Source organism: Pedobacter sp., from assembly GCF_031119335.1.
Taxonomy (GTDB): domain Bacteria; phylum Bacteroidota; class Bacteroidia; order Sphingobacteriales; family Sphingobacteriaceae; genus Pedobacter.
Window position 1 is genome coordinate 230,687 of the sequence record NZ_JAVHXT010000005.1, and the last position, 41,955, is coordinate 272,641.

The following is a 41,955-nucleotide window of genomic DNA, read 5'->3' on the forward strand; positions in this document are numbered from 1 at the left end:
CATTTACAGGCTCAAAAGCATCATTATACAAAGTTGCATTAAGTACTGCATTTTCATTCTCTTCGAACGTGCTTTTATTTGTATAAACCTTAAACTTGCGTTTATCATCTTTCACAGAAAGATATTGCACCGTTTTCGAAATCAGCTCTGCTACCAAAGGATAAGCATTTTCGTTTTTTGCTTCCTCTAACTTCCATTTCCAAATGCCCTCTCCTATTAAGAAACCAGTCTTTTTGCCATTGTCTTCTGCAAAAAACAACAACGGACTTTGGGTATTAACTTTTCCAATGCGCTGGTTAAGCACTGCAGTGTAGCTTCCTTTAATCATCATGTTGGCGAAAGGAATTTGCAGCGGGTCATAACCGTCCAGTTGTTTTAGGGCATCTGTATTTAAGTTGTAAGTGGTAAAATTATTGTCGTAATACGGAAATACATCTTGTAAACTTCCATTTGGTCGGGTAAAATTTAATTGTGTTTGTGCCTGGTTAAAACCTTGTAAATTCGTTTGCGCACCTAGAACAAACCAAGTTGCTATTTTTTGTTGCTTTAACTTATTGATTAAAGATGTTGCAGAGTAATTTGCAGCTGGTAGCTGATATAAAATCACCAAACTGAATTTAGCTACATCTACACTTTCCAATTCTTCAGCTATTGCTTTGCTTACTTCATAGTGTTTATTTAGTTCGATGGCTTGTTTAAATGTTGCCAAATCTGGATGAGGACCAGCAGCAGCTAACAGAACTTTTTGGCGTCCATCAATTACTTCTACAAAAATAGTTTGGCTGTTATTTTTGGTAGTGATTTCATTTTTAACTTCTGATACATTTACCGTATAACGATGCACACCAACTTTCGTTGCTTTTAGCTTGATTTGAGCATCTTTCACGAAACTGGCACTGCCAATATTTAGAGATTGTTCCGTTACTTGCTTGCCGTTCTCTAATACCGATAACCTCACATTTTCACCTTTACTTTCGAAGGCTTGTAACTGTACATCTAAAGTAAATTCGTTATCGAGGTAAACGATATTATTGTAGTTTACGTTCGCTACCAATACATCTCTTTTCGGGATGGTATCTCCCATGGCGATGGTGTAAACTGGTGCTTTTATTTTATTCAGTTCGTAAATCGGATTTCCACCACGATTGAAAATGCCATCGCTTGCCATGATGATAGCACCAACGTTTCTGTTTAGCAATTCGTCATTTAGTTGACTTACCAATGCAGTTCCATTACTGATTTGGTCGTCGCCTGTAAACGATAGGCCTTGTTTTACACTGTCGCCAAAGCTGTAGGTTTTCACTTCGTATTTTTCACTCAATTTATCGGCTAGCTGCTTTAAATCTTGCTCATATTTTTTGGAGTCGAAACCCGATGGTTGGATGGCTTTAACCGAAATGGAATTATCGTTAGCAATAATGATTACCGGTTTTTCGGGCGTATGGCTAATGCGACGTACCAAAGGCGCAAATAGCAAGAAGGCCAAAGTTGCCACAGCTAAAGTGCGAACCGCAACTAAAATGTTTCTTAATTTTTTATCAAGATTTTTATTAGCGCCATATAAAACCCAAGCATAACCTGCTCCTAAAGCAAGGCAAGTAAGCAAAATAATTAATGTAGAAAACGAAAAGAAACTATTCATACGCTAATTGTAAAGATGCTATATTTATTTAAAAGAGCAAAGACTAAAGGTGAAAGCTTAAAGACTAAAGAATAAGAAGACTAAAGGTGAAAGGCTAAAGGCGAAAGACTAATGACCAAAAGGGCATGTTCCAATAATTAGTCTTCAATTATTAAATTGAAAATGAACTGATGAACAAATGACTAATGAACCAAAATTTGTAATTTGCATACACAAACTATTTATATGAAACGCTTATTCTACCTTATCTCATTAGCAACAATGACCTTAACAGCCCACGCACAAAAAGGCTTTAAACAGCAACAACTAAAATTTGAACGTGTAAGAACTGCTTACGATTTAAAATGGGCATCCTTAGAAAAAGACCTACAAAAAGCTGGTTTTGGTAATGGATTTGAAATGCTAATGAATGCCTACAAAGCTGAAGGAAAAGTTGAAATTTGGTTAAAGACTACAAAGCAAGATAAATTCACTCTTTTTAAAACTTACAATGCTTGTTCAAAATCTGGCACTTTAGGTCCGAAAGTAATTGAGGGTGATTTGCAAACTCCAGAAGGTTTCTATAAAATAAATGTGTTTAACCCGATGAGTTTGTACCATCTTTCTTTGGGTGTTGATTATCCGAATACTGTGGACAAAGCGAGAACTGGAAAAGATAGAAAAACAGGTGGTGATATTTACATTCATGGTGATTGTGTAACTATTGGCTGCATTCCTCTAACTGATGATAAAATCAGGGAAGTATATATTCTAGCCGTGGAAGCGAGGAATAATGGTCAAAAAGATATTCTTGTAAATATTTTTCCTTTTAGAATGACAAAGGTAAATTTTGATAATTATGCTAAACAATTCCCCCAGCATATTGCTTTTTGGAATACCCTGCAGCCAGGCTTTGATGACTTTGAGAAGAATAAAATGATGGCAAAGGTGACGCAGGTTGGTGGGAAATATGTTGTGAAGTAATTTTTTTTTAGCTCGCCGCCGCTGGGCTCTTACTTTTTGACCGCAAAAAGTAACAAAAACTCTCGGTTGCTTATTTTTCTTTTAAAGTAAATGTTTTGGCTTACTAATGCTACCCGAAAAATAAGAGACCGAAAATTAGCTGAACGGAGAGATATAAGCGCTATCGCTAGCAAAAGTCTAGATTGCATATTCCAAAGCTTTATTAGTCAAATAAATCAAAATTCTATCCACTCTTCGGACGTACAAATGTCGAACAGCAGTGGCATATGTTTCGAATAGAAGTTTTGTGCATAAGCCCTTGTTAAATAAGCCCGATTGAAATGAAACAAATTCTTCCCGTTTTCGGGATAAAAGAATTTGTTGCAATGAAAAGCGGGGCTACAGAAGCTAAGAACTACTAGCTTTCACTTTCAAAGAGAGCAGTAAATAAAAAAGGCGCAAAGCCTAAACCCTGCACCTTTTACCTAATTCCTTATTCCTATTTTACAGCATTCCACCGCAAACAGAAAGCGTTTGTCCGGTTACGTAAGCGCTCATATCTGAAGCTAGGAACACGCAAACATTAGCAATATCTTCTGTTTCGCCAGCACGTTTCAATGGAATATCTTTTTCCCAACCAGCTACTACTGCAGGGTCTAAAACTTCAGTCATTTCGGTTTTGATGAAACCTGGAGCAACCACGTTTGCACGGATGTTACGAGAACCCAACTCTTTGGCTACCGATTTAGTGAAACCGATGATACCCGCTTTTGAGGCCGCATAATTAGCCTGGCCAGCATTACCTTGTACACCAACTACGGAACTCATGTTAATGAAAACACCTTTACGAGCTTTCATCATCACTTTAGAAGCAGCTTTAGTAACATTGAAGATAGATTTCAAGTTCACATTAATCACATCGTCCCAGTTTTCTTCGCTCATACGCATCAACAAACCGTCTTTGGTAATACCTGCGTTGTTCACTACGATATCCAAAGCACCAAAATCAGCAACGATATCGTTGATTAATTGCTCTGCTTCGTCAAATTTCGAAGCATCGGAACGGTAACCTTTTACTTGTGTACCGAAGGCCTGTAATTCTTGTTCTAACGCTTGTCCTTTTTCTACTGATGATAGATAAGTGAAAGCTACTTTAGCACCTTGTTTTGCAAATTCTTCTGCAATTTTTCTACCTATTCCTTTTGATGCACCTGTGATTAGTGCTGTTTTTCCTTCTAGTAATTTCATTTATGAAATGTTGTAAAGTTGTATTTATTCTTCCGTTTGTGTCAGTCTGAGCTTGTCGAAGACTAACTCTAGACTTAAAATTTACCTTTTTGATATCCTTCGACAGGCTCAGGATGACACCTATTTACGGAAATGCTTTAATCCTTGGTATCGTGAAATAAGTCGTCGAAGACAATTTGCACAAAGTTATTATTTCTTTTTAAGGTTGGATAATCTTTTTACTTCGTTCCAATCTTCATTAAAAAGTGCTTCTTTCTTTTTTCTACTCCAACCTTTCAATTGTTTTTCAAATGCTATTGCTTGTTCTATTAAAGTAAATAGTTGATAATATTTGAGAACTATAGGACGCCGAGTAAAAGTATACGCCTTTGGATTATAACCGCTATTATGTTGCTCAATTCTGATTTCTAAATCATTAGTCACACCTACATAATAACTTCCATCAGCACATTCTAATATGTAAACGAAGTAATTTCGGATGTTTGGCATACTTTCTAACCAATTTAATTATTTGTTTATTTATCCTTCGACAGGCTTAGGATGACATGTATTTTCGGAATTGGTTTACCCCTTGGTGTCAGGCTAAGCTTGTCAAAGCCTTTAGCTAAACTATCCTTCGACAAGCTCAGGATGACAAAGGCAGTGGATATTTAACTGTTAACTGCCAACTAAACCGCTGGCTCCTGCTGACTTAAGCAATGGAAACTGCCCAATCCCCAAATGATATCTACCGAGTTGATACCAACTACGGGTCTACCAGGGAAACAACCTTGAATGATATCCAAAGCTTTTTGGTCGTTTACATCATTGAAAATTGGCACAATTACCGCAGCGTTAGCAATGTAAAAATTAGCGTAAGAAGCAGGCAAGCGAGTGTCTTCGTAAATTACTGGCGATGGCATTGGCAACTGTACAATGTTCAGTTTTCTACCATCTAGCAAAGTCATTTCCTTCAAACGCTCCAAGTTTTCTTTTAACAGCAAGTAGTTTTCGTCCAGCGGATTACTTTCTACTACCGTTAGCACCGTATCTTCATTTACAAAACGGGTGATATCGTCAATGTGTCCATCCGTATCATCACCTACAATGCCATCGCCAACCCATAAAATCTGCTCGGCACCATAAAACTCTTTCAAATAAGTTTCTATCTGCTCTCTGTTTAAATGCGGATTTCTGTTCTCGTTCAGCAAGCAAGCTTCACTAGTTAAAATGGTTCCTGCACCATTAAACTCAACCGAACCACCTTCCATTACAATATCAGGAGTGAACAAAGGCAAGTTAAAATGCTTTGCAATTTTGGTCGGCACTACATCGTCTAAATCGTATGGAGGATATTTATCTCCCCAAGCGTTGTAACCCCAATCTACTACCGCTTTTTCATTCCCTTTCACCACAAAAGCTGGTCCATGATCACGGCACCAAGCATCGTTAGTTTCGTTAAAATAGAACTCTATTTGGCTTAAATCGGCGCCCACTTTTTCCAACTCGGCGGTAGCAAAAGCCTTCATTGCCTCATCTTTAACATTGATGCGTACTTTTTCGCCAGTGGCAACTAGCTTAATGAATTCGCAATAAGGTTGGTAGATAGTTTCAATTTTTCCTGGCCAAGAAGCTTCTTTGTGAGGCCAGCTTAACCAAGTTGCTTCGTGTTTAGCCCACTCTGCTGGAAATGCAAAACCTTGTTTTTTTGGAGAATTATCAAACTCTGGTTGTTCAGAAGTTTTTATCACTTTAATTGACATTGTATTTTTAATAAATCCTTCGACTACTTGCCCCGGAAATCGGGAAGCTCAGGATGACACTTTTGAATAGAATTACTTTTAGCTTTAGTCTTTCAGCTTTTCGCTTTAAGCTTAATCCTCGTCTATATATCTCTTCGTAATTGGCTGGTAGCTATCAATTCTTCTATCTCTCAAGAACGGCCAGTGTTTGCGGATATAATCGCTTTGTTTCAAGTCGATATCTACTACCGTTGTTTCTTCTTTATCGTGAGATGCCAAGTACAATAATTTACCTTGAGCATTGGTTGCAAAACTCCCACCCCAGAATTTCATTCTTCCTTCTTGCTCAAAACCCACACGGTTCACGCTAATTACTGGTAAGCCATTCGCAACAGAATGTGAACGTTGGATCGTTTGCCAAGCATTGTACTGATCTTGATTGGTTTCTTCGTCTTGTGTAGTATCCCAACCAATAGCTGTTGGATAAAACATGATATCAGCACCCATCAAAGCAGTAATACGAGATGCTTCTGGATACCATTGATCCCAACAAATTAAGATACCAACAGTAGCGAACTTAGTTTTGAAAACTTTGTAACCTAAATCGCCTGGCGTGAAGTAAAATTTTTCGTAGTAAGCAGGGTCATCAGGGATGTGCATTTTACGATATTTACCTAAATAAGAACCATCAGCATCTAAAACTGCAGTGGTATTATGGTATAAACCTTCCGCACGTTTTTCGAATAAAGATGCAATAATTACCACACCTAATTCTTTAGCTACCGCTTGTAAAGCATCTGTAGATGGGCCAGGAATTTTCTCCGCCAAATCGAAGTTATCATAATCCTCCACATCGCAGAAATAAAGCGATGTAAAAAGCTCTTGCAAACACACAATTTGAGCGCCTTTTGCAGCTGCTACTCGCACTTCGGCAATCGCTTTATCTAAATTTTCTTGCTTATTGGCAGTACAGGTCATCTGTACCATTCCTACTTTTACTTTGCTCATATTTTTAGATTTGAGTCCCGATAATTATCGGGATGAGATTTGAGGCATGATGCTCAAACCCCAACCTTATACTTTAAACCATTTTCGAGCCGCAAAGTTAGGCAAAAACGCCGATATTTTTTAGAAAAGCAGAGCTTGCGTAAGGCACTCCCGATAGCCGGGCTTTACGCTACAATTCCCGATGAAACCTGTGCAACAAGCAAGCATGCCAATAAAAGATAAGAACAGATGCTTAAATCGGGATATTTCCGCTGCAATCCCGTTTATTGCCGAAAGGCACTTCAAATCGGCAAATATTTAAGTGTGCTGCTAAACCTCCGTTGACGTTCTAGCAAATTTGTTCCGGTACTCTATTGGGGTAAGACCTGTAATCTTCTTGAAGATATCTCGAAACGCCTTCGTATCCGTATATCCTACATTAAACATAATTTCCGATACATTTTTTCTAGAAGCTTCGAACGAAAGCTTGGCCGCCTCTATCCTTACTCTTTGTATATATTCTATAGGTGTATTGTTGGTAGCTGTTTTAAATCGTCTTTCAAAAGTTCTACGACCGGCATTAATTAAACTAGCTAATGTTTCTATCGTAATTTTATCATCATAGTGTTTTTCTATATAATCCTGTACCTTTTGAATATCCGCATCATTATGGTTCCTTTGACCTCTAAATATGGCAAATTGAGATTGGCTATCCCTACCAATATCTAAGGCAAAATATTTCGCAATCATAACCGCTATTTCTCTATCAGCAAATTTCTCAATCAGATATAAAACTAAATTCCACAAGCTACTTGCGCCCCCACTGCTGTAAATATTATCATATTCGGTAATAATTGCTCCATCTTCTACTTCCACATTTGGGTAGCGTTCTCTAAACTCGCTAATATGGGCCCAATGCGTAGAGCATTTCTTTCCATCCAATAATCCCGTTTCGGCTAACAAAAACGCTCCTATACACAAACTGGCTAAGCTCGATCCATTTTCATGTAGTTTTTTGAAATATGGAATTGCTTCAGCATTGGCGACAATGCCGTTAGTGGTACTGCCAAACGTGGGAGGTATAAAAAGTAGATCTGTTTTGCTTACATCTTTTAATAACCTATTAGTTTTTATGGTGTATTCGCCATTGTTAGCCGGCACATATTCATTTAAGCCAACATACTCCACATCGAAAATTGGTTGCCTGCCAAATGCTGACAAAAATTCATTTGCTGTATGGAAACTCCTAAATGGCGGCGTAATAGCCTCAATTACGCCGTGCTCAGGTACAAAGACTGAAATTTTCATATCAAATTCATTTGCCATAAAGCTAGGAAATTGTTTTGTCATAATTCGCCCTTAACGTTGTCGCTTTTACAACCGCTATGATTTTTCCTTTCGCTATAACTTTGGATAGTTAAATGATTGTAATCTAAAACCAATAACAATGTCACAAAAAACAAGAATTACGGTAGAAGCGACAGCGAATGCATCTGTTGCGAAAGTTTGGAAAGCGTGGAATACCCCCGCTGATATTATGCAATGGAATACACCAGATCCGAGCTGGCATACACCAAGCAGTGAAAACGATTTGAAGGTAGGCGGTAAATTTAAAAACAGAATGGAAGCTAAGGATGGCAGCTTTGGATTCGATTTTGAGGGCATTTACAATACTGTAGAGCCATATAAAGAAATCACTTATACTATGGCGGATGGAAGGAGCGCTACTACCATATTTACAGCACAGGATGATAAAACGATTATAGAAACTACTTTCGATCCTGAAAATGAGAATGATCCTGAATTTCAAAAACAAGGATGGCAAGCTATACTAAATAACTTTGTAAAATATGTTGAAACAAATAATTAATCATCAAATAATTTTAATAAAATGAAGAAGAATAAAATAATTTTTTGGGTGGTAACTTCCATCCTCGTCCTTTGGGAGGGTGTTATGCCGTTAGGCACTTTACTTTTTACTCCAGAATACGTAAATATGGGCACCAAGCCTTTAGGTTATCCCGATTATTTCGCCTATACGCTTATCATCTGTAAAGTGCTTGGTGTTATTGCTATATCTTTCCCTAAAACACCCGCTAGAGTAAAAGAATGGGCATATGCAGGTTTAGCATTTAGTTTAATTTTCGCTTTTATTAGCCACGCTTGTGTGGATAAGAACATAGGTTTTATGCTTATGCCACTGGTTGTGTTAGCACTCTTAATTATATCTTACGTTTATCATCATAAAATACAGCGCAAGTAAAATCTATTTATCAATTAAATTTTAAATAAAATGGCAAACTCAGTTTCTTTACATAGAGTAGTTAAGGCAAGTCCAGAAAAAGTTTTTAGGGCATTTTCAGATCCTATTGCACATGCTACCTGGTTACCACCCTACGGTTTTGTATGTACCGTGCAACAAATGGATTTTAAAGTTGGCGGTCAATTTAAGATGACTTTCATCAACTTTAGCACCAGCAACGGACATTCTTTTGGCGGAGAATATCTGGAAATTAAAACCAATGAATTGATTAAGTACAGTGATAGATTTGACGATCCTAATTTACCAGGAGAAATAACTACTACAGTTTGGCTTAAAAAAGTGATAGCAGGCACCGAACTTAAAGTAATACAGGAAGGAATTCCAGAAGTTATTCCGGCTGAAATGTGCTATTTGGGTTGGCAAGAATCGCTTGAAAAATTGATGAAATTGGTAGAACCTGAAATTCCAGATGCCTAATTAAACCATTTATGACCGAACATTCTCATGAAAAGCTAATTAGTGCTATTTTCATCACATTTTCGGGAAATTGTAAACAGGCGCTCAAATTTTACCAAACCTGTTTTGGAGGCCTGTTACAATTTGACCTTTTTGAAAAAGAATTAAAAGGATATTCTGGAACTCCCGTGGTAAGTGGCTATTTAGTTTCAGACAAAGTAGTCATTCGTGGATCCGATTTGGTTCATAATGAGGGAAGAAAACTTGGCAATTATATAGCAGTCTATTTACATTGTAAGAATTTTCATGACAGGGATGAACTAGTTCAAAAATTGGAGGTAGGTAAAGCACAGCGTTTTATTAAGCAGAATGAAGAACCGAAGCTCATTGAAATTACCGATGCTTTTGGGGTAAGATGGGTATTAGGAGTTTAATGGTCAAATTATATCCATTTCAAAAATCAGCTTTTACCTACAATATTTTTCATAATCTGCTCTGCATGCACACGAGAGTTTTCGATGAACCATTTGTGCGTATCCATGCCGCCGCACACTACGCCTGCTAAGTATAAACCTTGTACGTTGCTTTCCATCGTTGCTGGATTGTAATTAGGCACCTTATTTTCATCCAAAGTAACACCTAACTTCTCTAAAAACTCGAAGTTGGGTTGATATCCCGTCATCGCAGCAACGAAATCATTCTCAATTTCAACTTCACCTTCTGGCGTAGTAATGATTACTGAATGTTCTTTAATCTCTTTTAAGTTACTTTCGAAATAAGCTTTAATGGAACCTTCCTTAATCCGATTTTCGATATCGGGACGAACCCAGTATTTTACATTTGGTCCCATTTCACTCCCACGGATGACCATAGTTACTTCGGCGCCTTTTCTATACGTTTCCAGCGCAACATCTACAGATGAATTGTTAGCACCAACCACTAAAACTTTGCTAAACGCATAATAGTGTGGGTCTTTGTAATAATGAACAACTTTTGGTAAATCTTCACCTGGAATATTCATCAAATTTGGCACATCGTAAAAACCTGTGGCAACAATTACATTCTCAGCTTCGTAATTGGCTTTAGAAGTCGCTACTTGGAATAAACCACTTTCTTGTTTTTTACAATTCAACACTTCCTCAAACAACCGTACATTGAGCTGAAATTTCTCTGTAACCCGACGATAATACTCTAATGCTTCGTTACGATTAGGTTTAGTACTGATACTCATGAAAGGCACTCCTCCTATTTCCAAACGTTCGGAAGTGGAGAAGAAAGTCATGAAAGCGGGGTAATTATAAAGGCTGTTTACTAATGTTCCTTTATCAATAATGACATAGCTTTTGCCTGCTTTTTGCGCTTCGATACCACAGGCTAAACCTATGGGTCCAGCTCCGATAATTAAGACATCGAAATGTTGGTTTTCTGTTGTTGCCAAGAAAATACTTTTTCTAAAACCTTTCATTAGAGATTGCTTCGCCTAACACCCCTTAATGCGGGCAACCGCTATTTCTGCCTAAAATAAATTTGAATGGGCACACCCGCAAAATCAAAGTTTTCGCGGAGTTTATTCTCGATAAAACGCTTATAAGGCTCTTTAATATATTGCGGCAAATTACAGAAGAAAGCAAACATTGGCGCCACTCCGTTAATTTGGGTGATGTACTTAATTTTAATGAACTTACCTTTGGTTGCTGGGGGTGGAAAAGCCTCGATAATCGGCAATAACACATCGTTAAGTTTAGATGTAGGAATTTTTTTACCTCTATTTTTCTGAACCTCAAGGGCAGTCTCTATCGCCTTGAAAATACGTTGTTTGTTCAATACAGAAATGAAAAGAATAGGCACGTCTGTAAATGGTTGCAGTTTTTGTTTAATCTGCTCTTCAAACGCTTTCATGGTTTTGTCGTTCTTCTCAATCAAATCCCATTTATTTACCAAGATTACGATACCTTTTTTATTCTTCTCTGCTAAGTGAAAAATATTGATATCCTGCGCTTCAATTCCTTCTTGGGCATCCAACATCAGCATTACTACATCCGAATCTTCTAATGCCTTAATGGTACGCATTACCGAGTAGAACTCGATGTTTTCCTTTACCTTGGTTTTTTTACGTAAACCGGCGGTATCGATAAACATAAATTCGTGACCGTATTGGTTGTAATGGATATGGATAGAATCTCTTGTGGTACCTGCAATTGGTGTTACAATATTTCGGTCTTTGCCAATTAAAGCATTAATTAAAGACGATTTACCCACATTTGGTCTACCTACAATGGTAATTTTAGGCAAGGTATTTTCTTCTTCAACAACATCTTCAAAGTGCTTCACTACTTCGTCTAACAAATCTCCAGTTCCAGAGCCAGTCATAGAAGAGATCGTATAGATTTCGCCCAAACCGAAGCTGTAAAAAATAGAAGCCTCATTTTCTAATGCAGTATTATCAACCTTGTTTACGACTACAAAAACAGGCTTTTTACCTTTACGCAGTAAATCTGCAATGTCATCATCCAGATCGGTAATACCGGTGGTCACATCTACCATGAATACAATTACCGTAGCTTCTTCTATGGCAATTACCACTTGCTCGCGAATGGCAACTTCAAATAAATCTTCTGAATTTGCAACGTAACCGCCTGTATCAATTACTGTGAACTCTTTGTCGGTCCACTCGGCTTTGCCGTAATGTCTGTCTCTGGTTACGCCACTAAAATCATCAACAATAGCCTTACGACTTTCGGTTAAGCGGTTAAAAAGTGTTGATTTGCCTACGTTTGGTCTACCTACTATGGCTATAATATTACTCATTTGAATTACGATTTTTGAATTACGGTTTTAGATTTGATGGCCATTGCCTAAAAAAGATAAAACCGTAAATAGGTGCAACACCCGTATTTGGGTTTGAACTCGCAAAGGTACGCTTTATTTTTTGATTAAAGGGCAATGTACTAGATAAGTGTACATCAATTCTTTAGCAACTACTTACCCCTCGTAACCGAAGTTCTTCAGATAATTTTTCTTGCTTCTCCAATCTGGAATTACTTTCACGAAAGTTTCTAGAAACACTTTGCCATCAATAAATTTTTCGATGTCTTTACGGGCTTCCATTCCCACTTTCTTTAAACTTGCGCCGCCTTTCCCTATCAGGATATTTTTTTGAGAGTCGCGTTCAACAATAATTTCCGCACTTATCCTAGTAATGTTATCTTCTTCCTTAAAAGCGGTAATGATCACTTCGGTACTGTAAGGAATTTCTTTCTGATAATTATTAAAGATTTTCTCACGAATAATTTCTGACGCAAAGAAACGAACATGCCTATCGGTTAAATCTTCTTTATCATAATAAGCTGGATGCTCTGGAATAACATCTAAAATTAAAGGCAGTAAACCTGCCAAGTTATAACCGTGCAATGCAGAAATAGCAAAAACCTGCATTGGATTTAATTTCTCTTGCCAATATTTTGTCTTTTCCAATACCTCTTCCTGCTTGGCATTATCTACTTTATTAATTAGAACTATAACGGGAATTTTAGTGTTCACTATTTTCTCTAGCACATCATTTTCATCGTGGCGCTCATGTATATCTGTTACAAAAAAGATCAAATCTGCATCTTGCAAAGCTCCACCTACTGCAGTCATCATGGAATCTTGCAAACCATATTTAGGCTTAATTACCCCTGGCGTATCAGAAAATACAATCTGAAAATCTTCTTCGTTTACAATGCCTAATATGCGATGGCGGGTAGTCTGTGCCTTTGGAGTAATGATAGAGAGCTTCTCGCCCACCAATGCATTCATCAATGTAGACTTGCCTACATTAGGCTTTCCAATAATACTAACGAAACCTGCTTTATGTGCCATAAAATATTTTTTAAAAAAAATTTGCGTTACAAAGAAACGAATTATATCTTTGCATTCCAATTCGGAAACAACCTGTGTTTGGATTAAGCAGGAAAAATTGAATTGTTTAGAGTGCGGGGTGGAGCAGTTGGCAGCTCGTCGGGCTCATAACCCGAAGGTCGCACGTTCGAGTCGTGTCCCCGCTACCCAAGTAGACCTACAATAGTAGGTTGAAAATGGTCCATTCGTCTAGGGGTGAGGACGCCAGATTTTCATTCTGGAAACAGGGGTTCGATTCCCCTATGGACTACAAATCCCACTTTACGAAAGTAGAGTGGGATTTTTTATTTTATACAGTTTCACTAATCCTGCAAACCCTTCCAATAAAATATACGGCTAACCGTTTCAAAAGACAAATTTTCTTGGGGATATAAGAAACTTTTTACTTGTCAGCCTGAGCCTGTTAAAGGCTACTTGATGAAGAATATTTCTAATACTTGTCACGAAATCTCGGGAAGCTCAACATAACACCGTATTTTCTGCAAAAAAAATTAAACAGCTTCTTAAATGGCAAATATCTTTGTTGAATTAGGTGCTGATAAAGCAACGATTAGTTTTTATTCAGCGAAATTGTTGCAACAAAGCTTATTGCCGCAAAAGACAAAAAGATGATTGTTGTGATCAATGTGCTTACGGCTAAATTTGGTCGGAATAGCATAAACAAACTAAATGCAATCATGATTAATAAGCTAATAATTGGGAATGTTTTTGAATTTAGTCTTTCGTTTATCCCTTTAGACATCAAATAATATACCGACCATATCAACGCACCTACAATAATGATGTCTGTTGCAATTTGTAAGAATATTGGCATATTAAGGCCAAGAATTCCAAGTTGCCCCTCTATAATGGCTAACAGATAAAAAGGAATAGCTATAAAATTAAACACGCTAATTTTATCACCATGATGGTATATCAATAAAAACGATATTGCCGTTAAAAGATAAAGCAGAGGCAACTTTTTTGAACTTCTAATCATATCATTTTTTTCCTTAGGTCATAAAACCATAATTACCACCTAATGCGGATCCAATCCTAAACAGCCAATCAGTCACCACCGATTCTTACCATATAAATAACTGCGCATATTTTGTACAATTATAATTATTAACAACCATAAGACATTGTACAATATTTATTAAAACCACCAAAAAAATAAAAAGGTGGATTTTATATATATTTGTAATTAGGAGATTATGAGGCAATACAAATCACACGCTGATCAAGAGTTGGTGCTGCTAATGCAAAGTGGAGACGAACGTGTGTTGCAAGAAATTTACGATAGATATTGGGACAAAATGCTTGCTGTTGCTTACAACCGTGTTGGTAATCAGGAAGAAGCCGAAGAATGTGTACAAGATGTGTTTTACAAACTATGGAAATTACGATCAGATTTTTCCCTCTCCAAAAATGATCTTTCGAATTATCTAGCTCGGGCTATAAGAAACCAAGCCTTTAACATCTTAGAGCGTAGGTATCGCCAACGTTTAAAGAGCGAAAATTATATGCCAGAGACCAATGTAAACCATGTTTCTCCTGAGCATCAACTTATTGTTCGCGAGTTGCAGCAACGAATAGATACCTCCATTAAATCACTGCCCCCACAATGTCAAATTGTTTTTAAACTGAGCAGACAAGATGGTTTATCTAATAAGGAAATCGCCCAAAAGCTAAATCTCTCCGAAAACACTATTAAATCACACTTAAAGAAGGCCAACAAGGATATCCAGGGAGATATAGGATTGGTTATCACATTAGCTTTTGCGCTATCGGCTACTATAAACGCAAGCTAATATTGAAGGTTAAGTAATTAAAAGCAGTGTAAAATTTTATTCCCATTTGAAAGTTTTTACGGCAACTGCGTAAATACCTATACCCCAAAACAACATAATTAAAATCTGCTGTTTTACATCCCAAAGATTAGCGCCTTCGAAAGCTACTTTACGCATGGCATCGTTTAGGTAAGTAAGCGGCAATGCTCTGCTAATTGGCTGCAACCAAACCGGAAATGCGTTGATAGAAAAGAAGGTACCCGACAGTAAGAACTGTGGCAGGGTGATGATGTTTGAGATAGGCGGAATGGTGCTTTCGCTTTTTGCCAAACCCGAAACCACAAAGCCAAAACCCATAAAAACGATGATACCGATGGTAGACAGGACAAGCATATTAAGTACGGTAACCACGCCGTTGATGAGCGTAAAATTGAAGGCAAAGTGACCTATAATGATGATAAATAAAGCTCCTAACAAGGCAAAACCGATACGAGCGATAGCTTCTCCTAAGACAATGCTTGAACGCCTAACCGGAGTAGCGAAAAAGCGTTTAATTACGAGGTTTTGCCTTAACGAAAAGAAAATAAAAGCGGTACCGAAAACGCCTGTGCTTAATAGCGAGAAGCCCAATTGGCCAGGCAAGATAAAATCGATAGTTCGGTGTAGCCTACCTGTTATAGTTGTAGCTCTAATTTCGGTAACTGTAGGTTTTTGGTTTACAGTATTCAACTGATGCGTCAAGTCGTTCAGCACCGATTTCAATACATTTCCATTAGTTAGCGAAGCTGATGTGTATTTCACATTTGTAAAGTACGCCGGCAAACCGTTCGGATTTTTCTCTACGCTAATCAAAGCATCGTAAGCTCCTTTTTCAAGGTTTTTATCAATATTTTCTTGAGTATCGTTTTTGGTTAAGCGAATTACGCCTGTTTTTTCTAGTGCTGCAATTACAGGATTTTGCAAATCTGATCCTGGAGCTACGGCTACATCTAATTTCATACCGCCGCCTCCAATAAAACCGAAAACGATAATGAATATTAGAGGAAACGCCAAAGTAAATATTACTGCAGAAGGGCTTCGGGTAATTGACCTGAAACTTGCTTTTGCTAAGGCCAATGTGGCTTTTGTATGATTGTAAGGTTGCGACATGTGCAATGTTTTTAACTTTCTACTTTTAACTTAAATTACTCTCTCCACTCTTTGCCTGTCAGATTGATAAACACATCTTCCAAATTGGCAGCCTTTACTTCTTTTTTACGTTCGAAACCGCTTGCAATCAGATTATCTATCAATTGATCTGGCGTATCTAAGGCAATGATTTTTCCTGCTTCTACGAAAGCTACTCGATCACACAATTGTTCGGCTTCATCCATATAATGTGTAGTGATGACCACCGTAGTACCGTTATTTCTGATTTCACTAATTAAATCCCAAAGATTTCTACGAGCTTGCGGATCTAAGCCTGTAGTTGGTTCATCCAAGAAAACAATTTTGGGCGAGTTGATTAAGGTTGTGGCTATAGAAAAACGTTGCTTTTGTCCACCAGAAAGCTCTTTATACTTGGCTTTGGCTTTGTCTTGCAAGTTTACTTTGGCCAGCATTTCCATTGGAGTTACATTAACCCCGTAAAGTCCAGCGAAAAGATCTAAAAGTTCTACCAAATTTAAATTCGGATAATAACCCGCAGCTTGCAATTGTACACCAATAATTTGTTTGATGGCATTGGCATCAGTATCTACATTTAAACCATCTACCAAAACTTCGCCGCTGGTTTTATCGCGTAAAGTTTCTATAATTTCTAAAGTAGTAGTTTTTCCTGCTCCATTTGGACCTAACAATCCAAATATTTCATTTTCGTAAACCTCGAACGAAAGCCCCTGAACGGCTTTGAACTCGCCATAGTGTTTCACTAAATTACTTACGCTGATAATTGATCGTTTGTTTGTCATTGATGTAAAAATAAGAAGCTTTACAGGAATAAGAACGTTTTTCAGCTAATTGGAATAATTATGAGGATGAAATGATGAATTTTGTCGGTAATTGGTTTTTGGGGTTAACTGTTTGAATCGGTTAACTGGTTAATTGTCTATCCTTAACTAAAAAGGATGTCTGCATTCACAAACATCCTTCTTAATATCGGATTGGCGAAAAACCTTATACCTTCAGCCTTTTTACCCTACACCTTTTTATTACCAAACCAAATCGCCTTTGATTAAGTTAACGAAATCATCGAAAAGATAACGCGAATCGTGTGGACCTGGAGAGCTTTCTGGGTGATATTGTACCGAAAATGCTTTTTTGCCTTTTACACGGATACCTTCAATCGAATCATCGTTTAAGTTAACGTGGGTAATCTCTACTTTATCAGAAGCTTTTACTTCTTCTGGAATTACACCGAAACCATGGTTTTGAGAAGTAACTTCGCAATGGTTTTTGATGATATTTTTAACTGGGTGGTTTAAACCACGGTGACCGTTAAACATTTTCATGGTACCGATACCGTTAGCCTCAGCCAATAATTGGTGGCCTAAACAAATACCGAACAATGGTTTATCAGCCGCTAAAACCGCTTTCACAGTTTCGATAGCGTAAGGCATTGCCGATGGATCGCCGGGACCGTTAGAAATGAAGTAACCGTCAGCTCCCCAAGCATTCATTTCTTCGAAAGTAGTTTTAGCAGGAAATACTTTGATGTAAAGTTCCCTATCGTCGAAGTTGCGAAGAATGTTCTTTTTAATACCTAAATCTAAAGCAGCAACTTTAATTGCGGCATCTGGATTACCGTAGTAGTAAGGTTCTTTGGTAGAAACTACCGAAGAAAGCTCTAAACCATCCATAGAAGGCACTTCTTCCAGTTTCTTTTTCAGTTGCTGCAAATCAGTAATTTCCGATGAGATGATAGCATTCATTGCTCCCTTGTTACGGATGTGACGAACCAAGGCACGAGTATCAATATCGCAGATACCTACAATGTTCTCGTTTTGGAAGTTATCTTGAATAGATTCTGTAGCTTCTTTTCTAGAATAATTGATGTTGTAATTTTTGCAAACCAAACCAGCAATTTTAACACTTTCAGATTCTACTTCATCGCGGTGCATACCATAGTTACCAATATGAGCATTGGTAGTTACCATAATCTGTCCGAAATAAGAAGGATCAGTAAAAACCTCCTGATAGCCAGTCATACCTGTATTAAAGCAGATTTCGCCAGTGGTAGTTCCTATTTTTCCAGCAGCCTTGCCATAAAAAACGGTGCCATCGGCCAATAACAAAATAGCTGGTAACTTAGTGTAGTTAGTCATTTAAATTACAATAAAAATTGGGGATAAAAAATGATACAAAAGAAAGAGAGTTTTTAACGGATAACCCGTTTTTATTAGAAGAAAAAACCACCTGATTGAACTCTCTCATTTCAGAATACAAAGATATGTGTTTCGGATGGTTTTTTTCAAGATTTTTTAAAAAAGTTTGGAAGAAGGTTAACTGTTTATTTGGTTAATCGTTGAAATTGCTTATTCCTAATTGTTTTACGGTTTTATTGATCTATTGTTGAATTGCTAGATTGTTAAACACTACAAACTATAAACCATCAACTATCAAGCCACTACTAATTCCTGCCCGCTGTAATCCGAACACTTTTTTAAAAAATAAACCCTAATTTTGTGCACACCAAAACAAAAAGCATGTCGGTAAACAAAGAAATTAAGCGTATAACCACGCATACTTTGCAAGAAATGAAGCAGCGCAACGAAAAAATTGCCATGCTTACCGCTTACGATTATTCTATGGCTACCATCTTAGACGATGCTGGCTTAGATGTACTTTTAGTAGGAGATTCGGCCTCTAACGTAATGGCAGGTCACGAAACTACGCTACCTATTACTTTAGATCAAATGATTTATCACGCCCAGTCGGTGGTGCGTGGCGCAAATAGAGCTTTTGTAGTTGTAGATTTACCTTTCGGTTCGTATCAAGGCAACTCTAAAGAAGCCTTAAACTCGGCCATCCGCATCATGAAAGAAAGCGGCGCACATGGTGTAAAGCTCGAAGGTGGAGTTGAAATTGTAGAATCTATCCAACGGATTATTACCGCAGGCATTCCCGTGATGGGTCATTTAGGTTTAACACCTCAATCTATCTATAAATTTGGCACCTACACTGTAAGAGCTAAAGACGAAGAAGAAGCTAACAAGTTAAAAACTGATATTCTTGCACTACAAGAGGCAGGTTGTTTTGCCGTAGTGCTAGAAAAAATCCCTGCGAAATTGGCTAAAGAAGTAACCGAAAGTCTTTATATACCAACTATTGGCATCGGCGCTGGCCCACATTGCGATGGACAAGTGTTGGTAGTTAATGATATGATTGGATTAACCAAAGGTTTTAAACCTCGCTTCCTGCGTCAGTATTTAGATTTATACGAAGGCATTAAAGGTGCAGCACAATCTTACATTGCCGATGTAAAAGCGAACGATTTTCCAAACGAGAAAGAACAATATTAAACCCCAAACCCCTAAAGGGACTTTTGAATAACAATGGAGCAAAAAAAACAGGGGGTTTGAAAAGCAATTTCAGTGCTAATCAGTTAAATCAGTCCCGCTTTTTGTTTCAATCTTTTTGTTGGGCAATTTGTCATCCCGAGTTTCGAGGGATCTAATTAAGAAACTGGTTTACCTAACAGATTCTTCTCCCGAAACTTCGGGAGAAGAATGACAAGTAAAAACAAAAAGTATTTTCACTTCAATCGGGTTTAAGAACAAAAAATAGTACAAGAAACTTAAATCAAGCAACAAAACACGATTAACCATTTTATCAATTTAAACAGTTAACCACAACATGGCCATTACCGAAGCAGATGTACTTTACGAAGATAACCACCTCATTGCCATCAACAAACGAGCTGGCGATGTAGTACAAGTTGACGAAACCGGAGACCAGCCATTAGATGACATGGTGAGGAATTTTCTGGCAGCTAAGTATAACAAGCCCGGCACTGCTTTTTTAGGGGTAGCACATCGGTTAGACAGACCTGTAAGTGGTTTAATTCTCTTCGCCAAAACCAGCAAGGCTTTAGATAGAATGAATGCCATCTTCAAAAACCGCGAAATCAAGAAAACTTACTTTGCTGTAGTACGAAAAAAACCAGCAAAGCCGCAGGGAAAACTCATTAACTGGCTTATTAAAGATCCGAAAAAGAATGTTGTAAAATCTTACGACTACGAAGCCAAAGGCAGTCAATATTGTGAGCTAGACTATCAAGTTTTAACAGAATTAGACGGCTACTATTTGTTAAGAGTAAATCCATTAACTGGCCGTTCGCACCAAATTAGGGTGCAGCTTTCTACCATGGGCTGCCCAATAGTTGGCGATAATAAATACGGTTATCCTCGTGGCAGCAAAAAAGGAAGTATTTGTTTACACGCCCGTCAATTAGAGTTCGTACATCCTGTAAAGAAAGAACCGATTAAAATTTTCGCCAAGCTTCCCAAAGATGGCTTTTGGGAAAGGTTTGAAAAGTTTTAAGATTTTTCTTATATTAAGAATCTCTCGAAACAAATATTTAGTATATGAGAAGAAAATCAATTTTAATATTATTCTTATCAATAGTAGGAACTTACAGTATTTATGCTCAGGATACTATTAAAGTTAATTTATATAAAACGACAGATGATTATATTATCAAAAAGTATACAGACACTGGAATTAGCTTAATTGTTAAAGAAATAGGAGAAAATCATATACAGATTAAGAAGTTTATAGATATTCATACGGGAAAAACCTTAAATAATAAAAATACCTCTTGGGCAATAGTGTATAAAGGAAATACCTATTTAAACCTTGGATATACAAATGACCTAAATAATTGGAAAATTTTTCTAAGATTTAATTTAGAAGGTAATAATTTCTGTGCAAGTTTCATTGATGAAGAAACTCCCAATTCAATTAAAAACTCTGGTGCTTATTATGGAGGTGGACTAACTGGAGTTTTAATAAAAGAATCAACAAAATGGGGCAAAAATTGGATTAAAGAAAATGGCTCCAAGGTTAAAATTCTTTTCACCAATTTAAACAAACAAAACCAGCCCTTCGGGAATAGAAATAAAAGCTCACTTGGTTATTTTATCACAAGAAAAGAGCTAAAAGAGAAACTTCAATTAGAAGAAAAAGATGAGAAAATAGAAAGTATGAGTTTCGAAGAAGCTATCTCAGCAATCAATCAGAAAAACCAATAAACTATCCCGGGCAAGCCCAATGTCATTAAGTTAAGCGTTGGCGAGGACGCCAACACTTGATTTTTGCGAACGTTGGCGTCCCCGCCAACGGGTTATACTTTCTTAACTTAATGACATTGGAGGCAAGCCCCGAGGTATTCCCGGAATAAGTATTATAAACAACCTATTTACAAGCTACTCTTTCAAAAACTATAGGATTGCTAAAGTCAACCCTCTTCAAATCTTTGAACTGCGTTTTACCGTCCTTTTCTTCCACTTCGCCAAAACCCTCTAAAAACTGATCTCCCTTCTTAAGAAATACTACCTGCCGAACAGACTTCTTACCCTCAGAATTAAAAGTGTAGTTAGCTACCAAGGTATCACCACGCATTTCGCCCTCAATACTCCCCATGTTTCTATCTTTTTCAAACCACTTGTAATTAAGCTCGCCGGTAGAAACAACACCAGTAGTAATTAAGGTTAATTGGGCTGTGTCTCTTCCTTTAATGTAAGTATAGCAGGTTTGCTCTTCTATAGGAATATTACCAGCTGTTGTATCTCTTTTATCTTTCTCGCCAGTAATTTTAGTTCTTTGCTGACAGGCAAAAAAGCAAACCGACAGCAACAATAAATAAATGAATTTCATGTTCTCTACCACTTATAGTTTTGAATAACAGAACATCAAAACTTAAAAAATGTTTCAACCACAGACTTAATCACCTTCAACCCGTAAGATTGCGCCGTTTTCCAGGCTATAGTCATGATCCATTTCGAATATTTTACGTCCTACAGTCAGTACATTATTTAGTGCCCCATCAGCTTTTAATTCCACAAACCTGTCGATATCCTTAAAATCTTCCTTACTGCTTTTGCGAATTTCGGTTTGCATATCGGTATCTACTACACCTGGGGCAATAGCCAATACTTTTACACCATTTTTAACATCAGCCTGCTCTACTGCAATGGTTTGGGTAAGCATATTTATTGCCGATTTGCTAGCACAATACACCGACCAACCAAAATAAGGCTTTAATGCCGCACCAGAGGTGATGTTAATGATAGACTTTTTAGCTTCCCAAGCTCGAAAATATTTGATGAACAATGAACTTAGAATAAAAGGCACAGTTGTATTTAAACGGATGGTTTTATCTATCGTTTCAGCATCTAATTTCTCCAGCGGCCCAATTTTACCCAATGTGCCAGCATTGTTGATCAATGTAATTTTCGACAAACTTTCTTTATCCAACAAACTGAAAATTTTAAGAAATTCCGCTTCCAACTTATCCGTATGGGTTAAATCTAGCTCAATTTGAGTTATTCCGTTTTTACTTAATTCTGCGTTAACAGATCTAGATACAGAAAATATCTGTACACCGTTAGCTAAATACGCATCAATAATTCCTTTTCCAATGCCCTTACTCCCGCCTGTAATAATTAAAACTTTTTCCATTAATGTGGTAATTTCTCTCTTATTAGACCATAAAACCAAGTACCGGCTATGGCACTTAATAAAGTAACAACAATTACCGTAGCTCCGTTTCCAATTTGTGCAAATAACGGCCCTGGGCATGCCCCTGTTAAAGCCCAACCAAAACCGAATAGTACACCGCCATAAATTTGTCCTTTGTTAAACTGTTTAGGCTGTATAAATATAGGTTCGCCGCTAAGTGTTTTTACCTTAAACTTTTTGATTAGCCAAACTGAAACCATGCCTATCAAAACTGCACTTCCTATAACCCCGTACATGTGGAAAGATTGCAATCTGAACATTTCTTGGATACGGAACCAACTTATAATTTCGGCTTTTACAAACACAATCCCGAACAATGTGCCAACCAGTAAATATTTCATGTTAGCAAAACTAAAACTTCTCTGCACCATCACTAAAAAGATAAAATAAGCGGTAACAATAGATTAGCGGCAAAAAATCCACCAACCATAAAACAAATCGTGGCAACTAAAGACGGCCATTGTAAGTTAGACAATCCCATAATAGCATGTCCACTAGTACAACCGCCTGCATAACGCGTACCGAAGCCCACTAAAAAACCTCCTATTACCATGAGCAGAAAACCTTTCAGTGTTAAGAGCGAAGACCAGTTCATAATTTCTGTTGGCACAAGGTTATCATAATTGCTTATTCCATAACCAGCAAGCTCAGCAACCAATTTTTCATTTACCTGTACAGGTTGAGAATTTGCCAGAAAATTTGAGGCCAACAGACCACCAAAGAAAATACCTAAAACAAAAAACAAGTTCCAGGCCTCCTTTTTCCAGTCGTACTTAAAAAAAGAAACATTAGCTGGAATACAAGCAGCACAAATGTGCCTCAACGAAGAACTTATTCCGAAAGACTTATTGCCCAAGAGCAAAAGAGCGGGCACAGTAAGGCCAATCAATGGTCCGGCAATGTACCAAGGCCAAGGCTGTTTAATAAAATCTAGCATACATGATGATATTTCTATCAAAGTTAGAAAATCACCGGCTAACCTTTACTCTCTTTTTAATAATAAAACTTCGTCATTTTCGGCTAAAGTATAGCCAAATTCGTAACAAAAGACATACACACTCCCTGTTGGAGCGAGATAATAATGTGTATGATAATCAAAATCGAAACCTTTTTTAGCAAGACTTTCTTTCTTGATTCTGGAATTTCCACTATCCGTTTCTTCTCTTAAGAATTTTCTGTTCTTGTTTAAAATTTGGTTAATCTTTCTAACAGATTCACCATCTTCACTTTTACGTTTATTATTGTAGTTGTTTCTACATTGATCATCACAAAACTTCTTATCTGCACGTCCTTTTATCTGTGTGTGGCAGTCTAAGCAAAATCGATTCATAGGCTTTTATCGGTTTACACTAAATAAAACTACAAATAAATTTACTATCAAATAGGAGATTAAACCGCTTTATCCGATAATAAACGTTTATAAATGGTTATTATCCGACTATGTTTTTTTTATCCACGAATTTTGTCGGAGATAGTACCTAAACTATCACTAAAAGGATTTAGATTAAGAAGGGCAATCGCATAAAAGCTAAAATTTTAGTAATTAACATTTTAAATCCCCCTAAAAAAAATTTCATTCACCTATGAATAGGCAGTTTACTAAGTTTAGTAGCTGCCTTTTTTCTTTCCATTTAGCTAACAAAAATTTTCCGATTGATTCCGTAAGTTTAAAAAATATTATAACTTTGAAAAACCCGCGACTAATTGTATTTTTTACACTAAGGGTATTTTTAATCAAAACAAATATAAAATGAGTTTAATATTCGATGTCCACGCAAGACAAATCCTCGATTCTAGAGGCAATCCTACTATTGAAGTAGAAGTAATGACAGAAAATGGTTTTATGGGCCGTGCGGCTGTTCCATCTGGAGCAAGTACTGGTCAGTACGAAGCTGTTGAACTACGCGATGGAGATAAAAAGACCTATTTGGGTAAAGGCGTTTTAAAAGCAGTAGAAAACGTAAACACCAAAATTGCGCAAGCCTTGCAAGGTGTTGATGTTTTTAACCAAAAATTGATCGATAAATTAATGATAGACCTAGATGGAACCGAAAACAAAGGTAGTTTAGGTGCTAACGCTATACTAGGAGTTTCTTTAGCTGTTGCAAAAGCTGCTGCACAAGAAAGCCGCCAGCCACTATATCGCTATGTAGGAGGTGTTAATGCAAACACACTGCCAATTCCGATGATGAATATCATCAATGGTGGTTCGCACTCGGATGCCCCTATCGCATTCCAAGAGTTTATGATTATGCCAGTTGGCGCACCCTCTTTCTCTGAAGCTTTACGTTGGGGAACTGAAGTTTTCCATAGCTTAAAATCTATTTTACACGACAGAGGTTTATCTACTGCGGTAGGTGACGAGGGTGGTTTTGCTCCAACTTTTGATGGTACTGAAGATGCAATTGAAACTGTATTGAAGGCTATCGAAAAGGCTGGCTACAAGCCAGGTTCGGAAATTTGCTTAGCATTAGACTGTGCTTCTTCTGAATTTTACAAAGACGGAAAATACGACTACACTAAATTTGAAGGTGCTACAGGCGTAATTCGTTCTAGCGAAGAGCAAGCACAGTACTTAGCAGATTTAACTGTTAAATATCCTATCATTTCTATTGAAGATGGTATGGATGAAAATGACTGGGATGGTTGGAAAAGCCTAACTGATAAAGTGGGCGCAACTGTACAACTTGTTGGTGATGATTTATTTGTAACTAACGTAAAACGTTTACAACAAGGTATTGACACCAATACTGCAAACTCAATCTTAGTAAAGGTAAACCAAATTGGTTCTTTAACTGAAACTATTGATGCGGTAAGCTTAGCACAAACAAATGGATATACTTCGGTTATGAGCCACCGTTCTGGCGAAACTGAAGATGTAACTATCGCTGATTTAGCTGTAGCATTAAACTGCGGCCAAATCAAAACTGGCTCAGCATCTCGCTCAGACAGGATTGCAAAATACAATCAATTATTACGTATTGAAGAAGAATTAGGTGAAGCTGCAAAGTTCATCGGTAAAAACTTCAAGTTTGCGAAAAAGTAACCCCTTGCTTCTTACACGTCATATCGAAGGAGGAATGACTGAGATATCTGTTACAGATTTCTCGACTACGTTATACTTCGCTCGAAATGACGAGAATAATGAAGTGTTAACAAGTTAATAAATACATTTGTAGAACATCCGAAGATTTAAAAACTTCGGATGTTTTTTATATTTACACGTCATTGCGAGGCACGACGAATTTCCTAAATCATGAAGCGATTAATAGATCTTTTCCGCAATAAATATTTCCTAGCTATAGCTGCATTTGGCGTATGGATGCTTTTTTTTGATAAAAACGACATCATTGCGCAATATGAATACAGCGTACAAGTAAAAAAGCTTCAACAAGAAAAGGATTTTTACACAAAGGAAATTGCTTTGGTAAAGAAAGACCTTAAAGAATTAGACAGCAACTTAAATAGTGCTGAAAAGTTTGCCCGTGAAAAATATTTCATGAAAAAAGCAAACGAAGATGTTTTTGTTATTGTAAGGGAAGAAGAAAAAAAATAGTTTCTTTTCACTATTTTCGGTGTAATAAAACTTGTTCCATGAGGAAAATTATTTTCGCTTTTCTCTTACTTCTTTCCTTTAATGTAAGTGGGCAAGAACTACCTAATCTCAAAAACATTAAGCTAAACAAAAAAGCTAGCTATAAACATGCTGAACCAACTGTTTTAAAAGTAGTTGATTATCTTTTTCACACACCTATAGAAAGAAAAAATAGATCTAGAAGTAATGCCGGCCAGTTTTTGGTAGATTGGATGAATGGCACATCCGACCATGTTTTTTATCTGGAAGAAAAAGAAACCAGTTTTTTCAATACCGACTCTGATTTACTATTGATGTACATGGCTGCATTGACGAAATATTCTTTAGATCAGCCTACAGATAAAGAAAAGCGTACCCAAGCATTAGGCGCTATGAATTTAGTACTGCCTTATTTGTATCAGCAAAGCGATAAAAAAATCTGGACAAAAGAGCTTTGGCAACTTTATGATGCTTCAAAGAATGGAAAGCTAAAAGAGTTTCTTTATCCTTAATATGTAAGCATTTCTCTTCACATATTTGCAATTACGTTTAGATCAACAGATTTTAACTCCGTTGATTTTTTGTAAAAGAGATTAAATAACGTGAATTTTGGGTATTAACCGTCATTGCGAGGCACGAAGCAATCCTACAACTATGGCTGAGCAACAAAACTTTCATAGTGCGTCATTGCAAAGCACGAAGCAATCTTACAACAATCAATATATTATAAACTACCGCTTTAAGATTGCTTTGTCGTTCCTCCTCGCAATGACGATGAGAAAAAGAAAAGCCCAGATTGAAAATTCAATCTGGGCTTCCTATATCGGCATTTCGTACTTTTGCCTTTTAACTTTCTACTTATCAACCTCAGTTCGATTATTATTTGACTGATTTACAGCTTTATATTGTATGTCTATTCTAGCTGACCCTGAAATAAATTTGCTTCGCGGCTATTGCATGGTCAGGGTGACGGCATATTGGCACTCCGTCTCCCGAAATTAAATCGGGACTAGTTTTAACGGCTGGTTTTGACATATTTAGTAATCGAACTCAAGTTGTTAGTAAGTTGCAGCTAATTTCAAAGCGTTGTAAGCATTAACCACACCGCCAGTAACTGAGATATCCTTCAAAGCATCTGCTTTTTCTACAGACTTCATGATAATTTCTTTTACTTGAACAGCTTTCAACTTAGGATAGTAGGAACGGATCAAAGCAGCCAAACCAGCAACAACCGGAGAAGCCATACTTGTACCGTTGTTGTCTTGATATTTTTGATCTGGGTAAGTTGAATAGATCGCAAAACCTGGTGCAAATACATCAACAGTAGTTTTTCCGTAGTTAGAGAAACCAGCTTTTAGTCTGTTATCATTGTATGGCGTAGAAGCCCCAACAGTTAACCAAGCATCAGCCAAAGTACCATCTTCATATTTGTTTGTAGGGAAGTTAGTTTCTTTGTCTAGATCTTTATTGTCGTTACCTGCTGCGTGCACCAACAAAACATCTTTGCTTATTGCATATTTCACAGCATCGTCTACTACTTTTTTATCCCATGAGTAAGCTTTACCAAAGCTCATGTTTAAAACCTTAGCACCGTTATCTACCGCATAGCGGATACCATTTGCTACGTCTTTATCACGCTCATCGCCATTTGGCACATTACGTACAGCCATTAATAAAACGTTGTCGGCCACACCTTGAATACCTAAGTCATTTTTACGATCAGCACCAACAATACCTGCTACGTGTGTACCGTGTGAAGGATCTGGACCTTTAGAATCTGCACTACCATAGATACGCTCGTTACTATCATTTTCATTATCACCAACGATATTACGTGGATTGAAAGTTAAGTTGTAATTATAGTTAACTTGATCATAGAAATGGTCGTAACCACCTTTTATCCTTGCATCATAGTATGATTTGAAATCGCTGTTCTTCAAAGCAGCCATCAATCTGTTCTTCACACTACTTTCTGTTTGGCCCTCTGGTGTAAAGTTCTTTACATCTTCCAATGTTGGATTTTCCTTACCAATTTTTTTAACTACAGCATCAATGTTGTTTTTAAGGTTGGTATAACCATCTAAGTTAGCTTTAGCACCCTCTAATCCTTTATCAAATTCCTTTTTCATTGCTAAGTAAGCTTCAAAAGCAGGTCTATCTTTGGCAGAAACATTTTCTTCTGTAGTGTTAGCAAAACGAGCTGCATCTCTACGAATTAAACGAGTTAGCTCCAAAGTTTCTTGGTTGATGTTTCCACCTTTACCACCTAAAAAGCTCCAACCATTTACATCGTCTATGTAGCCATTTTTGTCATCATCTTTGCCGTTACCTGCTTTTTCCTTTTTGTTCACCCACATTACCGACTTCAAATCTTCGTGAACACCATCAACACCACTATCTAAAATACCAACAATTACAGTAGTAGATTTTTTTCCTTTTAATAGTTCATTGTATGCTTTTTCTGTACTGATACCAAAAACGCTATCGGTTTTTAGATCTAAATTGTACCAATTTTTCTTTTGCGATTGGGCAGACGCGAACAAAGGACCTGTTGCTAATAATGCTAGCGCAACTAGTCTTTTAATCTGATTTTTATTCATTTGTATAATTATAATTAAGTTGTTAATAAACGGCAAGTTACTTCCTTTTATTATGAATTACAATTTACGTAACAAGCTTATCATACTTATAAGTAAACTTGACAGCTTGAAGATAAAAAAGGTGATTTTCGCATATTTTTTAATATATAGAAAATTAGTTTAACTCGAAAATATACCAGGATAGATTGCTTCGTCGTTCCTTCTCGCAATGACGAACATGGGAGCGTCATTGCGAACTGAAGCGTATGTGAAAAGCGAGGGAGTGAAGCAATCTATCCTGTCTTTAATCTTCGAAACTTGTAGCAGCAACAATAAGTTCAAGCACTAAAAATATCGTTGGCGAGGACACCAACGATTGAAGAAACATTATCTTAATTCCACCCGCCACCCAAAGCTCGGTACAATTCTACACTTGCATTCAATTGTGCAGTTTTTAAGCTAGCCAAATCTAATTCGCCCTGCAAAAGATTAGATTGTGCTGTAATTACCTCTAAGTAATTTGCCATTCCACTTTTGAATAACAAATCTGCATTTTTTACCGCCGACTTTAACGTTTTCACCCTGTTCTCAGCAATTCCGAATTCTTTTTTTAAGTTCTCTAATTTTGATTGCTCGTTAGCAACTTCTACCACCGCTTGTATTACCGATTGCCTGAATGACAACACCGATTTTTCTCGTTCTACTTTAGCCAATTCGAATTGAGTTTTAAGTTCCTTGCGATTAAAAATAGGCTGCACAAATCCGGCACCAACTATCCCAAATAACGATGCAGGAATGTTAAACCAATTGCTGGCTTTAAAGGAATTTAATCCACCACTGGCAGTAATAACTAACGACGGATACATGCTTGCATTAGCAACGCCAACTTTAGCATCCGCTATGCGCAGACCCAACTCTACGCTTTTAACATCAGGCCGTATGGCTAACATGGTGGCAGGAACTCCAACCACCAATTGCGTGGGAATTTCTAATTGTGCTAATGTGGCTTTGCGTTCAATTGCTGTTGGAAATTTGCCCGTTAGTTCGCTCAGCGCATTTTCTTGGATGCTGATAGCCTGCGTAATTTGCGGAATTAGCTGGCTTGCCCTCAACAATTGTGCTTCTGTTTGTTGTACTGCCAAAGAAGTTACTTGCCCGGCATCAAACTGCTTGCTCACCATTTTCAAGGTGCTGTCAGTCAGTTTCAGGTTCTTATTAGCGATATCCAATTGTGCATCTAACAGCAACAACTGATAAAAACCACTGGCAACCATAGCTACTACACGAGTTTGCACCGCTTTTTTGGCTTCGTCAGTTTGTAAGTAAGTAGCATATGCCGCTTCCTTTTGCCTGCTAATTTTGCCCCAAATATCAGCCTCCCAACTTAAAGCTAAGTTTGCGTTGAAATCTTCGATGTGAGTAGTCTTCAAAAACTGTGATGCGCTAATGCCATTTAAACTATTTTCTGACGGTCGATTAGAGTTAGCTGTAACCTGTAAATTTAACTGCGGCAGGTTTCCCATCCTCGCTCTTTTCAATAACAAATTTGCTGCATCGATATTTTTCACTGCAATTTGTAAATCGATATTTTTTTCAATAGCACTATCTATTAATTGTTGGATAGATTGATTGGCGAAGAACTCTTTGATTGGAAGCTTCCCGATGCTCGAAGTGTCTGCATTGGCCAGTCCTCTGTATTGCGACGGCGTGTCCCTTATTGGGTTAATGACACTTTTAGGGATGCTACAACCGTAGCTCCCCAAAAGTAAAATGATAAAAAAACTATATATATAAGATTTCATTTTAATATGCTTAATGGTTTTCTTGATGTTCGTGAGCAGCCTTCGCATTAGCTACCGCCAACGGTACACCTGTTACTTTTTCTTGTAAATATTGGAAGATGATGAAGAGCACTGGAATAATAAACAAGCCCAGAATTACACCAGAAACCATCCCTCCAGCTGCACCAATACTGATACTGTGGTTACCTTGTGCCGATGGACCTGAAGCAAACATCATTGGAACCAACCCTACCACAAAGGCTAGCGAAGTCATGATAATTGGACGCAACCTCAGTTTTGCGGCTTCCAACGCGGCGGCTACCAATGGTTTGCCTGCTCTTCTGCGCTGCACAGCAAACTCAATAATTAAGATGGCATTTTTGGCGAGCAAACCAATCAACATTACCAGTGCTACCTGTACATAAATGTTGTTCGCTATTCCGGCAAAGCCGATGGCTACAAACACCCCAAATACACCTACTGGAATGGAAAAAATTACACCCAATGGCAACAAGTAACTCTCATATTGTGCTGCTAACAAGAAGTAGATGAACACCAAACACAACATAAAAATCACAGCCGATTGTCCGCCAGAAGAAATTTCTTCCCTTGTTTGGCCAGAGAATTCATAACTATAGCCTGCTGGCAATTGCTTAGCCGCTACTTCCTCAATCGCCTTAATGGCATCTCCAGAGCTAAAGCCTGGTTTTGGTATTGCATTTACAGAAATAGAGTTAAATAAATTGTATCTCGATGCCGTTTCGGAACCATAAATGCGACGCAGATTTACCAAAGTATTAATCGGTACCATTTCGCCAGTTTTGTTTTTCACAAACACTCGGTCAATAGATGCTGGGTCTGCTCTATCGGCAATATCAGCTTGTACAATTACCCTGTAGTACTTACCAAATCTGTTAAAATCTGATGCCTGCGCACTACCGAAATAAGCCTGCATGGTCTGTAAAATATCTTTCACATTTACACCTAACTGGTCAGCTTTTTCTTGGTTGATGTCTAGCTCTAATTGAGGATAATCGGCCTTGAAACTCGTAAAAGCTACCGCAATTGCAGGTTGTTTCATCAGTTCGCCAATAAAATTCTGCGAAATACCACTGAACTTATCCAACTTACCGCCAGTTTTGTCTTGCAGCACCAAATCTAAAGCTTCCACATTACTAAAACCTGGAACTGTTGGAAAACTGAACACGAAGAAACTTCCGCCAGAAATTGCACCTAAAGCACCTCTCACTTGGTTCATAATTTCATCGATGTTCTTCACCTTGCCACGTTCTTCGGTAGGTTTAAGCAGCACGAAAACTACGGCTGCCGAAGGACTGGTTGAGTTGGTTAAAAGATTGAAACCAGAAATAGCCGTTACAAACCTCGATGCATCTAACTTGCTCAGTGTATTTTCAGCCTCGGTCATTACTTTTTGCGTTACATCTAATGAAGTACCCGATGGCGTTGAAACTGAAATAGCTATGAAACCCTGGTCTTCCGTTGGTATAAATCCAGTTGGGGTTGTTCTAACCATCCAAACGGTAACCAACGTAATTAGTGCTAAGCCACCCAAACTTAACCACCTATTTTTGACCAAGAATTTCAAGCTATTTACGTATCGATTAGTTAAAGCATTGAAACTGCTATTGAAACCACTAAAGAACTTTTCCTTAAATCCTTTTTTAACTGGTAATTCATCGTGAGTAGCAGCAGCCGAATGGTTGTCTTTCAAAAACAATGCTGCCAAAGCCGGACTTAAAGTCAATGCATTTACCGCAGAAATTACAATCGCGATAGCCAATGTAAAAGCGAACTGACGATAGAATAAACCGGTAGAGCCTTCCATGAAACCAACCGGCAAGAATACCGCAGCCATTACCAAAGTGATGGAAATAATAGCCCCTGTAATTTCACTCATCGCTTCGTGTGTAGCCACTTTGGGAGACAGATGTTTATGCTCCATTTTCGCATGCACCGCCTCCACTACTACAATGGCATCATCTACCACAATACCAATGGCTAAAATTAAAGCGAATAGGGTTAACAGGTTAATAGAGAAGCCAAACAACTGCATAAAGAAGAACGTACCCAAAATAGCTACTGGCACCGCAATAGCAGGAATAAGCGTAGACCTAAAATCTTGCAAGAAGATAAACACCACAATAAATACCAAGATAAATGCCTCAATTAAGGTGTGGATTACTTGGTCTATAGATTGGTCTAGCGCAACTTTAGTACTGTAAAAAATATTGTGTTTAATGCCTTTTGGAAAGTCTTTCGAAGCTTTTTCCATCAACTTGTTAATGGCAATCTGTATATCGTTAGAGTTTGACCCAGCCAACTGAATTACACCAATTACAATTCCTTTTTTCCCATTTAAACGAGTTAAACTGTTGTATGAGTAAGCACCAAGTTCTATCCTAGCAACATCTTTTAAACGAAGTATAGAACCATCTGCATTTGTTCTGATAGCAATATTTTCATATTCTTCTGGCTTAGTCAGTTTGCCTTTGTATTTAATTACGTACTCGAAAACTTCTTTACTACGTTCGCCAAATTTACCTGGCGCTGCTTCCAAACTTTTATCTTGGATAGCACCCATTACCTCATTTGGGGTAACTTTATAAGTAGCCATTTGTGTCGGGTTTAACCAAACACGCATCGAGTAATCTTTTACGCCACCAAAAATGCTTGCTGCACCAACTCCAGGTATCCTTTTAATTTCTGGAACAATGTTGATTTGCGCATAATTGGCTACAAAGGTTTGGTCATATTTCGCTTCATCTTCCGTAAACATACCAATAGCCATGATAAAACTATTTTGTTGCTTTGCAGTGGTAATACCTTGCTGTACCACTTCTGCTGGCAACTGACTAGTAGCCTGAGCCACCCGATTTTGTACGTTTACCGCCGCCTGATCTGCATTGGTTCCTAGTTTGAAAAATACCGTAATAGCTAAAGTACCATCGTTACTTGCGGTAGAGCTCATGTAGGTCATGTTCTCCACCCCATTAATCGACTCCTCAATCGATGGTGCTACCGAACGCAGCACAGTTTCCGCATTAGCACCAGGATATACGGCAGTCACCAAAACCGATGGTGGCGCAATATCTGGGAACTGTTGGAGCGGCAATTTAGTTAAGCCAAGTATCCCAAGTATCACCAATAAAATAGAGATAACTGTGGCGAGTACTGGCCGTTGTATAAATATTTTAAACATTATTTTATTGTTATTTTTTAGAAATTAATTGAGCTACTTTTTCAACTTTCTTTTCTGGTTGAATTAACTGCCCGTCTTGTAGTTTATCCAAACCGCTTAAAACGATTTGGTCTCCCGATTTTAAGCCGTCTTTAATTAAGTAGTCAGTTCCATTTTTACCATCAATTGTAATAGCAACCTTACTTACTTTGTTGTCTTTTCCTACGGAGAATACAAAAATCTTATCCTGCATTTCTACCGTAGCAGATTGAGGAACCAATATGGTGTTATCGTGAGAAAGACCTAATCTAATTTTGCCTGTATTGCCCGATCTCAGCACACCTTTTGAATTGGCAAAAACCGCTCTCAACGTAATAGCACCAGTGGTTTTATCAAACTGTCCATTAATCATGTCTATTTTTCCCTTAACAGGATATAAACTTTGATCCGCCAGTACTAACGAAACAGCTGGCAAGTGACTAATTCTATCTGCCACAGAATTACCTTCGTATTTAGCATTGAAATTGATAAAATCATTCTCTGACAGTGAGAAATAGGCGTAAACCTGATTAACATCCGAAAGTTGGGTGAGCGCCTCTGGATCTGAAGGAGAAACTAAACTCCCTTGCTTTTTGGGCAAACGTCCGATGTAGCCACTGCTTGGAGCCTTAATTTGCGTGTAACCCAAATTGATTTGGGCACTATTTACATTCGCTTTAGCTTGCTCAACATTTGCTAAGGCAATCTGATAAGTAGTCTTAGCTGTCTTCAACTGAAAATCTGAAACTACTTTGCTTTGCACTAAAGGAGTTAATTTATCTACTTCCAATTGGGCATTTAAAACCGCTGCTTGTGCAGCTTGAAGTGCAGCTTTTGAATTGTTTAACTGGGCTTTGAAAGGAAGTTCTGAAATTTGTATCAGCAACTGACCTTTACTTACCATCTGTCCTTCGTTTACATAGATTTTCTCAATAGCTCCAGCAATCTGCGGTCTTATTTCGACGTCCGTTGTTCCTTGTATTGCTGCCGGATAATCTACAAAAGTTTGCTGCTCACCCGTAGCAAGTGTGGCAACGGGCAACATAGGTGCAGGTGCCAAAGCCATTTGCTTAGGCTCTGTTGAGCAGCTAGATAGAAATAATACTATAGCAACAACTAACAGAATAATCCATTCATTAAATAATTTAACACTGTTAAATTTAGGTGTGGGTTCGTATATATAATTCATATGATTGGGGTTTTTAATATTTTACTTTACGTTAATAATTAATTTAACACCGTTAAATTAGAGGGCAAAAAAAATGTTTAGTCGTTTATGGTTTTAATAATTGCCTTAATAGCGCTTCTCAAAATCTCTTGATTGATCTGGTCATTAGCACCCTTTTGAACTAAATTCAGGGAAATCAAACCGTGAATAAGTGACCAAAATGTATAATATTTCAAACAAGAAGTGTCCTCAGATACTGGCTGTTTAACTAACAATATTTCAATTGCATCATAAAACAAATCGGTGGTATACTCTGCTTCTGGCATTTTCTTGTAGAGTTCGCAACAGTTTACCTGCACGCCATACATTAATTGGTAAAACTCACTTTCTTCAAAAGCGAAATCCCAATAGGCCAACCACATTGCTTCTAGTCGCTCTTCATTATCTGTTTTACTATCTCTAGCTGCTTTAACTTTTAAGCCTAAATTAATGTAGCCTTGTCTAGTTAGCTCTAAAAGAATGCCTTCTTTGTTTGGGAAATATTCATAGATGATTGGCGCTGTATATTCAATTACATCCGCAATTTTGCGCATACTTAAAGCTGCCCAGCCTTCCTGTTTAACAATCTGTAAAGCAGCGGCCAAAATACCTTTACGAGTATCTTCTTTTTGTCGCTGAATTCTTTCTTTACTTCCCATTGTTGACGTGCTATAAATAATCTAACACTGTTAAGCAAAAGTATAAACTGTTTTAATTTTACCTATCATTTATTTGTCAGAAATTTTTAAATATTCATTAACACCACAGAAATCCAACAAAAAATCCCATCCTAAATTGATAGAATGGGATTTATACTGGTTTGATTAAAGCTATTTTAAGCTACAACTCTTTCTCCAATTAGCTTTTTTATTCTACTTTCGATGTAATCCAAGTCAAAAGGTTTACTAATGTAATCATCTGGACTAGATGCTGCACTTAATTTTTCATTGTTAACATTTGCAGACATCAAAATTACCGGAATATGTTTAGTGAAAGGATCGTCTTTCAAATCTCTACAGATTTCTAAACCATTACCGTCTGGTAACATTACGTCCAAAATGAATAAATCTGGAATAGAATCGGTTAGTTTTTCCTTTAATTCTTTAAAAGTTGAAGATACCTGAATTTCATAACCTTCGTCTTTTAATAAAAATTCAATAATAAATGCGATGTCTTTATCGTCTTCTAAAACGTGAATGCGCTTTTTCATTTACGGCCTAATTTAAATAGTTATACTTTGGTTCAACAAAATTTCACAGGTATACTATCACAAACACAAAAGATTGTAAAAGGTTTTAGAAAAATTATTTTTTTCAGGAAACGGATAAAACGCTAGGTGATAATAAAAAATATACCTAAAGCAAAATTTAAAAATTAAGGAATTAAGTTGATTTAAGAATTGAAAACAACTTAAATTTCTCTATTTCATAATGTATAACCCGTAGTGCATTATACTTTTTTTAATTTGAAAAACATAACATTCTTACCTATAAGTATTTAAACAATTTAACCACTTTTATTGAACACCCCGGTCTTCGACCACCCCTCTGAAAGAGGGGAATGGAAAACGAAATTCCCCTCCTTTGGAGGGGTGCCTAAAAGGCGGGGTGGTTATTTTGATGTTGATTTCATTTTATGATAATGCACTACGGGTTGTATATTAATCCTCAACAAGCTTTAACCTGCTGAAGAAATACGCACATAGTAATAGTAAAACCGTTACTCCAATCCACAAAGCATTATAACCAAACTTCTCAGCGATGTAAAAACCACTTGTTGGACCTATCACCTGCGCAACCGACCAGCTTAAGGTATAGCCTGCAGCATAAATTCCACGGTTATATTCATTACTACGTTTCACCACGAAAGTGTTAAAGAATGGCAGTGAGAACATCTCCCCAAAAGTAAAAAGCAAAATGCTAATTACTGCCAATACCACTGGCATAAACTTTGGCACCATTAATACGGCAAATGAAAAACAAACAATGATGACACCCATTACAATATAAAATATGGGTGATTTCTTATTCTCAATTTTACTAATCATTACCATTTCCATCAGTGCGATAACCACACCGTTTAACCCCAAGATGATACCAATAAGTGATTCATCCAAATGCCAAACCTCTTTGTAAAAGACAGGCACTACCCTAAACATCAAGAAGAAACACGTGGTAAACATGGCACATAAAAGCAGAAACTTGATATATGGCAAATCGTTCCAAGGCTTACGAACATTTAGTTGTTTTTGTTCAACTGCGGTTTTACGAACCAGCTTTTTTGCAGGCAATAACAAGAATATCACTACGGCAACCAAAATGCTTACACTTCCATCTACAATAAACAAAAGTTTGTAATTGTACGATGCAATGATCCCGCCCATACTGATACCAAAGGCCCAGCCAATGTTATTTGCCAATCGGTTTAGTGAATAAGATCTTGTTTCTGTTCCTTCGGTGGCGTAAGATGCAATAGCAGCATAATTTGCTGGTCTGAATGCTTCGGAGAAAAAACTGATGACCACCGCTAAAACACAAAGCCAAGTAAAATCTTCTACCATGGCAAAAAGCAAGAAAAACAGACCACCAATTAAAGATGCCAAGATTTGTACCGGTCTGTAGCCGAACATATCGGTAAACTTACCACCAGCAGCGGCACCGGCTATAGAACCTGCTCCAAATAGCGATATGATAATTCCCGCATCTGACTCTGGTCTATGCAAAGCCTGCGTAACATACAACCCCATAAATGGCACTGCCATAAAACCGCAACGGTTAATTAAAATTACTGTACTAAGTATCCACGTTTCTCTACTTAAACCAGAGAACGAAGTTTTATAGGCATTTAAAATACGGCTGAACATTTGCTTTGGTTGGTGTGCAAAATTACATATTCGGGCAATAAGTAGCCACAGATGCACAGATAAATAAAATCATAACCTATTAATTTAATAGCGTCGCATACATTATTCTAAAACATTAGCTGTGCATCTGTGGCTAACATTCCGTATTTTTGATACTCTTTTTTAAAATCAAGATTGTATGCCAACAGAAATCAAATGCCCAAGTTGTAACCATGCCTTTCCTATAGAAGAAGTGATGGCCGAAGAATATAAAAAGGAACTGCGTGAGCAGATGGCTTCATTTAAAAAGAAACAACAGGAAGAATTTGAAAAGAAAACCCAAACGCTAGAGCTTCAAAGAAAGCAACAGGAAGAAAACTTTGAAGCGCAAAAAAAGCAGCAAGAGTTGGCTTTTGAGCAGCGTTTAGCCAAAGAAAAAGAAGCTTTACAAGCATCGGTAAGCGAAAACCTACGTAAATCTATCAGCGCAGATTTTGAGAATAAGCTGAAGGTTTTAGACGATGCTAACAAAGAAAACGAAGAAAAACTGAAATCTGCCCGCCAAAAAGAATTGGAATACCTTCAACTAGCCAACGAAATGAAGCGCAAGGAAGAGGAGATGGAGCTGACCATACAAAAGAAAATGGCAGAAGAGCGTGAGAAAATGGCTGTCGATATTCGTGCCATAGAAAACCAGCGATTGCAAAATGCGGAACACGAATTTAAGTTGAAACTGGCGGAAAAAGAAAAGCAGCTCGAAGACCAAAAGAAACTGGCGGAAGAAATGAAACGCAAAGCCGAACAAGGATCGATGCAATTACAAGGTGAAATTCAAGAACTAGCACTGGAAGAATTGTTACGCAGCTCCTTCCCTTTCGATTTGGTACAAGAAGTTGGTAAAGGCGTTCGTGGTGCCGATTGTATCCAAACGGTTCGCAACAATTTTGGGCAAGAATGTGGGCATATTATTTACGAGAGTAAGCGTACTACTGCTTTTGCTAATGATTGGATTGAAAAACTAAAAACTGATATGCGTAGCCAGGGAGCTGAAATTGCGGTTTTAGTTACTCAAAACATGCCGAAAGACATGAGTTGCTTTGGCTTAAAAGATGGTATTTGGATATGCACTTTCAACGAGGTGCAGGCCTTAGCAGCCGTATTGCGTGATGGAATTTTACGTCTATTTAACGCAGCAAAATCTCAAGAAAACAAAGGTGATAAAATGCACATGCTCTACGATTACTTGACCAGTAATGAGTTTGCTGAACAATGGAAAGCTATAAGAGAAGGTTTTATGAGTATGAAATTATCTATACAACGCGAAAGAGATGCTATGGAAAAGATGTGGAAAGCGAGAGAAAAGCAATTAGACAAGGTCTTGTTGAATGCCGCCCACATTCGTGGTTCTATTGAAGGTATTTCTGGCAACGATAATATACAACTAAGTTTAACCGACGACGAGGATTTGTTTTTAGAGTAAACACTTGCAATTCCGATGAAGAATTAATCATACCTACTGTTACACCCACAAGCTAATTACGGCCTCGAATATTTCGGGGCTTTTTTATGGAAAAACATTTAATTCTTCATCAAATTATAGAGGTCAGGCACATTGTATGATCCAACATTAAACAAACATTTATAAATAAACACAGTTTTACTAAAAAAACATTAAACTTGAAACTATCATGGTTATCCAACCATACACTTGTCCCGATTTTACATCGGGAGTAAACAATGAATATAACCAGGATAGCTTCATTACCATTAAAAATCAAATTATATACAGAATGAAAAAGAATCTCAAACATTTAGCATGGGCTTTTTTAGCTCTACCTCTCGCCTATAGTTGTGGAGGAGGAAATAACTCATCTTCAAATGTAGATGACAAAGCAGCAGCTTTAGACACTGTTAAAAAATGCTACACATCAACTTTTGAAGGAGACAGCGCAACGCTAAACCTCAAAATTACCGATAGTACAAAAGTAGAAGGCGATTTATTAATTAACTATGCCGGCAAACCTCAAAACAAGGGTATTGTACGTGGCGAGTTTAAAGGCGATACGCTTTTTGTAGATTATACTTTTAAAATTGGCGATGGCACCAACGAGTTCTCTAATCCTTTGGCACTACTTAACCAAAATGGAAATCTTAAGATGGGTGTGGGAGTTATAGAAACAACACTTGGCAGATCCTATTTCGTAAAAGGCAAACCAATTAATTTTGAACGAGGCAAATTTGAGTTTGTTCCAACCGAGTGTAAATAAATTAGTAGCGGAATAATATTTGAAAACATCGATATAGCAATCTCAAATAACAAAAAAGAGCCCCGATATTCGGGGCTCTTCTCGTTTCATAAGTAAGAATTTTTATGTTTGACTAGTAAAGTGTAAACTCTACCCTTCTATTTTGTTGACGACCTTCTGCAGTTTTGTTAGTTGCAATTGGTTGGTCTGGACCATAACCTGTAGCTTCAATTCTAGAAGCGTTAGCACCTTGAGATACCAAGTAAGCTTTTACAGATTCTGCTCTTTCTTTAGATAAACGTAAGTTCAACTCTCTAGAACCAGTGATATCTGTATGACCAGCTAATTTTAAGCTAAAGTTTTTCTCTACCAATAGAGCAGCAACTCTGTTTAAAGTTTCGTAAGATTTAGAACGGATAGTCGCTTTACCTAAATCAAATTCTAAATTCGAAATCGCATCTCTAACTACTTTACGATCTGCCTCTGTAACAATTACCCTCTCTGTAACTTGCGGTGCAGGAACTTTTAACGGACAACCAGAACCATCTACCACTGTACCTTTAGGCGTATTAGGGCATTTGTCGAATTTATCAGCAACACCATCACCATCACTATCTACTAACATAGCTTCTACATCACTACGTAATTTAGCGTTTTCAGCTTTTTGCGCATCTAAATCAGATTTTAGCATATTAGCAGTGTTTTTAGCTGCTAAAGCCTCTTCGTAAGTTGCTGCAACAGGACTGTAGAAAGCTAATTGTTTTCCACTACCCAAAGCAAATTCTAAACCAGCGTAAGCATAGTTATATTTGTCATTACTGCTTCTGGCTGCAACACCATCAAACTCATCGCCATCAACAAAGTTAATTGTCCAGCCTAAATCGAAGTTAATACCTTCCGATAAACGGAATTTTGCGCCAACACCAACAGGAATAACAAGTTTGTTAGTTACATTTCCTTCAACACCAGTGCTAGCGCCTCTAGCTACCGTAGTTGTTTGATAGTTTACCAAACCACCACCAGCCAAAGCATAAAGCTGCGCATTGTTGTGCTGATTGAACATACTCCAGTTTACCAAGTTAGCTTGCGCACTTAAACTAGCCGAGTATCTTAAATCGGTTTCGTAAGATTCCATCGGGTTCATTGATGCGGGCATAGCTGTTCCATCGTTAAATGGTTCAGAGTTGTCGCCTTTAACCTTACCTCTAACTCCGTCTAAACGCAAAGCAAAACCAGGAGTAATTTGTTTTTTGATATAGAGACCATAGCCTAAGCTAGATTTCCAGTTTGAGAAGTCGTTTTGGCCACCAAGGGGCGAGACACCTGTTAAAGCACCTGCATTTACTCCGATAGACCAAGTTCTAAGAGATGGTTTTGTGCCAACGCTGCTAGCGCTCTCCTGAGCTTGAACGTTGCTGCCGATAATTAATCCAGTTAACGCAACCGGAAAAAATTTTAAGAAATTTAGTTTCATAATATTGACTTTATAAGCTTCTGTTATTTTGTTCTCAAATAGTCAATAGGTATACCAACGCCTGCTCATTCACATGCTAATAAAAAATATTTGACTGATAAACAAGCGCTTAAGGAATAGTTTACAATATATCAAAACAAAAAAAGTGTGTGCTATGCTATACACTTCGCATTAAAATGAAGTTATAAACGCACAAAAAGTATACTTTATTTTGTGGCATACTGTAATTTTTTCGAGAGGTCTTTAGAAAAACAACGGATGTATTTCATGGCAAATCACAGTCCCGCCTTTTGCTAAATCTTTTTGCGTTCTGTTGAGGTCTATTTGAATGCTTGCGGCTTTTGTTTTGACAATGCGCATCAAT

40 protein-coding genes and 2 tRNA genes (1 of these 42 running past the window's edge) are annotated in these 41,955 nt (G+C 37.5%); 16 read left to right on the plus strand and 26 right to left on the minus strand.

The genetic code is table 11. The annotated features are described in order from the left end of the window. Positions 1-1,642 carry the 5' portion of a hypothetical protein gene (locus REI64_RS07965; RefSeq protein WP_308849580.1) on the minus strand. The gene continues 443 nt to the left of window position 1, outside the view, so the window shows 1,642 of its 2,085 coding nt (coding positions 1-1,642); the start codon lies at positions 1,640-1,642; its stop codon lies beyond the left edge, outside the window. A 225-nt stretch (positions 1,643-1,867) separates the two neighbouring features. Between REI64_RS07965 and REI64_RS07970 the strand changes: the two genes are divergently transcribed. Further along, positions 1,868-2,605, plus strand: coding sequence for a L,D-transpeptidase family protein (locus REI64_RS07970; RefSeq protein WP_308849581.1), 738 nt, complete (start codon positions 1,868-1,870; stop codon positions 2,603-2,605). Between the two features lie 483 nt (positions 2,606-3,088). Here the strand turns inward: REI64_RS07970 and fabG are convergent, their stop codons facing one another. The 5 genes from fabG to REI64_RS07995 form a co-directional block, all read right to left on the minus strand. Beyond that, positions 3,089-3,832: a 3-oxoacyl-[acyl-carrier-protein] reductase gene (gene fabG / locus REI64_RS07975; protein ID WP_308849582.1), complete on the minus strand. Its 744-nt coding sequence runs from the start codon at positions 3,830-3,832 to the stop codon at positions 3,089-3,091. A 189-nt stretch (positions 3,833-4,021) separates the two neighbouring features. Beyond that, positions 4,022-4,321: a GIY-YIG nuclease family protein gene (locus tag REI64_RS07980; protein WP_308849583.1), complete on the minus strand. Its 300-nt coding sequence runs from the start codon at positions 4,319-4,321 to the stop codon at positions 4,022-4,024. A 179-nt stretch (positions 4,322-4,500) separates the two neighbouring features. Then, positions 4,501-5,574 carry an agmatine deiminase family protein gene (locus tag REI64_RS07985; RefSeq protein WP_308849584.1) on the minus strand — a complete coding sequence of 358 codons (1,074 nt, stop codon included), beginning with the start codon at positions 5,572-5,574 and terminating at the stop codon, positions 4,501-4,503. Positions 5,575-5,685: 111 nt separating this feature from the next. Continuing rightward, complete coding sequence (locus tag REI64_RS07990; RefSeq protein WP_308849585.1) at positions 5,686-6,561, minus strand: carbon-nitrogen hydrolase; 876 nt, start codon at positions 6,559-6,561, stop codon at positions 5,686-5,688. A gap of 309 nt (positions 6,562-6,870) precedes the next feature. Then, positions 6,871-7,848, minus strand: a complete 978-nt coding sequence (locus REI64_RS07995; protein WP_308849586.1) for a helix-turn-helix domain-containing protein — start codon at positions 7,846-7,848, stop codon at positions 6,871-6,873. 139 nt (positions 7,849-7,987) lie between these two features. On the opposite strand from REI64_RS07995, the gene REI64_RS08000 reads away from it, so the two are divergent. The 4 genes from REI64_RS08000 to REI64_RS08015 are packed head-to-tail and all read left to right on the plus strand — an operon-like array spanning position 7,988 to position 9,693. After that, positions 7,988-8,410, plus strand: a complete 423-nt coding sequence (locus REI64_RS08000; protein ID WP_308849587.1) for an SRPBCC family protein — start codon at positions 7,988-7,990, stop codon at positions 8,408-8,410. 21 nt (positions 8,411-8,431) lie between these two features. Next, entirely contained in the window at positions 8,432-8,803 is a 372-nt protein-coding gene (locus tag REI64_RS08005; protein WP_308849588.1) for a DoxX family protein, read from the plus strand. A 30-nt stretch (positions 8,804-8,833) separates the two neighbouring features. Next, entirely contained in the window at positions 8,834-9,280 is a 447-nt protein-coding gene (locus REI64_RS08010; protein WP_308849589.1) for an SRPBCC family protein, read from the plus strand. Between the two features lie 11 nt (positions 9,281-9,291). Beyond that, a complete protein-coding gene (locus REI64_RS08015) occupies positions 9,292-9,693 on the plus strand; it encodes a glyoxalase (protein WP_308849590.1) in 402 nt (133 codons plus the stop codon). 26 nt (positions 9,694-9,719) lie between these two features. Here the strand turns inward: REI64_RS08015 and REI64_RS08020 are convergent, their stop codons facing one another. The 3 genes from REI64_RS08020 to era form a co-directional block, all read right to left on the minus strand. Next, a complete protein-coding gene (locus REI64_RS08020; RefSeq protein WP_308849591.1) occupies positions 9,720-10,724 on the minus strand; it encodes a YpdA family putative bacillithiol disulfide reductase in 1,005 nt (334 codons plus the stop codon). A 41-nt stretch (positions 10,725-10,765) separates the two neighbouring features. Continuing rightward, entirely contained in the window at positions 10,766-12,067 is a 1,302-nt protein-coding gene (gene der, locus REI64_RS08025) for a ribosome biogenesis GTPase Der (RefSeq protein ID WP_308849592.1), read from the minus strand. A gap of 174 nt (positions 12,068-12,241) precedes the next feature. Continuing rightward, positions 12,242-13,120 carry a GTPase Era gene (era, locus tag REI64_RS08030; protein ID WP_308849593.1) on the minus strand — a complete coding sequence of 293 codons (879 nt, stop codon included), beginning with the start codon at positions 13,118-13,120 and terminating at the stop codon, positions 12,242-12,244. 112 nt (positions 13,121-13,232) lie between these two features. Between era and REI64_RS08035 the strand changes: the two genes are divergently transcribed. After that, positions 13,233-13,309: transfer RNA gene (locus tag REI64_RS08035), tRNA-Met, on the plus strand. Positions 13,310-13,337: 28 nt separating this feature from the next. Beyond that, positions 13,338-13,409: transfer RNA gene (locus REI64_RS08040), tRNA-Glu, on the plus strand. A 300-nt stretch (positions 13,410-13,709) separates the two neighbouring features. Here the strand turns inward: REI64_RS08040 and REI64_RS08045 are convergent. Beyond that, positions 13,710-14,138, minus strand: coding sequence for a hypothetical protein (locus REI64_RS08045; RefSeq protein ID WP_308849594.1), 429 nt, complete (start codon positions 14,136-14,138; stop codon positions 13,710-13,712). 217 nt (positions 14,139-14,355) lie between these two features. Here REI64_RS08045 and REI64_RS08050 point away from each other — a divergent pair, with 217 nt between their 5' ends. Next, positions 14,356-14,952: an RNA polymerase sigma-70 factor gene (locus REI64_RS08050; protein WP_308849595.1), complete on the plus strand. Its 597-nt coding sequence runs from the start codon at positions 14,356-14,358 to the stop codon at positions 14,950-14,952. A gap of 36 nt (positions 14,953-14,988) precedes the next feature. Here REI64_RS08050 and REI64_RS08055 read toward each other — a convergent pair whose 3' ends face one another. The 3 genes from REI64_RS08055 to carA form a co-directional block, all read right to left on the minus strand. Continuing rightward, positions 14,989-16,080, minus strand: a complete 1,092-nt coding sequence (locus REI64_RS08055; RefSeq protein WP_308849596.1) for an ABC transporter permease — start codon at positions 16,078-16,080, stop codon at positions 14,989-14,991. A 35-nt stretch (positions 16,081-16,115) separates the two neighbouring features. Next, positions 16,116-16,880 (minus strand): ABC transporter ATP-binding protein, encoded by a 765-nt coding sequence (locus tag REI64_RS08060; protein ID WP_308849597.1) that lies wholly within the window; start codon positions 16,878-16,880, stop codon positions 16,116-16,118. Between the two features lie 240 nt (positions 16,881-17,120). Beyond that, a complete protein-coding gene (carA, locus tag REI64_RS08065) occupies positions 17,121-18,233 on the minus strand; it encodes a glutamine-hydrolyzing carbamoyl-phosphate synthase small subunit (RefSeq protein ID WP_308849598.1) in 1,113 nt (370 codons plus the stop codon). 381 nt (positions 18,234-18,614) lie between these two features. On the opposite strand from carA, the gene panB reads away from it, so the two are divergent. From panB to REI64_RS08080, 3 genes are all read left to right on the plus strand, one after another. Continuing rightward, positions 18,615-19,430 carry a 3-methyl-2-oxobutanoate hydroxymethyltransferase gene (panB, locus tag REI64_RS08070; protein ID WP_308849599.1) on the plus strand — a complete coding sequence of 272 codons (816 nt, stop codon included), beginning with the start codon at positions 18,615-18,617 and terminating at the stop codon, positions 19,428-19,430. A gap of 334 nt (positions 19,431-19,764) precedes the next feature. Further along, on the plus strand, positions 19,765-20,451 hold the full coding sequence (locus REI64_RS08075) for an RluA family pseudouridine synthase (RefSeq protein ID WP_308849600.1): 687 nt from the start codon (positions 19,765-19,767) through the stop codon (positions 20,449-20,451). Positions 20,452-20,495: 44 nt separating this feature from the next. After that, positions 20,496-21,161, plus strand: coding sequence for a hypothetical protein (locus REI64_RS08080; protein ID WP_308849601.1), 666 nt, complete (start codon positions 20,496-20,498; stop codon positions 21,159-21,161). A gap of 163 nt (positions 21,162-21,324) precedes the next feature. On the opposite strand, the gene REI64_RS08085 is transcribed toward REI64_RS08080, so the two are convergent. The 5 genes from REI64_RS08085 to REI64_RS08105 form a co-directional block, all read right to left on the minus strand. Beyond that, positions 21,325-21,786, minus strand: coding sequence for a hypothetical protein (locus REI64_RS08085; RefSeq protein ID WP_308849602.1), 462 nt, complete (start codon positions 21,784-21,786; stop codon positions 21,325-21,327). 66 nt (positions 21,787-21,852) lie between these two features. Then, positions 21,853-22,590 (minus strand): SDR family NAD(P)-dependent oxidoreductase, encoded by a 738-nt coding sequence (locus REI64_RS08090; RefSeq protein WP_308849603.1) that lies wholly within the window; start codon positions 22,588-22,590, stop codon positions 21,853-21,855. After that, positions 22,590-23,021, minus strand: a complete 432-nt coding sequence (locus tag REI64_RS08095; protein WP_308849604.1) for a DUF6691 family protein — start codon at positions 23,019-23,021, stop codon at positions 22,590-22,592. Before REI64_RS08095 ends, REI64_RS08090 begins: the two co-directional genes overlap by 1 nt. Positions 23,022-23,023: 2 nt before the next feature. Further along, a complete protein-coding gene (locus REI64_RS08100) occupies positions 23,024-23,587 on the minus strand; it encodes a YeeE/YedE thiosulfate transporter family protein (RefSeq protein WP_308849605.1) in 564 nt (187 codons plus the stop codon). Positions 23,588-23,632: 45 nt separating this feature from the next. Continuing rightward, entirely contained in the window at positions 23,633-23,980 is a 348-nt protein-coding gene (locus tag REI64_RS08105) for a hypothetical protein (RefSeq protein ID WP_308849606.1), read from the minus strand. A 420-nt stretch (positions 23,981-24,400) separates the two neighbouring features. Here REI64_RS08105 and eno point away from each other — a divergent pair, with 420 nt between their 5' ends. The 3 genes from eno (at position 24,401) to REI64_RS08120 (ending at position 26,736) form a co-directional block, all read left to right on the plus strand. After that, positions 24,401-25,696 (plus strand): phosphopyruvate hydratase, encoded by a 1,296-nt coding sequence (gene eno, locus REI64_RS08110; RefSeq protein WP_308849607.1) that lies wholly within the window; start codon positions 24,401-24,403, stop codon positions 25,694-25,696. 210 nt (positions 25,697-25,906) lie between these two features. Beyond that, complete coding sequence (locus REI64_RS08115; protein WP_308849608.1) at positions 25,907-26,206, plus strand: septum formation initiator family protein; 300 nt, start codon at positions 25,907-25,909, stop codon at positions 26,204-26,206. Between the two features lie 38 nt (positions 26,207-26,244). Beyond that, positions 26,245-26,736, plus strand: a complete 492-nt coding sequence (locus REI64_RS08120; protein ID WP_308849609.1) for a hypothetical protein — start codon at positions 26,245-26,247, stop codon at positions 26,734-26,736. A gap of 546 nt (positions 26,737-27,282) precedes the next feature. On the opposite strand, the gene REI64_RS08125 is transcribed toward REI64_RS08120, so the two are convergent. The 7 genes from REI64_RS08125 to REI64_RS08155 form a co-directional block, all read right to left on the minus strand. Beyond that, complete coding sequence (locus REI64_RS08125) at positions 27,283-28,824, minus strand: S8 family peptidase (protein ID WP_308849610.1); 1,542 nt, start codon at positions 28,822-28,824, stop codon at positions 27,283-27,285. 371 nt (positions 28,825-29,195) lie between these two features. Continuing rightward, on the minus strand, positions 29,196-30,605 hold the full coding sequence (locus REI64_RS08130; RefSeq protein ID WP_308849611.1) for an efflux transporter outer membrane subunit: 1,410 nt from the start codon (positions 30,603-30,605) through the stop codon (positions 29,196-29,198). 10 nt (positions 30,606-30,615) lie between these two features. Continuing rightward, entirely contained in the window at positions 30,616-33,804 is a 3,189-nt protein-coding gene (locus tag REI64_RS08135) for an efflux RND transporter permease subunit (protein ID WP_308849612.1), read from the minus strand. Positions 33,805-33,814: 10 nt separating this feature from the next. Beyond that, positions 33,815-35,011 carry an efflux RND transporter periplasmic adaptor subunit gene (locus REI64_RS08140; protein ID WP_308849613.1) on the minus strand — a complete coding sequence of 399 codons (1,197 nt, stop codon included), beginning with the start codon at positions 35,009-35,011 and terminating at the stop codon, positions 33,815-33,817. A 77-nt stretch (positions 35,012-35,088) separates the two neighbouring features. Further along, entirely contained in the window at positions 35,089-35,688 is a 600-nt protein-coding gene (locus tag REI64_RS08145) for a TetR/AcrR family transcriptional regulator (protein ID WP_308849614.1), read from the minus strand. Between the two features lie 176 nt (positions 35,689-35,864). Next, entirely contained in the window at positions 35,865-36,239 is a 375-nt protein-coding gene (locus tag REI64_RS08150) for a response regulator (RefSeq protein ID WP_308849615.1), read from the minus strand. A 450-nt stretch (positions 36,240-36,689) separates the two neighbouring features. Next, a complete protein-coding gene (locus tag REI64_RS08155; RefSeq protein ID WP_308849616.1) occupies positions 36,690-37,892 on the minus strand; it encodes an MFS transporter in 1,203 nt (400 codons plus the stop codon). A 178-nt stretch (positions 37,893-38,070) separates the two neighbouring features. Between REI64_RS08155 and REI64_RS08160 the strand changes: the two genes are divergently transcribed. Together REI64_RS08160 and REI64_RS08165 are read left to right on the plus strand one after the other, a co-directional pair. After that, positions 38,071-39,351, plus strand: coding sequence for a DUF2130 domain-containing protein (locus tag REI64_RS08160; RefSeq protein ID WP_308849617.1), 1,281 nt, complete (start codon positions 38,071-38,073; stop codon positions 39,349-39,351). 310 nt (positions 39,352-39,661) lie between these two features. Then, positions 39,662-40,138: a hypothetical protein gene (locus REI64_RS08165; protein ID WP_308849618.1), complete on the plus strand. Its 477-nt coding sequence runs from the start codon at positions 39,662-39,664 to the stop codon at positions 40,136-40,138. A 112-nt stretch (positions 40,139-40,250) separates the two neighbouring features. Here the strand turns inward: REI64_RS08165 and REI64_RS08170 are convergent, their stop codons facing one another. Next, positions 40,251-41,591 (minus strand): OmpA family protein, encoded by a 1,341-nt coding sequence (locus REI64_RS08170; protein ID WP_308849619.1) that lies wholly within the window; start codon positions 41,589-41,591, stop codon positions 40,251-40,253. Positions 41,592-41,955: the final 364 nt, after the last annotated feature.

Coding starts and splice junctions, on each gene's coding strand:
- REI64_RS07970 (WP_308849581.1), top strand. CDS start 1,868: ATGAAACGCTTATTCTACCTTATCTCATTAGCAACAATGACCTTAACA.
- fabG (WP_308849582.1), bottom strand. CDS start 3,832: ATGAAATTACTAGAAGGAAAAACAGCACTAATCACAGGTGCATCAAAA.
- REI64_RS07980 (WP_308849583.1), bottom strand. CDS start 4,321: ATGCCAAACATCCGAAATTACTTCGTTTACATATTAGAATGTGCTGAT.
- REI64_RS07985 (WP_308849584.1), bottom strand. CDS start 5,574: ATGTCAATTAAAGTGATAAAAACTTCTGAACAACCAGAGTTTGATAAT.
- REI64_RS07990 (WP_308849585.1), bottom strand. CDS start 6,561: ATGAGCAAAGTAAAAGTAGGAATGGTACAGATGACCTGTACTGCCAAT.
- REI64_RS07995 (WP_308849586.1), bottom strand. CDS start 7,848: ATGAAAATTTCAGTCTTTGTACCTGAGCACGGCGTAATTGAGGCTATT.
- REI64_RS08000 (WP_308849587.1), top strand. CDS start 7,988: ATGTCACAAAAAACAAGAATTACGGTAGAAGCGACAGCGAATGCATCT.
- REI64_RS08005 (WP_308849588.1), top strand. CDS start 8,432: ATGAAGAAGAATAAAATAATTTTTTGGGTGGTAACTTCCATCCTCGTC.
- REI64_RS08010 (WP_308849589.1), top strand. CDS start 8,834: ATGGCAAACTCAGTTTCTTTACATAGAGTAGTTAAGGCAAGTCCAGAA.
- REI64_RS08015 (WP_308849590.1), top strand. CDS start 9,292: ATGACCGAACATTCTCATGAAAAGCTAATTAGTGCTATTTTCATCACA.
- REI64_RS08020 (WP_308849591.1), bottom strand. CDS start 10,724: ATGAAAGGTTTTAGAAAAAGTATTTTCTTGGCAACAACAGAAAACCAA.
- der (WP_308849592.1), bottom strand. CDS start 12,067: ATGAGTAATATTATAGCCATAGTAGGTAGACCAAACGTAGGCAAATCA.
- era (WP_308849593.1), bottom strand. CDS start 13,120: ATGGCACATAAAGCAGGTTTCGTTAGTATTATTGGAAAGCCTAATGTA.
- REI64_RS08045 (WP_308849594.1), bottom strand. CDS start 14,138: ATGATTAGAAGTTCAAAAAAGTTGCCTCTGCTTTATCTTTTAACGGCA.
- REI64_RS08050 (WP_308849595.1), top strand. CDS start 14,356: ATGAGGCAATACAAATCACACGCTGATCAAGAGTTGGTGCTGCTAATG.
- REI64_RS08055 (WP_308849596.1), bottom strand. CDS start 16,080: ATGTCGCAACCTTACAATCATACAAAAGCCACATTGGCCTTAGCAAAA.
- REI64_RS08060 (WP_308849597.1), bottom strand. CDS start 16,880: ATGACAAACAAACGATCAATTATCAGCGTAAGTAATTTAGTGAAACAC.
- carA (WP_308849598.1), bottom strand. CDS start 18,233: ATGACTAACTACACTAAGTTACCAGCTATTTTGTTATTGGCCGATGGC.
- panB (WP_308849599.1), top strand. CDS start 18,615: ATGTCGGTAAACAAAGAAATTAAGCGTATAACCACGCATACTTTGCAA.
- REI64_RS08075 (WP_308849600.1), top strand. CDS start 19,765: ATGGCCATTACCGAAGCAGATGTACTTTACGAAGATAACCACCTCATT.
- REI64_RS08080 (WP_308849601.1), top strand. CDS start 20,496: ATGAGAAGAAAATCAATTTTAATATTATTCTTATCAATAGTAGGAACT.
- REI64_RS08085 (WP_308849602.1), bottom strand. CDS start 21,786: ATGAAATTCATTTATTTATTGTTGCTGTCGGTTTGCTTTTTTGCCTGT.
- REI64_RS08090 (WP_308849603.1), bottom strand. CDS start 22,590: ATGGAAAAAGTTTTAATTATTACAGGCGGGAGTAAGGGCATTGGAAAA.
- REI64_RS08095 (WP_308849604.1), bottom strand. CDS start 23,021: ATGGTGCAGAGAAGTTTTAGTTTTGCTAACATGAAATATTTACTGGTT.
- REI64_RS08100 (WP_308849605.1), bottom strand. CDS start 23,587: ATGCTAGATTTTATTAAACAGCCTTGGCCTTGGTACATTGCCGGACCA.
- REI64_RS08105 (WP_308849606.1), bottom strand. CDS start 23,980: ATGAATCGATTTTGCTTAGACTGCCACACACAGATAAAAGGACGTGCA.
- eno (WP_308849607.1), top strand. CDS start 24,401: ATGAGTTTAATATTCGATGTCCACGCAAGACAAATCCTCGATTCTAGA.
- REI64_RS08115 (WP_308849608.1), top strand. CDS start 25,907: ATGAAGCGATTAATAGATCTTTTCCGCAATAAATATTTCCTAGCTATA.
- REI64_RS08120 (WP_308849609.1), top strand. CDS start 26,245: ATGAGGAAAATTATTTTCGCTTTTCTCTTACTTCTTTCCTTTAATGTA.
- REI64_RS08125 (WP_308849610.1), bottom strand. CDS start 28,824: ATGAATAAAAATCAGATTAAAAGACTAGTTGCGCTAGCATTATTAGCA.
- REI64_RS08130 (WP_308849611.1), bottom strand. CDS start 30,605: ATGAAATCTTATATATATAGTTTTTTTATCATTTTACTTTTGGGGAGC.
- REI64_RS08135 (WP_308849612.1), bottom strand. CDS start 33,804: ATGTTTAAAATATTTATACAACGGCCAGTACTCGCCACAGTTATCTCT.
- REI64_RS08140 (WP_308849613.1), bottom strand. CDS start 35,011: ATGAATTATATATACGAACCCACACCTAAATTTAACAGTGTTAAATTA.
- REI64_RS08145 (WP_308849614.1), bottom strand. CDS start 35,688: ATGGGAAGTAAAGAAAGAATTCAGCGACAAAAAGAAGATACTCGTAAA.
- REI64_RS08150 (WP_308849615.1), bottom strand. CDS start 36,239: ATGAAAAAGCGCATTCACGTTTTAGAAGACGATAAAGACATCGCATTT.
- REI64_RS08155 (WP_308849616.1), bottom strand. CDS start 37,892: ATGTTCAGCCGTATTTTAAATGCCTATAAAACTTCGTTCTCTGGTTTA.
- REI64_RS08160 (WP_308849617.1), top strand. CDS start 38,071: ATGCCAACAGAAATCAAATGCCCAAGTTGTAACCATGCCTTTCCTATA.
- REI64_RS08165 (WP_308849618.1), top strand. CDS start 39,662: ATGAAAAAGAATCTCAAACATTTAGCATGGGCTTTTTTAGCTCTACCT.
- REI64_RS08170 (WP_308849619.1), bottom strand. CDS start 41,591: ATGAAACTAAATTTCTTAAAATTTTTTCCGGTTGCGTTAACTGGATTA.